This is a genomic window from Burkholderia sp. AU4i (assembly GCF_000466765.1).
GTDB lineage: Bacteria > Pseudomonadota > Gammaproteobacteria > Burkholderiales > Burkholderiaceae > Burkholderia > Burkholderia cepacia.
This window is the reverse complement of record NZ_ASSI01000088.1, coordinates 1-57,176: the sequence shown is the minus strand read 5'-3', so window position 1 is coordinate 57,176 and position 57,176 is coordinate 1. Positions and strand designations below refer to the sequence as shown.

At 67.2% G+C, this 57,176-nt stretch carries 53 protein-coding genes, 1 tRNA gene and 1 riboswitch; of the genes, 31 read left to right on the top strand and 23 right to left on the bottom strand.

Annotated elements, in window-relative coordinates; translation table 11 throughout:
* Positions 1-65 precede the first annotated feature (65 nt).
* From sucD to L810_RS47390, 6 genes are all read right to left on the bottom strand, one after another.
* Positions 66-947: a succinate--CoA ligase subunit alpha gene (sucD, locus tag L810_RS20520; protein WP_006477916.1), complete on the bottom strand. Its 882-nt coding sequence runs from the start codon at positions 945-947 to the stop codon at positions 66-68.
* 68 nt (positions 948-1,015) lie between these two features.
* Entirely contained in the window at positions 1,016-2,182 is a 1,167-nt protein-coding gene (gene sucC, locus L810_RS20515) for an ADP-forming succinate--CoA ligase subunit beta (RefSeq protein ID WP_006477915.1), read from the bottom strand.
* A gap of 68 nt (positions 2,183-2,250) precedes the next feature.
* Positions 2,251-2,859, bottom strand: coding sequence for a DUF2889 domain-containing protein (locus tag L810_RS20510; protein WP_042975512.1), 609 nt, complete (start codon positions 2,857-2,859; stop codon positions 2,251-2,253).
* A gap of 146 nt (positions 2,860-3,005) precedes the next feature.
* Entirely contained in the window at positions 3,006-3,875 is an 870-nt protein-coding gene (gene recX / locus L810_RS20505; RefSeq protein WP_021160194.1) for a recombination regulator RecX, read from the bottom strand.
* Positions 3,875-4,945, bottom strand: coding sequence for a recombinase RecA (recA, locus tag L810_RS20500; protein WP_021160193.1), 1,071 nt, complete (start codon positions 4,943-4,945; stop codon positions 3,875-3,877). The genes recX and recA overlap by 1 nt, the downstream gene beginning before the upstream one ends.
* A 50-nt stretch (positions 4,946-4,995) precedes the next feature.
* Positions 4,996-5,136: a hypothetical protein gene (locus L810_RS47390; RefSeq protein WP_153488778.1), complete on the bottom strand. Its 141-nt coding sequence runs from the start codon at positions 5,134-5,136 to the stop codon at positions 4,996-4,998.
* Here L810_RS47390 and L810_RS20495 point away from each other — a divergent pair.
* The 8 genes from L810_RS20495 to L810_RS20475 all read left to right on the top strand — a co-directional run bounded on the left by L810_RS20495 (position 5,135) and on the right by L810_RS20475 (position 13,804).
* The gene (locus tag L810_RS20495; RefSeq protein WP_042975510.1) at positions 5,135-5,863 is read left to right on the top strand and encodes a response regulator transcription factor; all 729 of its coding nucleotides are present in this window, start codon (positions 5,135-5,137) and stop codon (positions 5,861-5,863) included. The two genes, L810_RS47390 and L810_RS20495, sit on opposite strands and share 2 nt — an antisense overlap.
* Positions 5,864-5,880: 17 nt before the next feature.
* Positions 5,881-7,428 (top strand): sensor histidine kinase, encoded by a 1,548-nt coding sequence (locus tag L810_RS20490; protein WP_021160192.1) that lies wholly within the window; start codon positions 5,881-5,883, stop codon positions 7,426-7,428.
* 225 nt (positions 7,429-7,653) lie between these two features.
* Positions 7,654-9,312, top strand: a complete 1,659-nt coding sequence (locus tag L810_RS20485) for an MFS transporter (protein WP_021160191.1) — start codon at positions 7,654-7,656, stop codon at positions 9,310-9,312.
* A gap of 155 nt (positions 9,313-9,467) precedes the next feature.
* Positions 9,468-9,544: transfer RNA gene (locus L810_RS20480), tRNA-Met, on the top strand.
* Position 9,545: 1 nt separating this feature from the next.
* On the top strand, positions 9,546-9,794 hold the full coding sequence (locus L810_RS48475) for a hypothetical protein (protein WP_155753924.1): 249 nt from the start codon (positions 9,546-9,548) through the stop codon (positions 9,792-9,794).
* Complete coding sequence (locus L810_RS47380; protein ID WP_155836322.1) at positions 9,795-10,187, top strand: hypothetical protein; 393 nt, start codon at positions 9,795-9,797, stop codon at positions 10,185-10,187. It begins immediately after the preceding gene.
* A gap of 55 nt (positions 10,188-10,242) precedes the next feature.
* Complete coding sequence (locus L810_RS47375) at positions 10,243-11,250, top strand: hypothetical protein (RefSeq protein ID WP_155836320.1); 1,008 nt, start codon at positions 10,243-10,245, stop codon at positions 11,248-11,250.
* A gap of 361 nt (positions 11,251-11,611) precedes the next feature.
* Positions 11,612-13,804, top strand: coding sequence for a WD40 repeat domain-containing protein (locus L810_RS20475; protein ID WP_021160190.1), 2,193 nt, complete (start codon positions 11,612-11,614; stop codon positions 13,802-13,804).
* An 85-nt stretch (positions 13,805-13,889) separates the two neighbouring features.
* On the opposite strand, the gene L810_RS20470 is transcribed toward L810_RS20475, so the two are convergent.
* Together L810_RS20470 and L810_RS20465 are read right to left on the bottom strand one after the other, a co-directional pair.
* Entirely contained in the window at positions 13,890-14,864 is a 975-nt protein-coding gene (locus L810_RS20470) for a LysR family transcriptional regulator (RefSeq protein WP_021160189.1), read from the bottom strand.
* A gap of 181 nt (positions 14,865-15,045) precedes the next feature.
* Positions 15,046-16,017: a GlxA family transcriptional regulator gene (locus tag L810_RS20465; RefSeq protein ID WP_042975508.1), complete on the bottom strand. Its 972-nt coding sequence runs from the start codon at positions 16,015-16,017 to the stop codon at positions 15,046-15,048.
* Positions 16,018-16,134: 117 nt separating this feature from the next.
* Between L810_RS20465 and L810_RS20460 the strand changes: the two genes are divergently transcribed.
* Both L810_RS20460 and L810_RS20455 read left to right on the top strand, forming a co-directional pair.
* The gene (locus tag L810_RS20460; RefSeq protein ID WP_021160187.1) at positions 16,135-16,818 is read left to right on the top strand and encodes a DJ-1/PfpI family protein; all 684 of its coding nucleotides are present in this window, start codon (positions 16,135-16,137) and stop codon (positions 16,816-16,818) included.
* 67 nt (positions 16,819-16,885) lie between these two features.
* Entirely contained in the window at positions 16,886-17,197 is a 312-nt protein-coding gene (locus tag L810_RS20455; protein WP_021160186.1) for a cupin domain-containing protein, read from the top strand.
* A 58-nt stretch (positions 17,198-17,255) separates the two neighbouring features.
* On the opposite strand, the gene L810_RS20450 is transcribed toward L810_RS20455, so the two are convergent.
* The 4 genes from L810_RS20450 to L810_RS20435 all read right to left on the bottom strand — a co-directional run bounded on the left by L810_RS20450 (position 17,256) and on the right by L810_RS20435 (position 21,850).
* Complete coding sequence (locus L810_RS20450) at positions 17,256-17,540, bottom strand: PAAR domain-containing protein (protein WP_021160185.1); 285 nt, start codon at positions 17,538-17,540, stop codon at positions 17,256-17,258.
* A 138-nt stretch (positions 17,541-17,678) separates the two neighbouring features.
* Positions 17,679-18,881, bottom strand: a complete 1,203-nt coding sequence (locus tag L810_RS20445) for a porin (protein ID WP_021160184.1) — start codon at positions 18,879-18,881, stop codon at positions 17,679-17,681.
* A 116-nt stretch (positions 18,882-18,997) separates the two neighbouring features.
* Complete coding sequence (locus L810_RS20440) at positions 18,998-20,470, bottom strand: amidase (RefSeq protein WP_021160183.1); 1,473 nt, start codon at positions 20,468-20,470, stop codon at positions 18,998-19,000.
* Positions 20,471-20,533: 63 nt separating this feature from the next.
* Positions 20,534-21,850 (bottom strand): MFS transporter, encoded by a 1,317-nt coding sequence (locus L810_RS20435; protein ID WP_021160182.1) that lies wholly within the window; start codon positions 21,848-21,850, stop codon positions 20,534-20,536.
* A 199-nt stretch (positions 21,851-22,049) separates the two neighbouring features.
* Here L810_RS20435 and L810_RS20430 point away from each other — a divergent pair, with 199 nt between their 5' ends.
* On the top strand, positions 22,050-22,967 hold the full coding sequence (locus L810_RS20430; RefSeq protein WP_021160181.1) for a LysR substrate-binding domain-containing protein: 918 nt from the start codon (positions 22,050-22,052) through the stop codon (positions 22,965-22,967).
* 9 nt (positions 22,968-22,976) lie between these two features.
* Here the strand turns inward: L810_RS20430 and L810_RS20425 are convergent, their stop codons facing one another.
* Positions 22,977-23,369, bottom strand: coding sequence for an MAPEG family protein (locus tag L810_RS20425; protein WP_021160180.1), 393 nt, complete (start codon positions 23,367-23,369; stop codon positions 22,977-22,979).
* A 420-nt stretch (positions 23,370-23,789) separates the two neighbouring features.
* On the opposite strand from L810_RS20425, the gene L810_RS20420 reads away from it, so the two are divergent.
* The gene (locus L810_RS20420; RefSeq protein ID WP_021160179.1) at positions 23,790-26,897 is read left to right on the top strand and encodes a transglycosylase domain-containing protein; all 3,108 of its coding nucleotides are present in this window, start codon (positions 23,790-23,792) and stop codon (positions 26,895-26,897) included.
* Between the two features lie 34 nt (positions 26,898-26,931).
* Here the strand turns inward: L810_RS20420 and L810_RS20415 are convergent, their stop codons facing one another.
* Entirely contained in the window at positions 26,932-27,279 is a 348-nt protein-coding gene (locus L810_RS20415; RefSeq protein ID WP_021160178.1) for a GFA family protein, read from the bottom strand.
* 153 nt (positions 27,280-27,432) lie between these two features.
* Here L810_RS20415 and L810_RS20410 point away from each other — a divergent pair, with 153 nt between their 5' ends.
* Positions 27,433-27,678 carry a DUF1272 domain-containing protein gene (locus tag L810_RS20410; RefSeq protein ID WP_021160177.1) on the top strand — a complete coding sequence of 82 codons (246 nt, stop codon included), beginning with the start codon at positions 27,433-27,435 and terminating at the stop codon, positions 27,676-27,678.
* Between the two features lie 27 nt (positions 27,679-27,705).
* Here the strand turns inward: L810_RS20410 and L810_RS20405 are convergent, their stop codons facing one another.
* On the bottom strand, positions 27,706-28,389 hold the full coding sequence (locus L810_RS20405) for a FadR/GntR family transcriptional regulator (RefSeq protein ID WP_060059174.1): 684 nt from the start codon (positions 28,387-28,389) through the stop codon (positions 27,706-27,708).
* Between the two features lie 163 nt (positions 28,390-28,552).
* Here L810_RS20405 and dgoD point away from each other — a divergent pair, with 163 nt between their 5' ends.
* On the top strand, positions 28,553-29,701 hold the full coding sequence (gene dgoD, locus L810_RS20400; RefSeq protein ID WP_021160175.1) for a galactonate dehydratase: 1,149 nt from the start codon (positions 28,553-28,555) through the stop codon (positions 29,699-29,701).
* A 174-nt stretch (positions 29,702-29,875) separates the two neighbouring features.
* Here the strand turns inward: dgoD and L810_RS20395 are convergent, their stop codons facing one another.
* Positions 29,876-30,808, bottom strand: a complete 933-nt coding sequence (locus L810_RS20395) for a CopD family protein (RefSeq protein ID WP_021160174.1) — start codon at positions 30,806-30,808, stop codon at positions 29,876-29,878.
* Positions 30,809-31,181: 373 nt separating this feature from the next.
* Between L810_RS20395 and L810_RS20390 the strand changes: the two genes are divergently transcribed.
* The 3 genes from L810_RS20390 (at position 31,182) to L810_RS20380 (ending at position 34,841) form a co-directional block, all read left to right on the top strand.
* Positions 31,182-31,946, top strand: a complete 765-nt coding sequence (locus L810_RS20390) for a c-type cytochrome (protein ID WP_042975501.1) — start codon at positions 31,182-31,184, stop codon at positions 31,944-31,946.
* Positions 31,947-31,965: 19 nt separating this feature from the next.
* Complete coding sequence (locus L810_RS20385) at positions 31,966-33,264, top strand: c-type cytochrome (protein WP_021160171.1); 1,299 nt, start codon at positions 31,966-31,968, stop codon at positions 33,262-33,264.
* Positions 33,265-33,398: 134 nt separating this feature from the next.
* A complete protein-coding gene (locus tag L810_RS20380) occupies positions 33,399-34,841 on the top strand; it encodes a DEAD/DEAH box helicase (protein ID WP_021160170.1) in 1,443 nt (480 codons plus the stop codon).
* Here L810_RS20380 and L810_RS20375 read toward each other — a convergent pair.
* The 3 genes from L810_RS20375 to L810_RS20365 form a co-directional block, all read right to left on the bottom strand.
* Positions 34,835-35,341: a hypothetical protein gene (locus tag L810_RS20375; RefSeq protein ID WP_021160169.1), complete on the bottom strand. Its 507-nt coding sequence runs from the start codon at positions 35,339-35,341 to the stop codon at positions 34,835-34,837. The two genes, L810_RS20380 and L810_RS20375, sit on opposite strands and share 7 nt — an antisense overlap.
* 70 nt (positions 35,342-35,411) lie before the next feature.
* Positions 35,412-36,239, bottom strand: coding sequence for a ferritin-like domain-containing protein (locus L810_RS20370; RefSeq protein WP_042975519.1), 828 nt, complete (start codon positions 36,237-36,239; stop codon positions 35,412-35,414).
* 327 nt (positions 36,240-36,566) lie between these two features.
* Entirely contained in the window at positions 36,567-38,207 is a 1,641-nt protein-coding gene (locus L810_RS20365) for a gamma-glutamyltransferase family protein (protein WP_021160167.1), read from the bottom strand.
* A 221-nt stretch (positions 38,208-38,428) separates the two neighbouring features.
* Here L810_RS20365 and L810_RS20360 point away from each other — a divergent pair, with 221 nt between their 5' ends.
* Entirely contained in the window at positions 38,429-39,208 is a 780-nt protein-coding gene (locus tag L810_RS20360; protein ID WP_027789189.1) for a DeoR/GlpR family DNA-binding transcription regulator, read from the top strand.
* Between the two features lie 303 nt (positions 39,209-39,511).
* Entirely contained in the window at positions 39,512-39,709 is a 198-nt protein-coding gene (locus L810_RS20355) for a hypothetical protein (protein ID WP_021160166.1), read from the top strand.
* A 97-nt stretch (positions 39,710-39,806) separates the two neighbouring features.
* Here the strand turns inward: L810_RS20355 and L810_RS20350 are convergent, their stop codons facing one another.
* Positions 39,807-40,175: a hypothetical protein gene (locus L810_RS20350; protein WP_042975499.1), complete on the bottom strand. Its 369-nt coding sequence runs from the start codon at positions 40,173-40,175 to the stop codon at positions 39,807-39,809.
* 162 nt (positions 40,176-40,337) lie between these two features.
* On the opposite strand from L810_RS20350, the gene glpD reads away from it, so the two are divergent.
* The 4 genes from glpD to L810_RS20330 all read left to right on the top strand — a co-directional run bounded on the left by glpD (position 40,338) and on the right by L810_RS20330 (position 45,339).
* The gene (gene glpD / locus L810_RS20345; protein WP_021160164.1) at positions 40,338-41,861 is read left to right on the top strand and encodes a glycerol-3-phosphate dehydrogenase; all 1,524 of its coding nucleotides are present in this window, start codon (positions 40,338-40,340) and stop codon (positions 41,859-41,861) included.
* Positions 41,862-41,967: 106 nt separating this feature from the next.
* The gene (gene glpK, locus L810_RS20340; RefSeq protein WP_021160163.1) at positions 41,968-43,470 is read left to right on the top strand and encodes a glycerol kinase GlpK; all 1,503 of its coding nucleotides are present in this window, start codon (positions 41,968-41,970) and stop codon (positions 43,468-43,470) included.
* A gap of 82 nt (positions 43,471-43,552) precedes the next feature.
* A complete protein-coding gene (locus L810_RS20335; protein WP_021160162.1) occupies positions 43,553-44,269 on the top strand; it encodes an MIP/aquaporin family protein in 717 nt (238 codons plus the stop codon).
* A 383-nt stretch (positions 44,270-44,652) separates the two neighbouring features.
* On the top strand, positions 44,653-45,339 hold the full coding sequence (locus tag L810_RS20330) for an HAD family hydrolase (protein WP_021160160.1): 687 nt from the start codon (positions 44,653-44,655) through the stop codon (positions 45,337-45,339).
* 79 nt (positions 45,340-45,418) lie between these two features.
* On the opposite strand, the gene ribB is transcribed toward L810_RS20330, so the two are convergent.
* The 3 genes from ribB to L810_RS20315 form a co-directional block, all read right to left on the bottom strand.
* Complete coding sequence (ribB, locus tag L810_RS20325; protein ID WP_021160159.1) at positions 45,419-46,129, bottom strand: 3,4-dihydroxy-2-butanone-4-phosphate synthase; 711 nt, start codon at positions 46,127-46,129, stop codon at positions 45,419-45,421.
* Between the two features lie 118 nt (positions 46,130-46,247).
* Positions 46,248-46,396, bottom strand: a riboswitch (FMN riboswitch).
* Positions 46,397-46,584: 188 nt separating this feature from the next.
* A complete protein-coding gene (locus L810_RS20320; RefSeq protein WP_021160158.1) occupies positions 46,585-47,277 on the bottom strand; it encodes a helix-turn-helix domain-containing protein in 693 nt (230 codons plus the stop codon).
* A 210-nt stretch (positions 47,278-47,487) separates the two neighbouring features.
* The gene (locus tag L810_RS20315) at positions 47,488-48,663 is read right to left on the bottom strand and encodes an MFS transporter (protein WP_021160157.1); all 1,176 of its coding nucleotides are present in this window, start codon (positions 48,661-48,663) and stop codon (positions 47,488-47,490) included.
* 144 nt (positions 48,664-48,807) lie between these two features.
* On the opposite strand from L810_RS20315, the gene L810_RS20310 reads away from it, so the two are divergent.
* From L810_RS20310 to lnt, 8 genes are all read left to right on the top strand, one after another.
* On the top strand, positions 48,808-49,740 hold the full coding sequence (locus L810_RS20310; RefSeq protein WP_021160156.1) for a LysR family transcriptional regulator: 933 nt from the start codon (positions 48,808-48,810) through the stop codon (positions 49,738-49,740).
* Between the two features lie 218 nt (positions 49,741-49,958).
* Positions 49,959-51,332 carry a tRNA (N6-isopentenyl adenosine(37)-C2)-methylthiotransferase MiaB gene (gene miaB, locus L810_RS20305; RefSeq protein WP_021160155.1) on the top strand — a complete coding sequence of 458 codons (1,374 nt, stop codon included), beginning with the start codon at positions 49,959-49,961 and terminating at the stop codon, positions 51,330-51,332.
* A 25-nt stretch (positions 51,333-51,357) separates the two neighbouring features.
* Positions 51,358-52,404: a PhoH family protein gene (locus L810_RS20300; protein ID WP_021160154.1), complete on the top strand. Its 1,047-nt coding sequence runs from the start codon at positions 51,358-51,360 to the stop codon at positions 52,402-52,404.
* Positions 52,405-52,550: 146 nt separating this feature from the next.
* Entirely contained in the window at positions 52,551-53,327 is a 777-nt protein-coding gene (ybeY, locus tag L810_RS20295) for an rRNA maturation RNase YbeY (protein ID WP_021160153.1), read from the top strand.
* A gap of 12 nt (positions 53,328-53,339) precedes the next feature.
* Positions 53,340-53,972 (top strand): gamma-glutamylcyclotransferase, encoded by a 633-nt coding sequence (locus L810_RS20290; protein WP_021160152.1) that lies wholly within the window; start codon positions 53,340-53,342, stop codon positions 53,970-53,972.
* A 70-nt stretch (positions 53,973-54,042) separates the two neighbouring features.
* Positions 54,043-54,192 (top strand): hypothetical protein, encoded by a 150-nt coding sequence (locus L810_RS48470; RefSeq protein WP_021160151.1) that lies wholly within the window; start codon positions 54,043-54,045, stop codon positions 54,190-54,192.
* 305 nt (positions 54,193-54,497) lie between these two features.
* Complete coding sequence (locus tag L810_RS20285) at positions 54,498-55,385, top strand: HlyC/CorC family transporter (RefSeq protein ID WP_021160150.1); 888 nt, start codon at positions 54,498-54,500, stop codon at positions 55,383-55,385.
* A 52-nt stretch (positions 55,386-55,437) separates the two neighbouring features.
* Positions 55,438-57,126 carry an apolipoprotein N-acyltransferase gene (gene lnt / locus L810_RS20280; protein WP_021160149.1) on the top strand — a complete coding sequence of 563 codons (1,689 nt, stop codon included), beginning with the start codon at positions 55,438-55,440 and terminating at the stop codon, positions 57,124-57,126.
* Positions 57,127-57,176 lie beyond the last annotated feature (50 nt).

Genomic DNA, 57,176 nt, shown 5'->3' with positions numbered 1-57,176 from the left:
CGCGAGCATAACAAAAAACGCCGGCAAGGCCGGCGTTTTTTGCAGGACGAACCCAGGGGGAAATATTACAGCGCCTTCTTCAGCAGACGGCCCATTTCCGACGGGTTGCGCGTGACGGTGATGCCGCACGCTTCCATGATTTCCAGCTTCGCTTCGGCCGTATCCGCACCGCCCGAGATCAGCGCGCCGGCGTGGCCCATGCGCTTGCCCGGAGGCGCCGTGACGCCCGCGATGAAGCCGACGACCGGCTTCTTCATGTTGTCCTTGATCCACTCGGCTGCATTGGCTTCGTCCGGACCGCCGATTTCGCCGATCATCACGACTGCGTCCGTATCCGGATCGTCGTTGAACATCTTCATCACGTCGATGTGCTTCAGACCGTTGATCGGGTCGCCGCCGATACCGACTGCCGACGATTGGCCGAGGCCCAGTGCCGTCAGCTGCGCAACGGCTTCATACGTCAGCGTGCCCGAACGCGACACGACGCCGATGCGGCCCTTGCGGTGGATATGACCCGGCATGATGCCGATCTTCAGTTCGTCCGGCGTGATCGTGCCCGGGCAGTTCGGCCCGAGCAGCAGCGTCTTGCGGCCTTCGCGACGCATGCGGTCCTTCACTTCGATCATGTCGCGCACGGGAATGCCTTCCGTGATGCAGATCGCGAGATCGAGGTCGGCTTCGACCGCTTCCCAGATCGCAGCGGCTGCGCCTGCCGGCGGCACGTAGATGACCGACACGGTCGCGCCGGTTTCCGCCTTCGCTTCCTTGACGCTCGCGTAGATCGGAATGCCTTCGAAATCTTCGCCGGCCTTCTTCGGGTTCACGCCCGCGACGAATGCTTCGCGGCCGTTTGCGTATTCACGGCAGGCGCGCGTATGGAACTGACCGGTCTTACCGGTAATGCCCTGCGTGATGACCTTCGTGTCCTTGTTGATCAGAATCGACATGTATTTTGACCTCTGTTCGATTGGCGTCGCGTGCAAGCCGCGCCGCCATACCTATTCATTGAGCGCGCTTACTTGCCTGCGGCAGCCGCGACGACCTTCTGCGCAGCTTCTTCCATGCTGTCCGCCGAGATGATCGGCAGGCCCGAATCGGCCAGCATCTTCTTGCCGAGGTCCTCGTTCGTGCCCTTCATGCGCACGACGAGCGGCACGTTCAGGTTCACGGCCTTCGAACCGGCGATCACGCCTTCCGCGATCACGTCGCAGCGCATGATGCCGCCGAAGATGTTCACGAGGATCGCCTTCAGGTCCGGGTTCTTCAGCATCAGCTTGAACGCTTCCGTGACCTTCTCGGTCGTCGCGCCACCGCCGACGTCCAGGAAGTTCGCCGGTTCGCCGCCGAACAGCTTGATGGTGTCCATCGTCGCCATCGCGAGGCCTGCGCCGTTCACGAGGCAGCCGATGTTGCCGTCGAGCGAGATGTATGCGAGGTCGAACTTCGACGCTTCGATTTCAGCCGGATCTTCTTCGTCCAGGTCGCGGTACGCGACGATTTCCGGGTGGCGGAACAGCGCGTTCGAGTCGAAGTTGAACTTCGCGTCGAGTGCGGTGACCTTGCCGTCGCCGGAGACGTTCAGCGGGTTGATTTCAGCCAGCGATGCGTCGGTTTCCCAGAATGCCTTGTACAGGCCTTGCAGGATCGCGCGCGCTTGCGGGATCGAAGCAGCCGGCACGCCGATCTTCGCGGCCAGATCGTCTGCCTGGGCGTCGAGCAGGCCCGTCGACGGCTCGACGATGACCTTGTGGATCAGTTCCGGGTGCTTCTCGGCAACTTCCTCGATGTCCATGCCGCCTTCGCTCGAACCCATCAGGACGATCTTTTGCGAGATGCGGTCGACGACGAGGCTGACATACAGTTCCTGCTTGATGTCGGCGCCTTCTTCGATCATCAGGCGGTTGACCTTCTGGCCTTCCGGACCGGTCTGGTGCGTGACGAGCTGCATGCCGAGGATCTGGTTCGCGTATTCGCGGACCTGCTCGATCGACTTCGCCACCTTCACGCCGCCGCCCTTGCCACGGCCACCCGCGTGAATCTGAGCCTTCACGACCCATACCGGGCCGCCGAGCTCTTCTGCCACCTTGACGGCCTCGTCAACCGAGAACGCCGGCTTGCCGCGCGGTACCGCGACTCCGAATTTCCGCAGGATTTCCTTACCCTGGTACTCGTGAATCTTCATGCGTGATTCCCTTCAGTCTGAGAGTTGGATGAAAAGTCGCTTTAGACGCTTCTTCGAATGATTTCCGTTCATTCCTTCGTGCTGCCATCACCGGGCAAATCCGGCCGAAGCGGGCCATACCACCGCGGGTAATACTGCCGCACGACCTCGCCGTCGAACCGCAATGCCCGGCAGCGGCCGAGCTGGAAAGGCGGTTCGGCGTGCACGTCGCCCTGATCCGGCCCTTCGCCACCCTCCTCGCGCACATTCCACACGTCACCGGCGAACGCCTGGATCGCTGCGGTCGGCAGCACGGCGCACAGTTCGGTGAGATGGGAACAGCCTGCGACGCCGGCGAGCAGCCGGTTCGCGTTGCGGCGGAAATTGCGGAAGAGATTGAGCCCTATGAGGGCCCGATAGGCAGGAGGGGCGGATTGACAGTGACCGGGATAGGGAACCCATTCCGAAGACGCTTCGGCGTCGACGACATTGAGGTCACGATCGATAGTCACGCGCAGCCAGAGTTCGTGGATCGGCAGGCCCTGGGGCCGGATGCCCGACGCAAGCGCGACATCGCGCGGCTTGTGGTCGGTCAGGCAGGCTTCGATGTCCCACAAGCCGTCGCCGCGCTCGTAAGCTTCCGCTCGGATTGCGCGTCGATGTCGCAACTGACGGGGCACGGGCTCGGATAGCGGCATGCTGGAGGTTGAGGCCGAAGAGGAAAACCCACGGATTTTAGCATATTGGGTATTTGAGACACTTTGACGCGACGGCGGGTATTCCCGCCTGTCCGGAAGCAGTTGCGTTGCAGCAAAATCGCGCGCCACGCGCGCGATCGGCACGATCAGTCGTCGATCGGGAAATCGTCGCCGACCTTCAGCAACTTCACGATGGTCGCGCTCGAGAAGCCCCGCGCCGCGAGAAAGCGCGCCTGCTTCGCCCGCTCGGCCGGCGTTTGCGGCAGTGCACCGAATTTCTTGCGCCAGACCGCCTGCGCACGCGCCCATTCGGTCTCGCGAAGCTGCGCGTTGACCTCCTCGACGAGCGTGTCGCCGACCGCATGACGCTTCAGCTCGCTGACGATGCGCGCGACGCCGACACGCGACGCGCGGCGATGCACGAGACTCTCGGCAAAACGCGCATCGGACAGCCAGCCATCCTTCTCCAGCGCATCGAGCACCGGTTCGACGGACTCGTCTTCGCCGACATACGGTGCGAGCTTGCGCGCGAGTTCCGTGCGGCTGTATTCGCGCCTCGACAGATAGCCGAGCGCACGGCCTTTCAACGAACGCGGCGGCTTCGACGACTTGCGCGCGCCGGCACCCGGATCGTCGCCGGAAGCAGCGCTTGAAGCACCGCCCGACGCACGGCGTGTGCGGCGCGGATGCTGGCTGCTGCGCGTATAGACATCTTCCGTCGCAGGCGCCGACGCACCGGATGCGCGATCGCCAGGGAAACTGACACCGGACACGCGACGACGGGAGCGGTCGTGTGCGTCGAACGATTCATCGTCGTCGAACGGATCGTCCGGTGCGGCAATCTCAAACGAAACGAGGGCATCGTCGGATGCCCTCGTCGCGGTGCGGTTCGCGGCATGGCTGCCCGCGACCCGCCGATCGGCGCTCGAGGATCCGGCTCGCCGGCCGGGGCGACCCGCCGCTTCGGGCGCGTCGCTCTCCTCCGGCTCGCCAGCCTGACCTCGGCGCCCGACCATCACTCTTCTTCGTCCACCGCCTCGGCTTCGTTGCCTGCACCATCGGGCATTGCGACGACGCCGAGCGATTCGCGGATGCGGTTCTCGATCTCGCGCGCGATTTCCGGATTCTCGCGCAGGAATTCACGCGCGTTGTCCTTGCCCTGGCCAATCTTCTCGCCGTTGTAGCTGTACCAGGCGCCTGCCTTGTCGACGATCTTCGCCTGCACGCCGAGATCGATGATCTCGCCCTGACGCGAAATGCCCTCGCCATACAGGATGTCGAAGATCGCTTCGCGGAACGGCGGCGACACCTTGTTCTTGACGACCTTCACGCGGGTTTCGTTGCCGATCACCTCGTCGTTCTTCTTGATCGAGCCGATCCGGCGGATATCGAGACGCACCGACGCATAGAACTTCAGCGCGTTACCGCCCGTCGTGGTTTCCGGGTTGCCGAACATCACGCCGATCTTCATACGAATCTGGTTGATGAAGATCACCAGGCAGTTCGTGCGCTTGATCGTGCCGGTCAGCTTGCGCAGCGCCTGCGACATCAGGCGGGCCTGCAGGCCCGGCAGCGAATCGCCCATCTCGCCTTCGATTTCGGCCTTCGGCACGAGCGCCGCGACCGAGTCGATGACGATCATGTCGATCGAGCCCGAGCGCACCAGCGCATCGGTGATTTCCAGCGCCTGCTCGCCGGTGTCCGGCTGCGAAATCAGCAGCTCCGGCACATTCACGCCGAGCTTCGACGCGTACTGGACGTCGAGCGCGTGCTCGGCGTCGATGAACGCTGCGGTGCCGCCCAGCTTCTGCAGCTCGGCGATGACCTGCAGCGTGAGCGTGGTTTTACCGGACGATTCCGGGCCGTAGATCTCGACCACCCGGCCGCGCGGCAGGCCGCCGACGCCAAGCGCGATATCGAGGCCCAGCGAACCCGTGGAGACGACCTGGATATCTTCCGCCGCCTCGCCGTCGCCCATGCGCATGATCGAGCCCTTGCCGAACTGCTTCTCGATCTGGGCAAGCGCGGCGGCCAGCGCCTTGCTCTTCTCGGCGGTCATCCCGGAGCCCTTCTTGCTATCTTCCATGAATCGTCCTTTGCTATGATGAGCAGCGTCTGTCAGAGGCGCGCCCGCTTTCAAGCGCCGCCCACGAATGCAGACACTGTATAAAAAAACAGTGTTTTGTGCAAGCCCGCAATGCAGGCTGCGTTGTACACGAATAACTTCGGAGACAGCCGGCCGGCGCGAACGCCCTGCCGGCCATCGGTCAGCACCATGCGAATTCTCATCGCGGAAGACGACAGCATACTCGCGGACGGCCTCACCCGGTCACTCCGCCAATCGGGCTATGCGGTCGACCACGTGAAGAGCGGCGTCGATGCCGATACGGCACTGTCGATGCAGACGTTCGACCTGCTGATCCTCGACCTCGGGCTCCCGAAAATGTCCGGGCTCGACGTGCTCAAGCGCCTGCGCGCCCGCAATTCCAATCTCCCCGTGCTGATCCTGACGGCCGCCGACAGCGTCGACGAGCGCGTGAAGGGGCTCGACCTCGGCGCCGACGACTACATGGCCAAGCCGTTCGCGCTCAACGAGCTCGAGGCGCGCGTGCGCGCGCTGACCCGGCGCGGTGCGGGCGGCGGCCCGACCGTCGTGCGCCACGGCTCGCTCGCGTTCGACCAGGTCGGCCGCATCGCGTACGCGAACGATCGCGTGCTCGACCTCTCCGCACGCGAGCTCGGCCTGCTCGAGGTGCTGCTGCAGCGAATCGGCCGGCTCGTGTCGAAGGAGCAGCTCGTCGACCATCTGTGCGAATGGGGCGAGGAAGTCAGCAACAACGCGATCGAAGTCTACGTGCACCGGCTGCGCAAGAAGATCGAACCCAGCGGCGTACGGATCTCGACCGTGCGCGGCCTCGGCTACTGCCTCGAGAAGGCCACGCCCGCCGCGCCGGCCGACTCGGCCGCGCCCCAGCCCGCGGTGGCCGGCACGCCGCTGCGCTGACCCCGGGCGTTGCCGCGATGGCCACGCCGGCCCCTACCCGCCACCCGACCGGCGCGCCGTCGTCGGCCGCCGACGAAGCGCGCGACGCGCGCTACGAGAACCCGTTCGCGCCGCCCGACGAAACCGATGCGCCCGAAGCGCCGCGCCCGCGCTCGCTGTTCGGCGAGATCCTCGACTGGATGCTCGCGCCGCTGCTGTTGCTGTGGCCGATGAGCATCGCCGTCACCTACCTCGTCGCGAAGACGATCGCGAACGGCCCGTTCGATCGCGCGCTCGAGACCAACGCGTACGTGCTCGCGCGGCAGATCCATCCGGTAAACGGCGTCGCCGAGCTGACGCTGCCGCAGCAGACGCGCGACTTCCTGCGCGCGGACAACGTCGACAGCGTCTATTTCCAGGTGCTCGGCACCCGCGGCGAACTGGTCGCGGGCGAAGCCGACATGCCGCTGCCGCGCGACGAGGACCGCCCGCCGCCGGGCGTCGTCATGTTCCGCGACGACCTGCTGCGCGGCAACGACGTGCGCGTCGCGTATACGACGGTCGCGCTGCCGCAATCGGACAGCACACAGCCCGTGCTCGTGCAGGTCGGCGAAACGCTGGACAAGCGCAACGCGCTCGCGAACGACATCATCAAGGGCGTGATCCTGCCGCAGTTCGTGATCCTGCCGCTCGCGATCCTGCTGGTCTGGTTCGGGCTGTCGCGCGGGCTCGCGCCGCTCAATGCGCTGCAGGCGCACATCCGTGCGCGGCGGCCCGACGACCTGTCGCCGGTCGAGGCGCAGCGCGCGCCGCCCGAGATCGAGCCGCTCGTCACGTCGTTCAACGACCTGCTCGCCCGTCTCGAACAGAACATGGCGCTGCAAAAGCGCTTCATCGCCGACGCCGCCCACCAGATGAAGACGCCGCTCGCGGGCCTGCGCACGCAGGCCGAGTTCGCGCTGCGCCACCCCGTCCCGCCCGACGTGCAGCGCTCGCTCGAACAGATCGCGACGAGCTCCGAGCAGGCAGCACGGCTCGTCACGCAACTGCTCGCGCTCGCGCGCGCCGAGAACCGCGCGAGCGGGCTGACGTTCGAGCCGGTCGAGATCGCCTCGCTCGCGCGGCGCGCGGTGCGCGACTGGGTGCAGGCCGCGCTCGCGAAACGCATGGATCTCGGCTACGAAGGGCCGCCGGACGACACGCCGCTCGACGTCGACGGCAACCCGGTGATGCTGCGCGAGATGCTCGGCAACCTGATCGACAACGCGATCCGCTACACGCCGGAAGGCGGCCGCATCACGGTGCGCGTGCGCGCCGAGCCCGCCGCGCGGCTCGTGCATCTCGAAGTCGAGGACACCGGGCCGGGGATCCCGGCCGCCGAACGCGAGCGCGTCGTCGAGCGCTTCTACCGGATCCTCGGCCGCGAAGGCGACGGCAGCGGCCTCGGGCTCGCGATCGTGCGCGAGATCGCCACGCAGCACGGCGGCACGCTGACGCTCGACGATCACGTCTACCAGCACGCCCCGCGCCTCGCCGGCACGCTCGTGCGCGTCAGCCTGCCGCTGACCGAAACCGCCCCGGATTAACCCTGACGCACGCCGCCGCAGCCCGCCCCGATTACGTCAAAATCGACGATTTCGGCGACGTTGAAAGCGCGATAGGCACTCAAAGCCGAAAATTGGACGAAAGTCGACGCACATCCGCTTTGCACACGCGAGTCAGTCCGCCGTAAGTTTCCCTACCAATAATCGTCAACAGGCCCGCCCCACCCAAGGCGGCCGCACACCTACAAAGGGACTTGGAGACGACTCATGGCAACGTTAGGCGGGCAAATTTCGCACGCGCCGATGACGGGCGAAGAGAAGAAGGTGATCTTCGCGTCGTCGCTCGGCACCGTGTTCGAGTGGTACGACTTTTACCTGGCCGGCTCGCTCGCGGCCTACATCAGCAAGAGCTTCTTCTCCGGCGTCAACCCGACCGCCGCCTTCATCTTCACACTGCTCGGCTTCGCGGCCGGCTTCGCGGTGCGGCCGTTCGGCGCGATCGTGTTCGGCCGCCTCGGCGACCTCGTCGGGCGCAAGCACACGTTCCTCGTGACGATCGTGATCATGGGCGTGTCGACGTTCGTGGTCGGCTTCCTGCCCGGTTACGCGTCGATCGGCATCGCCGCGCCGGTGATCTTCATCGCAATGCGGCTGTTGCAGGGTCTCGCGCTCGGCGGCGAGTACGGCGGCGCGGCGACCTACGTCGCCGAACACGCGCCGGCCAATCGTCGCGGCTTCTACACCGCGTGGATCCAGACGACCGCGACGCTCGGCCTGTTCCTGTCGCTGCTCGTGATCCTCGGCGTGCGCACCTTCATCGGCGAGGAAGCGTTCGGCAGCTGGGGCTGGCGCGTGCCGTTCGTCGCGTCGATCCTGCTGCTCGCGGTGTCGGTGTGGATCCGGATGCAGTTGAACGAATCGCCGGTGTTCCTGCGCATCAAGGCGGAAGGCAAGACGTCGAAGGCGCCGCTGACCGAAGCGTTCGGCCAGTGGAAGAACCTGAAGATCGTGATCCTCGCGCTCGTCGGCCTGACCGCCGGCCAGGCCGTCGTGTGGTACACGGGCCAGTTCTACGCGCTGTTCTTCCTCACGCAGACGCTGAAGGTGGACGGGGCGAGCGCGAACATCCTGATCGCGATCGCGCTGCTGATCGGCACGCCGTTCTTCCTGTTCTTCGGTTCGCTGTCGGACAAGATCGGCCGCAAGCCGATCATCCTCGCGGGCTGCCTGATCGCGGCACTGACCTACTTCCCGCTGTTCAAGGCGCTCACGCACTACGCGAACCCGCAGCTCGAGATCGCCACGCAGAAGGCGCCGATCACGGTCATCGCCGATCCGGCCGCCTGTTCGTTCCAGTTCAACCCGGTGGGTACGTCGAAGTTCACGAACTCGTGCGACATCGCGAAGAGCGCGCTCGCGAAGGCCGGCCTGAACTACGAGAACGTCGCGGCACCGGCCGGCGCAACGGCGGAAATCAAGGTGGGCGACACGGTGATCCCGGCCTACGAAGGCAAGGCGACCGACGCGAAGGCGCAGGGCGCGGCGTTCGACAAGACGCTCGCGTCAACGCTGAAGGCGGCCGGCTACCCGGCCAAGGCGGACCCGGCGCAGCTCAACTGGCCGATGACGATCGTGATCCTGACGATCCTCGTGATCTACGTGACGATGGTCTACGGCCCGATTGCCGCGATGCTGGTCGAGATGTTCCCGACGCGGATCCGCTACACGTCGATGTCGCTGCCCTATCACATCGGCAACGGCTGGTTCGGCGGCTTCCTGCCGGCCACCGCGTTCGCGATCGTCGCGGCGAAGGGCGACATCTACTCGGGCCTCTGGTATCCGATCGTGATCGCGCTGGCGACGTTCGTGATCGGCCTGCTGTTCGTCAAGGAGACGAAGGACTCGAACATCTACGCGCAGGATTGAGGGTGAAGGGCGGGTTGTCGTTTGCCGGACGCGGGTTCCGGCGACCGACACCCCGCCCCACGGCGAGGCCGGCACGGGCCGCCGGCAACTTTTTTCGCGGAAGATGAAAAAAGGTGTTGACAGCCCAAGCGTCGATCTACATAATTCAAGTCTTCGGCGAATTAGCTCAGTCGGTTAGAGCGACGGAATCATAATCCGCAGGTCCGGGGTTCGAGTCCCTGATTCGCCACCAAATGCGAGAGCCGCTGTTTCGAAAGAAACAGCGGCTTTTTCATTTTCCCGATGCCGCGGCAAGTGGCACGGATGATCAAAATTCCCTGCCCGCGACGCGATCGCCACGGCACCTGGTATCTCCGGGTCGCCCCCAATCTCTTCAAGCTGCGCTCAAACAGGCAGAGTTCAAGAAGCCACTCGGTTCGACGGATTTCCAGCAGCAAGAATTGCCTGCGCTCCACATTGATATGCAGGCCGACGCCAACTAGGTGAGCAAGCCGAAGATCACCGATTTCGCTCTCACTTCCCGCGACCTGCACAAATATCGCATCAATCTCAAGGAAGGCATCATCGATGCGATTGACACGGACGATCACACGCGCATGATGGATGCCATTGAGCGAGTAGGCATGTTCAAGGAAGCCATGACTGTGCGACCGGGAAGCTCGAAACGCAGCCGTCTTTGCTCTCGGAGGCCGTCAAAAGAAGCTCGGAAACAACATATCGAACAAGTGCATCGGCTTCAAGATTTTTTCAAGAACTTCATGTGCCGACCACTATCAACGGGAATCACTTCCACTCAATCAATCCCACAAAAAGTCCAAACTGCAAAATCATCTTCTGCAAGCAGACGGCGGAATTTATTTTGCCAATGCGAGTAATTACGATTTTTGATAGAGTTGCAACTCCCCGCACCAAGACAAAGAACGTGGTCACATGGATTTGATCGAAACACCAGAAAACCTTATCGACAAGTCAGAGAAATTTATCGGCTTTTACTCAAAAGACGGATTCTGGGTTGACAAGAGAATTGACATCGAGAATCCCGACGATGTGCGAAAACTTTTCGGGATTATCCCGGATATTGCCATATCAGCGGAATTCAAAAAATTCAGAGCTTTCGTATGTGTAGACGGATTGATACTTTTGCGAGTAGAGCATCTTGCACGGACTATGCCAAGCATTGGCGACCCACGACAACTATCGGATAGCTTGCAGTGGCTGGAGTCCCATCTTGACTATGCAAATGCACTGCAACTGTGCATTGAGTCGGAGTCAATCAAGGACAGCACATCTCCCGAGATAATCAGTACCTCTGTTTTAAATTCCGATACTTGTCGAGTAGGTTTCATTGATGGCATACCTGTTAATAGAAGCCTGGAGAACAACAGATCACTCGTAGCAGCCCGGCATGAATTAATTGTTTGGCTCTCGAGTGGAATGCCAGCACAGCAACACCCGCAAGCCACATCACCCGCGTGGATGTCCTGGACTGTTGTTCCCAAAAGTGTCATTCATTCCGCGATAGAGATTTTCTCGCTGATTTGTGGTGACGAAAACATCATAAAATGGCTGTCTTTTATCTCCAAGGCGAAAACCTCTCACTTTAACAACGATTTTCGAGTGGCATTTGTTTTACTATGGTTCGTAATTGAATCGGCAGCAAAATCACTGGCATTAAAGAACGGAATTAATCCAAGAAAAATTAAAACAATGGAGTTGATTGCCCATGAATTACGCCTGAAGAATTTGATCAATGACGAAATGTTCGATAATTTAACAGTTTTGCGGAAAGAGGTTAGAAACAAGCTTTTTCATGAGCCTGCCGATACCGTTTGCCTGCCTCATCATTCTGTGGCGGCCGCGAAGGTGGCCATTGACCTTGTCGTGAGAGGCCGAGCAATTGATCTGAATACAAAATGGACAACGAGCGCGCAATTTTGAGTCAGGATGGATCGTCCGGAAACGGCGCTGTCATTGGCAAGAATGGAACGCCTCGATAGTCCGACAGCACGCCCTTTCATTTCAACGCTCCAGTGCCCGCTCCTTCTTTCGTCGCCGCGAAGATCAGCCGTTGCATTCGCTCCCGGCTCCCGAACTTTCGAGGTCTGAAGATCCACGCAACCAATGCCGGCGACACGTCCTCAAACAGACAGTCCGCATCATCAACGCCTGTACACGGTGATACCGAACGGCGCAAGAATCGATACCCCGCGCAATGCCACCCGGCACACCGCAGTAAGCACACGACACCGCGCTTAGAATCCGTACGTCCAAATTCCCGCTGCATCCGGGCACAACGTCAATGAGAAAACGCCTCGCATGCTTCCTGTCGATTCTGATCGGCATCGCACTCCCGCTCGCCTGCCGAGCCGACCCGCTGCCAGACACCACCGTCGAAGGCCTGCATTGGAGATTCGAGCAACTGCGCGACACCGGGCACGACGACGATTACGAAGTAGCCGCCCGTCGAGGCGAACAGGTGCTGATCTGGGACAACGGCAAGAACCGGCAAGCTTATGCGGGAGCCGTGTTCCAGCTGGTCTCCGCTCCCTATGACCAGGTGCAGCCGCTCGTGGAGCGCGTGCTGCAACGGACGAGCCCGGTCAAGGCCAGTGCCGATAGCTGGCAGTTGCAGAGTTTGCCGGACCCCTGGAGCCATGTCCTGTTGTCGCGCCGGCCGGACCTGCGCGCAGCCATTGCCGACCATGCGACCTTGCCGAGACTGCAGCAGGCGCTGCAACAAGGCGCAATCACCCGGCAGGAACTGGACTGGCGCATGGATCAGGCCCGGGCCCGCGTCGACCGGCTGTTCAGCGGCTCCGGCCTGCCCGCGCTGCAACCCACCTACGCGTTCTGGGAGGCCCGCCAGGATCACAGCGACGGCATCACCGGCCAGTACCGCAGCGCGCTGTTCGTCAGGGTGCAGGAGACGAGCGCCATATTCGGGCATCCGGCGACGGTCGTTCAGTTCGGTCGCATCGACTCCCGGCCCAACCCCGACTACAGCCTGTGGAAGGCATTGACACTCCAGGACCTGGACGTGTTCAGCGGCAACCGGACACAATCCAGCAGGACCGGCATCTCCGTCGTCCCGGCCGACGTGTTCACGGCATTGACCGACGCGTTGTCCGCACTGCCAGCCAGGCTGGAAATCGCCACGTCGCCCGCTGCATGGCAGTTGCCCTCGGCACCGTCGATGCCGCCCCCTGCCATCAAGCCGGTGGCGCCGGACCCGAGCGCCCCGGTAATCAAGCCGTCGATCATCCGCTGGGACAAGTTCGTGACCGACCCGTCGCAACGCACGTTGCTGTACCCGCACGACATCCTCGGCCTGCCGGATGGCAGCCTGCTGTTCAGCGCCCAGGTGGCCGACAACCGCGGCTGGAACGAGTACGTGTGGCGGCTGCGCGCGGCCAACGGCGCGTTGCAGGCGGACGAAATCTGGCACGGCAAGGAGGGGCCGCGACAGATGATGATCAACGGCGACGGCAGCGCCGTCTGGTTCGACGGCCAGCCCGACGCCAAGAGCAAGCCATGCCTGTACCGATACGACATCGCGAGCAGCAAGGTCGATCGTCATGAAGTCGTCTGGCCGGGCGAGACCGATTGGCGAGACCATCAGATGAGCGATATGTCCTGGATTCTCGATGACGACCTGCCGGCCAATTTCTGGCATGACCTTCGGCATGGCGAGAAGGACGCGAATCCGGTCGGCTCCGCGTTCCTGACCGTGCAGCGCCCGGCGTCACCGCCGCCGGGCAACGACGATCCGTGGCCGTTCGTCACGACGCTGTCGTCGGTACGCCAGTCGCTGATGGACGAGATCAGCAACGGCAGCAATGCGCTGATCTGGCCGGTACGCTGGCGGCCTTCCGGGAGCTACTGGACGGTCGATTCGCAAGGGCTCGCCGAGCTGGACGCCCGCACCGGCCGCACGCTGCGTACGATCGTGTTGCCCCGGCGCTTTGGCGCGCCGGATTCCGTCAGCGCCGCCGGCATCGCTCATTGGGCGCCCAAGCCGCTCGGCTCGCCGCAGGGTCAATGGATCGCGACAGGCTTCGAGTTGTTGCTCGACGACGACGGCAGCACGCCACCTCCCGTGAAGGCCCCGGACCCGAAACGGACGCGCTTCGTCGGCATGCACGTAGTGGATCTCAAGAACGGGCACGTACTGTCGCCCCTGCTGGGCGCTGCCGACTCCTTCAAGGCCGCCGCCCGTTCGGCAAACGGTCGCTTCCTTGCGATGGGTACGACCTACAAAGCGGGCGGCTGGCAACATCGCGTGGCACTCTGGGATGTCGCACAAGGCCGCACGCCCGTGCAGCTCGACGCATCGTCGCTACCCAAAAACAGCGAGATCCAGGCGCTGGCCTTTTCGTGGGACGGTTCCGCGCTGTGGGCAATCGGCACGCGCGAACTGATGCTGTGGAAATTGCCTGCCGCACTGCGCGATCGCGCGGGGCAAGGCGCTGTTCCGGATCAATCCCGCAACTGAAACCGCAGCATCGACACGCGGCTTTTCCGGGACGCCAACACCGCGGTGACCGGCGGCACGGCCACCCCGGCCGCGCCCCGGCGCCTCACGCCGCCACCGCCCCTCGCTGCAGCTTCTCCGCCTGCGCCCCCACCCGCCCGCGCCAGTTCTCCCCGCCTTCCAGCGACGGCGTCGCCTCGAACACCTCCGCGACCCAGTCGGCGAACACGCGCACCTTCTGCGACAGGTGCCGGTTGTGCGGATAGACGATCGAAATCGGCTTCGGCTTCGGATTGCAGTCAGGCAGCACCTCGACCAGCGAGCCGTCGAGCAGGTTCGGCAGCACCATGAACAGCGTCGGCTGGATCATCCCGAACCCTTCGAGCCCGCACGTCACGTAGGCATCCGAATCATTGACCGTGACGCTGCCGTTCATCCGCACCTCGAACGGCTTCCCGTCGATCATGAACACCCACGGAATCGCGCGCGCGCCGTGGCTCGCACGGAAATTCACCGCGTGATGGTCGGCGAGATCGGCAATCTCGTGCGGCTCGCCGTGACGCGCGAGGTAATCGGGCGACGCGCAGGTCACGCGCTTCAGCATCCCGATCCGCCGCGCGACCATCGACGAATCCTCGAGCGGCCCGACCCGGATCATGCAGTCGATGCCCTCCTCGACCGGATCCACGTAGCGGTCGGAGAGCCCCAGTTCGAGCGTGATGTCGGGGTAGCGCTGCCGGAAAATCGACAGCGACGGCAGCACGATGCGCCGCCCGAGCGAACTCGGCATGTGGACACGCAGCACGCCGCTCGGCTTGCGGTTGCCCGTCTGGAAACTCGCGTCGGCCTCCGCGATTTCCGAGATGATCTTCGTGCAATGCTCGTAGTACGCCGCACCTTCCGGCGTGAGCGACAGCCTGCGTGTCGTCCGGTGCATCAGGCGCACGCCCAGCAGCGCCTCGAGGTTCTGAATGATGGTCGTCACCGACGCGCGCGGCATCGCGAGCGTGTCGGCCGCGCGTGTGAAGCTGTTCGCGTCGACCACACGGGTAAAAACTTCCATTGCCTGGATTCGGTCCATGCTGCTCCCCCTTCGAATCGCCAACGGAACAGAATAGAGCGCGCGACGGGCACGGCACAAGCCCCCGCCCATTGTTCTCCGATCCTGAATAGTTTCTGCGTTTCGGACTGGAAAACGATCGATTTCCGTTCAGTCGCACTCGGCGATCGTTCCGGCCCCGAGCGCAGCCGTACGCCGTGCGTTATCGCACGAATCGCTCGCGATAGCCTTGCGGCGACACGCCCAGCACCCGCACGAAACAGCGTCGCAGCGTCTCCTCGGAGCCGAAGCCGCAACGCGCGGCGATCCGCTTGACGGGCCAAGCCGTTTCGCCGAGCAGGCGCTGCGCGGCCTCGACGCGGAGCTGCTCGACCGCGCGCGCGGGGGTGCGGCCGGTGCCCGCGCGGTAGTGGCGCACGAAGCTGCGCTCGCTCATGCTTGCGCGCTCGGCCAGCGCGGGCACCGACAGATCGGCCGTCAGGTGCTCCGCCATCCACGCATGCAGTTCGCCGAACCGGTCGTCGGTACGCTGCATCGACAGCATCGTGCTGAACTGCGCCTGTCCGCCCGGGCGCTTCAGGAACACGACGAGTTCGCGCGCGACGTCGAGCGCGGTTGCCCGCCCCAGGTCCTCCTCGACCAGCGCGAGCGCGAGATCGATGCCGGCCGTCACGCCGGCCGAGGTCCACAGCGCGCCTTCGCGGATGAAGATCGGATCGGATTCGACGTGCACGTTCGGATAGCGCGCCGCGAACTCGTCGCAACGCGCCCAGTGCGTGACCGCACGGCGCCCGTCGAGCAGGCCGGCCTCGGCGAGCAGGAATGCGCCGGTGCAGACGGACGCCACGCGCCGCGTGCGCGCCGCCTGCTGCCGCACCCAGCGCACCAGCCGCGCGTCCCGGGATGCCGCATGCACGCCCTTGCCGCCGGCGACGATCAGCGTATCGGGGTGGCGTGCGGCCGAGCGCAGCGACTCGGCCATCACGACGAGACCCGACGACGTCTCGACGGGCCCCGCCTCGGCCGCGACGACACGCGGCGCGTAGGGCGCCGGCTGCCCGCGCTCCAGCGCGAGCTCGTTGACGGACGCAAACACCTGCAGCGGCCCCGACACGTCGAGCAGCTGGGCACGAGGGAACGCGAGGACCAGGATCGAACGCGGGGCGGCAGGCATGGCGATTGGCTGAAAACGTGGGCGATATGGCAATTTCGCCAAACACTACGCGCCTAGAATCGATCTGTCCATCCCGCGCCGGCAACGGTGCGCCCCCCTTCCAACCGGAGTCTTCGCATGACCCTGCATATCGGTTTTCTCGTGTTCCCGGGCGTCCAGCAACTCGATCTCACCGGCCCGCACGACGTGCTCGCGTCGCTGCCCGACGCGGCCGTCCACCTGGTCTGGAAGTCGCGCGACACCGTCGCGTCGAGCAGCGGGCTCGCGCTCGCGCCGACCTGCACGTTCGATGATTGCCCGCCGCTCGACGTGATCTGCATTCCGGGCGGCATCGGGATCAACGAACTGCTGCTCGATGCCGAAACGATCGCCTTCGTGCAGCAGCGCGCGGCCACCGCGCGCTACGTGACGTCGGTCTGCACGGGCGCGCTGCTGCTCGGCGTGGCCGGCCTGCTGCGCGGGCGGCGCGCGACGACGCACTGGGCATTCCACACGCTGCTCGAACCGCTCGGCGCGGTGCCGGTGCGCGAGCGCGTGGTGCGCGACGGCAACCTGATCACGGGCGGCGGCGTCACGGCCGGCATCGACTTCGCGTTGACGATCGCCGCGGAACTGGCCGGCGACGAGGAAGCGCAGGCGATCCAGCTGCAACTCGAATACGCGCCCGCACCGCCGTTCGACGCCGGTTCGCCGGACACCGCGCCGGCAGCCGTCGTGAAGCGCGTCACCGAACGTTCAGCGGCCGGTTTCGCGAAGCGCAAGGCGACGATCGAGCAGGCGCTGCGCGCGATGTCGCGCTGAATGCGGGTACGGGGAAATTGCCTCGACGACTGAAAGACAACGCGCACTCGCGCCGGAGAACATATCGATGAATATCGTCCGCAGCGCCGCGTTCACCGCGGACCGTGCGTGGGGCGCGCTCGACATCGCGAACCTGCGCGGCATCACGGTTCGCCTGCACTGGACCGACCAGCCGTATCGATGGCACGTGAACGACGGCGAGGAAGTGTTCGCGGTGCTCGACGGTCGCGTCGAGATGCGTTATCGGGAAGCAGGCGTCGAGCACGCGACGCTGCTCGAAACGGGTGACGTGTTCCACGCGACGGCCGGCACCGAGCACGTCGCGCATCCGCTCGGCGAAGCACGCATCCTCGTGATCGAAACCGAAGGCAGCGTCTGACGGCCGTTGGCCGTGCGTCGAGGCCGCGTGGATGCCGACCGCATCCGCGCGGCGGGTTTCATCCGGTGATCGTCCCGGTGGCCTGCGACGCGATCAGCTTCGGCTGCGGCGTGCATTGGCACTGGCACAGGTCGTGTTCGAGCGCGACGACCTTGCCCATCACGGTCATCGTCCGCTCGCCGCCGTCGGACACGATCACGCCGGGCGACTTGCAGGCGGCGCAGAACACCGACGCGCCGAGAAAAGCGAGTTCACGTCCGTCGAACGACGAATTGGCGATCCCTTCGAGCACCACGCCGCCGTGGTCGGTCGTGTCGCCCTTCAGAATGAATTTGCGGCTCATGTGTCGGTTCTTCCCTCGGAAATGCCGTGCAGCGCGGCATCAAGGCCGCACACGGGCAATCGGAATCCGCCCGTCGATCGCGGGCGTGCCGCGAGCATATCACCGCTCGCGGCCGCCGCCTGCCGATCGCCGCATCCGTCAGAACTTGTGCCGGATGCCGATCCGCGCCTCGAACTGGCGGTCGTTCGCGGACGCGCCGGGGCCGTTGATCGCGGCAACCGCCGCGTGCCCCGTCGAATCGGTGCCCGATGCGCGCTGAAAGACGGCGGTCGCGTACACGTCGGTGCGCTTCGACAGGAAATAGTCGAGCCCGGCCGCCACCTGGTGGTACGTCGCGCCGTCGCGGCCATTCACACCGCCGCCGCGCGTGTAGTCGTACGCGACGCCGCCGAACAGGTAGGGCGTGAACTGGTAGCGCACGCTGCCCTCGACGTTGTTGAACACCGCGTTGCCGGACACGCCACCGGGGTTCGGCCCGGACGACAGGTCGCCGAGCCCGCGGAACGACGTGTTCGTGTACATCGCGCCGAGCGTCACCGCGCCCATCGCGTAGGTGCCGCCCGCCGCCGCGACCTGCAGCGTGCGCGCCGACGCATAACCGGAATACACGGGCGACAGCATGTTGTTGCCCGGCACGCCGCCGACGACCGGCGCGGGGCTGCCGGTCGTGCCGAAGAACGACACGTTCGGGTTGCGCGCATTCAGGTAGCCGGCCGCGACCACGAGCGGCCCGCGCGTGTAGCCGGCCGTCATCGACCACACCTGGTTGCGCGTCGCCGCGCCCGCGATGCCGCCCACGCCGTACATGGCCGCGAAGCGCAATCCGCCGTAGTCGTTGCTGGTGAACTTGATCGCGTTGTTGGTCGAGTTCGCGTTGTTCACGTTGTCGAGATCGCCGGGGTGCGCAACCATGTAGCCGCCGAACAGCGCGGCGGCCTCGAGCGGCCCGAGGAAGTCGACGTTGGTGTCGTACTGGCGCCCGAGCGTGACGGTACCGAACGGCCCCGACAGCCCGACGAACGCCTTCTTGCCGAAGATCAGCCCGCCCTGCCCGAGCTTGCCGGTGCTCGGGTCGAAGCCGTTCTCGAGCGTGAAGACGGCCGCCAGCCCGCCGCCGAGATCCTCGACGCCGCGCAACCCCCAGCGGCTCGCCTGCTGCACGCCGCCGAGCATCCGCCACGCCGGCTTGCCGCTCACGGCGCCGTTCGGGCCGGCGACCGCAAGGTTGCTCGTGTAGGTCAGCCCTTCGTCGATAATGCCGTACAGCGTCACGCTGCTCTGTGCGTGCGCCGCACCCGCGATCAGCGCGACGCCCGCGCCTGCCAACAGCAGTTTTTTCATCGGAAGGTCTCCATTGCGCGGGTCGAATGGCAAAACGCAGGCGTGCGCGTCCCCCGCAGGCGCGCGGCCTGCTCCGGAGCGAACCGGAACGGTCAGGGGTAAATCGGGGAGGACGGCTAGCGCATCGCGTCGGCGACGACCGCCGGCGGGGCCCAGCGGCGGCCGGCCGCGACTTCGTATGCGTGACCGAACTGCAGCACGCCCCAGTCGTCGCGATAGCGGCCGACGATCTGCATGCCGATCGGCAAACCGGTCGCGCCGAAGCCGCACGGCACCGACAGGATCGGCGCCTCGGTCGACGACAGGTACCAGCACACGCGCATCCAGTCGATGTACGACGTGCTCGCGGCCCCCTGCACGTGCGCAGGCGAGCGCAGGCCGACGTCGAACGGCATCACCTGTGTCGTCGGCAGCACGTAGAACGCGTAGCGCTGCATGAACGTGCGCATCCGCTCGAACAGCCGCGTCTTGCGCACGAACATGCGGCCGAGATCGGCGGCCGTCAGCGACCGATGCAGCCGGTATTCATCGTGAATCTCGGGCTTCAGCGCCGCACGCTGCGCATCGTCGAACCCGTCTACCAGCGTGCCGATCATCCATGCGCGCTCGATGCGGAACACGTCCTCGGCGTCCGACAGATCGGGATCGTCGAATTCGACTTCGCAGCCGAGCGCCGCGAACACACGCGCCTGCGCATCGACCGCCCGCGCGATCTCGGGATCGACCGGCACGCCGGGCAGGCCGCGCGACATCGCGATGCGCGTGCCGCGGAAGTCGCGTTCGAGCGGCTGCGCGAAGCGCGCACCCGGGTCCGCGAGTTCGGTCGCGGTCTCGCCGCCCGGCCCGGCGATCGCCGACAGCAGCAACGCGGTATCGGCCACGTCGCGCGCCATCGGCCCGTCAACGCCGAGCGTCGCCCAGCCGTTCAGGTCGGGCGCGCGCGGCACGCGGCCCGGCGACGGCCGCAACCCGACGACGTTGTTCCACGCGGCCGGGTTGCGCAGCGAACCGCCCATGTCGCTGCCGCATGCGAGCGGATTCATCCCGCACGCGAGCGCGGCCGCCGCGCCGCCGCTGCTGCCGCCCGCGGAACGCGTCAGGTCCCACGGGTTGCGCGTCGCGCCGAACACGTCGTTGAACGTATGCGACCCGGCGCCGAATTCGGGCGTGTTCGACTTGCCGACCATCAGCGCACCGGCGCTCGCGCAGCGGCGCACGACGAGCGCGTCATGCAGCGGCACATGATCGGCGAACAACCGCGAACCGTAGGTCGTGCGCACGCCGCGCGTCGCGGTGAGATCCTTCTGCGACACCGGCAGCCCGTGCAGCGGCCCCTGCCATTCGCCGCGCATCCAGCGGGCGTCGATGTCGCGCGCACGGCCGCGCAGTACGTCGAGATCGACGACGGTCACGAGCGCATTCACGCGCGGGTTGACCGTCGCGATCCGCGCGAGATGCGCATCGAGCAGGTCGCACGCGCTGATCTGCCGGGTCTTCAGCAGGTCGAGCATCGTGCGGGCGGACAGGTCGCACAGGTCGCCGGCCATCACGTCGGCGGGCGGGGACGATAGCGAAACGGTGGCGGTCATACGGTTCGGGGCGAAGAGGGAAAAAAGCGGGGAAGAAAGCGGAAAGGAAGGCGGCGGCAGCGGTCACGCATCGTGTTCGCTGCGATCCGATGCGAACGCGAGCGCGACGAGCGACAGCACGCCGCAGACGATCACGTACCACGCTGGCGCCGCCGGATTGCCGGTCGCGCCGATCATCCACGTGACGATGAACTGCGCGAAGCCGCCGAAGATCGACACGCCGCCCGCATATGCGATCGACAGTGCGGTGGCGCGCGTGCTCTTCGGGAACAGTTCCGCGAGGATCACGCCATTCGCGCCCGCGTTGATCGAGTGCAGCGCGGCGAGCAGCATCACGACAGCGTACATCGTCGCGATCGACGGCACCGCGCGGATCAGCCAGAAGCCCGGCAGGATCAGCACGGTCAGCGCGAGGCGCGACCACAGCGCGACGCGCTTGCTGCCGTTGCGATCCGACAGCCGTCCGCCGACGGGCGCGGCGACGAACATCACGGCGCCGGACAGGATTCCGCACCACAGCGCGGTATCCATCGGCAGGTGCAGCACCTTGATCGCGTACGTCGACATGTAATAGAGCACGATGAAGTGCGCGGCCGTGCCGCCGACCACGAGGCCGAGCGCGGTCAGCACGGCGCCGCCGTCGCGCCGCAGCACGGTGCCGAGCACGGCCGACGAACGCCGCGCGGCCGCGGCCGGCGCGTGCTGCTCGAGCGCGCTGAAGCGTGCGCGCAGGTAGAGGCCGATCGGTGCGATCAGCACGCCCAGCAGGAACGGCACGCGCCAGCCCCACGCTTCGAGCGAGGCGGTATCGAGGAAATGCGACAGCAGGAAGCCGACGAACGAACCGGCCAGCGCCGCGGCGCCCTGGCTCGCGAACTGCCAGCTCGTGTAGTAGCCGCGTTCGCCGGCCGGCGCGCGCTCGGCGAGCAGCGACGTCGATACGCCGACCTCGCCGCCGGCCGAAAAGCCCTGCAGCAGCCGCGCGACGACGACCAGCACGGGCGCCGCGATGCCGATCTGCGCATAGGTCGGCAGCACGCCGATCATCCCGGTGCCGATCGCCATCGTGACGAGCGTGAGGTTCATCGCGGGCACGCGGCCGAAGCGGTCGGCGACGAGCCCGATCACGACACCGCCGATCGGCCGCGCGATGAAGCCGACGCCGAAGGTCGCGACCGACATCAGCAACTGCTGCTGCGCGGAGACCGCGGGAAAGAACAGTTTGCCGAGCAGCACCGCGAAGAAACTGAACACGGTGAGATCGAAGAATTCGAGGCCGTTGCCGATCGTGATCGCGACAATCAGCTGACGATTGGACGGGGATGCGGCAACGTCGCCGACATGCCCGCCGAACATGCTGCCTGCTCGGGGCGCCTTCATGAAGGTGTGTCTCCGTACTGGTTATGCGTGTCGTGTGCACGGCCCGTTGGACGGCCTGCGCATGCAGTCTAGGCATTCAAAATACGCAGCCCGGAGCGACATTTTTCGATCGTGATAACGCACGGTTATCGCGTGCTTTCCGCGCGGAAACGCGGTGTAGGATACGAACGTCGCCACCGCCGCCGCGCCCCGCCTCGCCGTGAAACACCACCAGCTCCGGGCGCTTGCCGCCATCGCCGAACACGGCAGCCTGCGCGCGGCCGCGCGCGCGATCCACCTGTCGCAGCCCGCGCTGACGAAGGCGATCCGCGAACTCGAACTCGATCTCGGCGTGCCGCTCGTCACGCGCAACGCGCGCGGCGCGCAGCTCACGCGTTTCGGGCAGGCCGTCTATGCCCGCGCACGGCTGATCCTCGCGGAGATGCAGCACGCGCGCGACGACGTGATCCAGCTGTCGGGCGGCAAGGAAGGTGCGCTCGCATGCGCGCTGACGCCGCTGGTGTCGCTCGGCTTCCTGCCGGCCGCGCTCGACGCGTTCCGGCAGCGCATGCCGACGATCCGCCTCGACGTGCGCGAAGGATTTCTCGACACGGCGCTGCCGCGGCTGCGCGACGGCTCGCTCGACTTCGTGATCGCGATCGTCGACGCGGCCCGGCTGTCGCCGGAATTCACGTTCCGGCCGCTGCTCGAATCGGAACTGATCCTGATGACGCGCGCGAGCAATCCGCTGCGTCACTGCACGTCGCTCGCGCAATTGCAGGACGCGCAGTGGATCCTCAACACGTCGCCTGAAAGCATCGGCCGGCTGCTGCAGGACGTGTTCGTCGCACACGGTTATCCGGCGCCGCAGCCGATCGTCGAATGCACGTCGTTCAGCGCGGCGTTTTCGCTGTCGGTGCACACCGACACCGTGTCGTGCGTGCCGAAGAGCTTCATGGAAATCGACTGGATTCGCGAGCGGATGGTCGCGATCGACGTGGAGGAAACGATTCCGGCCGTGTCGGTCGGCGTGCTCACGCGCCGCGATGCGCTGAACACGATTGCCTGCGACTACCTGATCCACTGCTTCGTCGAAGCCGTGCGCCGGCACGATCGCGCGACGCTGCTGTGGCGGTAGCGCCACCGTTCAGACGAACAGCGCGATGCACAGCGCGGCCCCGCACAGGTACGTGCCGAGCGCGCCGATGAAACGCACGGGATTCGGGTTGGCCATCGTCGGCCACGCGAGCAATCCGATCACCAGCAGGCAGCGGCACGCGGTTGCCGCGACGATCAGCGCGAGGATCGCGCGAGACGGATCGTGCGCGCCGAAATGGAGAAACAGCACCGCGAGGAACGGCGCGTATTCGGCCGTGTTGCCGTGCGCGCGCACGATCTTGTGTAGCCCGTTCGTCGGGTCGGACGCACACCCGGACCCGATGGTGCATCGAAAGCGCGTGACGGTCACGACGAACCCGAGCCCGAACAGCAGCAGCCCGAGGATGGCCGTGCACACGAGTGCGACGGGATGGATCGCCATGGGACTCCGGGCGGAAGCGGACATGCGCCGCACATCCGGCGATCGTACCCGCCGCCGGCGCGCGCGGCTATCGCGGAAACCCGTAGCGTCGCCGTGCGACGCCTCTCTTTCACGAACGGGTTCCGGCCCGAATTGGAACGATGCCGCAGCGCACGAAATCCGTGCATCGTCCGTCGGCCCGGCCACGCGGGCCTGCCCGGCGTCGCCCCTGCCACGCGGACGTCGCCGCGCGCAACGCGCAAACGTTTGAGCCGCAGCGGCGCGCACCATCGCGGCGCGGCGCCCGTTGCCCCGCGTCACAGGCATGCACGTTGCGTCGACGCATCTCGGTAGTCGACGCCCTTGGCAGCCCGCTGCGGAGGACTACACTAATCCTTAATGGGGTGCGGCCGGAGCCCGCGCCTTCAGGGAGACGCCGCCATGAATCGGCCGCTGAATCGTATCCTGCCGCGCGTGACCGGTCCCGCATCGGTCTGGACGTGGGTCAAGTGGTCCCTGCTCGCCGCGCTGCTGATCGCGGTGGCGATCGTCGCGCGGCTCGTGCAGAGCGAGATCGAAACGTCCCGGCTGCAGGCGCACTACCTGTCCGATCTCACCCGCGACGTCGGCTACACGCTCGAGGCGGGCCCGAGCGATCGCATCCGCTTCCCCGCGAACGGCCCGTACGACCAGCGCCTCGGCTACGCGATGATTCCGGCGTTCCAGGAGCGGCTGCTCGCGCGCGGCTTCGTCGTCGGCAAGCAGGCGCGCGATTCGCAGCGGATGCTGTCGATCGGCGATCGCGGGCTGTTCCTCCCGTTCGAGGAGAAGGACCAGGCGGGCCTGACGCTGTTCGACTCGACCGGTGCACCGCTGTTCGCGACCGTGTTCCCGCAGCGCGTCTATGCCGACTTCGACAGGGTGCCGCGCGTGATCGCCGATTCGCTGCTGTTCATCGAGGATCGCTACCTGCTCGACGCGAACGAGCCGAACCGCAACCCGGCAATCGACTGGGGGCGCTTCAGCCGCGCGCTCGCCGACCAGGCGCTGCACGTCGTCAACCGCCACCAGGCGCGCCCGGGCGGCAGCACGCTCGCGACGCAGATCGAGAAGTTCCGACATTCGCCCGAGGGCCGCACCGCGACGCCGCCCGAGAAGCTGCGACAGATCGCGTCGGCGTCGGTGCGTGCGTACCTGAACGGCCCGCAGACGATGCCCGCGCGCCGTACCATCGTCGTGCGCTACCTGAATTCCGTCCCGCTCGCCGCGCGGCCGCACATCGGTGAGATCACCGGCATCGGCGACGGCCTCGCCGCGTGGTACGGCCGCGACTTCAACGACGTGAACCGCATCCTGTCCGCGCCGACGACGGGCGACAACGTCGACGAACAGGGCAAGGCGTTCCGCGAGGTGCTGTCGCTGATCATCGCGCAGCGCGCGCCGTCGTACTTCCTCAATCGCGGTTATCCGGCCCTGGAGCGGCTGACCGACAGCTACCTGAGGCTGCTGTCGAACGGCGGCGTGATCTCGCCGGCGCTGCGCGATGCCGCGCTTGCCGCGCAGATCGAACGCAGCGCGCCGCCGGCCGCCGCGCACGTGCAGTCGTTCGTGTCGCGCAAGGCCGTGACGTCCGCGCGCGCGTCGCTGCTGTCGGCGCTCGGCATCAGCGACCTGTACCAGCTCGACCAGTTCGACCTGCAGGCGACCAGCACGCTCGACAACGGCGTGCAGCAGGCCGTCGCCGAACGGCTCGCACGGGCGTCGACGCGCGACGGCGCGCAGGCGGCCGGCCTGTACGGTTTCGAGATGCTCGCGCCGAAGGACGACCCGTCGCACCTCACGTACAGCTTCACGCTGTACGAACACCGCAACGGCGCGAACCTGCTGCGCGTGCAGACCGACAGCGTGAACGAGCCGTTCGACGTCAATCGCGGCGGCCGCATCAACCTCGGCTCGACCGCGAAGCTGCGCACGCTGATCACCTACCTGCAGATCGTGTCCGACCTGCATGCACGCTACGCGAACCTGTCGAACGCGGAGCTGGCCCGCGTGAAGCCCGACCCGATCGACGGGCTGTCGCACTGGGCGCTCGACTACCTGTCGCATACGCGCGACCGCTCGCTGCAGGCGATGCTCGACGCGGCCGTCGAACGCAAGTATTCGGCGAGCCCCGACGTGTTCTACACGGGCGGCGGCGCACAGGTGTTCTCGAACTTCGAAAAGTCGGACAACGGCCGCATCCTGACGCTGCACGCGGCCTTCGAGCATTCGGTCAACCTCGTGTTCGTGCGGCTGATGCGCGACATCGTCCACTACGAGACGCTGCAGGCGGCCGGCCCGTCGTCGTCGTGGCTCGGCGACCCCGAACAGCGCCGGCATTACCTGCAGCAGTTCGTCGACGGCGAAAGCCAGGTCTACGTGAAGCGCTACTACACGCGCTATGCGGGCAAGGCGCCCGACGACGCGCTCGCGCTGATGCTGAAGGACGTGCGCAAGTCGCCGCCGAAGATCGCGACGGTGCTGCGCAGCGTCGCGCCGAACGAATCGCTCGCGTGGTTCGACGCGCAGATGCGCGCGCAACTGAAGGGCACGCCGGCCGCGACACTGTCCGACGACGATCTCGCCAGGCTCTACGCGAAGTATGCGATCGACCGCTTCAACCTCAACGATCGCGGTTATATCGCGAGCGTGCATCCGCTCGCGCTGTGGACGCTCAACTACCTGCGCGCCCACCCGGCGGCGGCGCTTGCCGATGTCCAGCGTGACAGCCGCGACGCGCGTTTCTACACGTACTCGTGGCTGTACAAGACGCGCTACCACGCGACCCAGGACCGGCGCATCCGTCGCATGGTCGAACTGCGCGCGTACGCGGAGATCACGAAGTCGTGGCGGGCACTCGGCTACCCGTTCGCGGAAGTCACGCCGTCGTACGCGGCCGCGATCGGCGCATCGGGCGACCAGCCCGACGCGCTCGCGAAACTGATCGGCCTGATCGCGAACGGCGGGCAGAAAGCGCCGACCGAGACGATCACGCAGCTCGACTTCGCGAAGGGCACGCCGTACGAAACGCGCTTCGTGCGCGCGGCCGCGCAGCCGCAACCGATGCTGTCGCCGGAGATCGTCAACGTCGCGCACACGCTGCTGCGCGACGTCGTGCTCAACGGCACCGCGCGCCGCCTCGCGGGCGGCTTCACGCTGCCCGACGGCAAGACGCTCGACGTGTACGGCAAGACCGGGACGGGCGACCAGCGCTTCAACGTCTATGCGCGCGGCGCACGGCTGATCGAGTCGCGCAAGGTGAACCGCAGCGGCACGTTCGTGTTCGTGCTCGGCGACCGGTTCTTTGGGGTCCTGACGGCAACCGCGCACGAACCGTACGCGGCACGCTACGACTTCACGAGCGCGATGGCCGTGCAGTTGCTGAAGTCGATGGCGCCGGCACTCGCGCCGCTGATCGAACGGCCGGCCGGCACCGGCACGCATACCGCGGGCGCCGCCCCGCAGGCGGCAGCGCCGGCGACGGGTGCCGCGGCCGCGCAACCGTCCTGACGGCCGCACGTCGTGCCATGCGCCGACGCGCCGCTCAGTGCGAGCGGCCGTCGTAGTGCGTGACCGGCAGCGCGTCGAGATCGACACCTTCGAGACAGCGCACATTGATCGCGACCATCGCGGTGCCGTTCGGGTGGACGCCCTCGCCGAACGTGTGAATCCCGCAGCGCTTGCAGAAGCGGTGCTTGATCACGTGCTTGTTGAACATGTAGGTGGCGAGATGCGCGTCGGGCGTGAGCAGCGTCATGCGATCGCGCGGCACGAACCACATCAGCGCGCCCTTGCGCTGGCAGATCGAGCAGTTGCACGCCATCACGTCCTGCAGGTCGCCTTCCGCCTCGAACTTCACGTCTCCGCAATGACAGCTTCCGCGATAAATCATGGTCGTCTCCCGGTGCGGCCCGTGCGCATCGGCGGCGCCCCGGCGGGACACCGTTGGCCAGACCGATCCAGGCGGGTACAGTAGCGCGCAGATGCGCCGCGCGCAATGTCCGGCGGCGCCCTTCCCGCCCCTGTCCGAACAAGGAAAACCGTCATGCTCGAAATGCGCCCCGGCTGCGAATGCTGCGACAAGGACCTGCCGCCCGATTCGGCGGATGCCCGCATCTGTACGTTCGAATGCACGTTCTGCGCGACCTGCGCCGACGACGTGCTGAAGGGCCGCTGCCCCAACTGCGGCGGCGACTTCGCCGTGCGCCCGCGGCGACCGGCGAGCCTGCTCGCGAAATACCCGGCGTCGACCGAGCGCATCCACAAGCCGGGCGGCTGCGCGAACGCCTGACCGCGCCGCGCCGCCCGCCGTTTCGCGTCACGACATCTCGATCCGCGCGCGCGTCACCGCGAGCAGCGCCGCCATCGCGCGGCGCGCACCGTCCTCGTCGCGCATGCGGATCGCGTCGCTGACGGCCGTGTGCTCGGCGAGCGACGCGTTGTACACGTCCGCGCGACGCGCGTTCAGGTGCAGCTGCGCCTCGAGCGTGCGATCGATCAGCGTGCCGAGCGGCACCAGCAGTTCGTTGCCGCCGGCCTCGAGCACGCTCAGGTGAAAACGCAGGTCGGCGCGCACCCATTCGTCGACGTTGCGCGCGGCGGCCATCGCACGCGCCGCGCCGTCGATCGCCTCGAACGTTGCCGGTGTATGCATGCGCGCGGCGAGCGCGGCCGCGTATGGCTCGACCATCTCGCGCATCTCCTGCAGCTTCAGCGCGAACGCGAGCGGCGGCGCGACGCGCGCATACCAGTCGAGCAGGTCGGCGTCGAGCAGGTTCCATACGCCGCGCGGTCGCACGCGTGTGCCGATCTTCGGCCGCGACTCGACGAGCCCCTTCGACGTGAGCGTGCGCAGCGCCTCGCGCATCACCGTGCGGCTCACGCCGTACATCTCCATCAGGTCGGGTTCCCTCGGCAGCAGCGACTCGGGCGGGTAGTCGCCGCGCAGGATCGCCGTGGCGAGCCGGAAGGCCGTCTGTCCATGCAGGTCGCGTCGAATGATCGTTCTCCGTTATGCCGGTACCCGGGTGGTCCGACTGCCCACTATCTGCACAATAGTGCTATTAATACTATTTTTTATCGGCCTGCGCTAGGATAACCGCGAAAGCACGCGACCGCGCGCGGCACCCGACTGCCCGCGCCGGTCAATCTTGGAGACCCGCATCGTGAAAATCACCCGCCTCGAAACCTTCGTCGTCCCGCCGCGCTGGCTGTTCCTCAAGATCGAAACCGACGAGGGCATCGTCGGCTGGGGCGAGCCTGTCGTCGAAGGCCGCGCGCACACGGTCGAGGCCGCCGTGCAGGAACTGGCCGACTACCTCGTCGGCCGCGACCCGCTGCTGATCGAGGATCACTGGCAGGTGATGTACCGCGCGGGCTTCTACCGCGGCGGCCCGATCATGATGAGCGCGATCGCGGGCGTCGACCAGGCGCTGTGGGACATCAAGGGCAAGCATCACGGCGTGCCGGTGCATGCGCTGCTCGGCGGCCAGGTGCGCGATCGCATCAAGGTGTATTCGTGGATCGGCGGCGACCGGCCGAGCGACGTCGCGAACAATGCGCGCGCGGTGGTCGAGCGCGGCTTCAAGGCCGTGAAGATGAACGGCTCCGAGGAGCTGCAGATCGTCGACACCTACGACAAGGTCGAGCAGGTGATCGCGAACGTCGCGGCCGTGCGCGACGCGGTCGGCCCGCACGTCGGAATCGGCGTCGACTTCCATGGCCGCGTGCACAAGCCGATGGCCAAGGTGCTCGCGAAGGAGCTCGACCCGTACAAGCTGATGTTCATCGAGGAGCCCGTGCTGTCGGAGAACGCCGAGGCGCTGCGCGACATCGTCAACCAGACCAACACGCCGATCGCGCTCGGCGAGCGGCTCTACTCGCGCTGGGACTTCAAGCACATCCTCGCGGGCGGCTACGTCGACATCATCCAGCCCGACGCGTCGCACGCGGGCGGCATCACCGAGTGCCGCAAGATCGCGACGCTCGCGGAGAGCTACGACGTCGCGCTCGCGCTGCACTGCCCGCTCGGCCCGATCGCGCTCGCCGCGTGCCTGCAGCTCGACGCGGTCAGCTACAACGCGTTCATCCAGGAGCAGAGCCTCGGCATCCACTACAACCAGGGCAACGACCTGCTCGACTACCTGCGCAACCCCGAGGTGTTTCGCTACGAGGACGGCTTCGTCGCGATCCCGCAGGGTCCGGGGCTCGGCATCGACGTGAACGAGGAGAAGGTGCGCGAGATGGCGAAGACGGGCCACCGCTGGCGCAACCCGGTATGGCGCCATGCGGACGGCAGCGTCGCCGAGTGGTGAGCGCGATGCGCGGCGTGCGCGCTGAGTCGCGCTGAGTCGCGGCAAGTATCGATACGAGAACGGATGCCCGACAGGCAGCCGTTTTTGCATGCCCGGCGCGGGGCCGGGCACATGGTGAATGCACGTGGCGGATGCGCGTCGGCGGCTTGGCGTCGCGCCGCGCGCAACCGGCCGTCAGCCGAGCGCCGCAAACCCCGGCACGCTGAACGACAGCACCGCGGCCGCGACGAACACGCCGATCATCGTCAGCGCCTCGAGATGCAGGATGTTGCGGAACGTGTGCGCATCCTCGGTCGACGCGGTGCGGCGCAGGCGCGGCAGCGCCGAGAAGCGGTTCAGGCCACCGAGCACGAGCGCGAGCGCGACGAGCAGCAGCTTCAGCAGCAACACGCGCCCCCACGTGCTGCCGTCGAGCGGCGCAAGCGACCCGCCGAGCCCGCGGATCGCATTGAGCGCGCCGGTGCCGAGCACGAACACGACCGCGACGATCGACGTACGGGACAGGTGCTGGCCGATGCGGATCAGCGCGCCGCGCGCGACCGACGAACCGAGCGCCGGCAGCACCGCGAGCCCGCCCGCGAGCACGAGGCCGCCCCACACGGCGGTCGCGAGCAGATGCAGCGTCTGCACGCCGACCGCCGCGGACAGCGCGCCCGTGTCGGCCGCATGGCCGAGCGAGGCCTTGCCGGCCGCGACCACGATCACCGCGAGCCACAGCACCGCGTGCGCGACCGGGCCTTCCGGCTTCGCCAGCGCGACGATCGCGAGCACCACGGCGCCGGCGAACGCGACGCTCCACGCGAAGCCCGTATGGGTCTGCGTCAGCATCACGGGAATCGCGGCGAACGCGCCGCCGAGCCCCGCGCCGCTCATCGTCGCGGCCTCGTAGACGAGCCAGCCGAGATCCGCGAGCACCAGCGCCAGCGCCGCCGCAACCAGCGAATGTTGCGCGCGCAGCCACGCGGGATGGGACGGCGCGACGACCGGACGTGCCCCGTCCTTGCCGAGCCAAGCCTTGAGCAGCGCCGAGCCGACCGCCATCGCGAACGCGGCGTCCATCAGCGCCGCGAGCGCGACCTGACCGATCCACAAGCTGTCGAACTTCATCGCGCGCACCCTCCCGAAAGCGGCAGGCCGACGATGCGGCAACGGGACGGACAGCGTGAGGAAGGCAACGGCACGGTAGAAAACGTCATCGATGAATCCGGAAACGGGAGAAATGACTGGACCTGCGGCGGAGGCGGCGCCGCGCGACCCGCGAGTGTACGGTCTTCGATGGTGAAAACGCACGCCGGTTCACACAGGTGCGGCGCAATGCGCGTCAAATTGTCGCAAGTCGCAAACGGACAGGAACCGATGTCCTTTTGCCAAATAGCCGTCATTACCCATCGATGATAGAATGCCGCGTCGCAGCAGCCCGGCTGCCTTGCCGTCATGCGCCGAGCCGATCGTAGCCCGGACAGGTCCCCGTCGAATAAACATGGAGTCTCGTGTGTCTTCAAGACGCCTCTTCCGTCCGCTGCTCGCCGTTCTGATGTTCGGCGGCGCGGGCCTTATGAGCGCTGCCCAAGCGCAGACCAAGCCCACGGAGCAAGCGCACGCCCAGCAGGCGCCGCTCAAGGCACCCGATACCATGGCCGAGCGCGTGCGCGGCTGTACGGCCTGCCATGGCGTCCATGGCCAGGGTACGGACAACGACTACTTCCCGCGTCTTGCCGGCAAGCCGGCCGAGTACCTGTACAACCAGCTCGTCAACTTCCGTGACGGCCGGCGCAAGTACCCGCCGATGAACTACCTGCTGACGTACCTGAACGACGACTACCTGCGCGAGATGGCCGAGCACTTCTCGGCCGAACGCCCGCCGTACCCGGCGCCGGCGAAGCCGACGCTGCCGGCCGCGACGCTCGCGCGCGGCAAGCAGCTCGTCACGCAAGGCGACCCGTCCCGCAAGCTGCCGGCCTGCGTGGCCTGCCACGGCGCGACGCTCACCGGCATGCAGCCGGCGATCCCGGGCCTGGTCGGCCTGCACGCCGACTACCTGAGCGCGCAGATCGGTGCATGGCGCTCGGGCAACCGCCACGCGAAGGCGCCCGACTGCATGCATGAAGTCGCTTCGAAGCTTTCCGACGAAGACGTGACGGCCGTGACCGCATGGCTCGCCGCGCAACCGGCGCCCGCCAACCCCGTGCCGGCTCCGGCGCGTTCGATGAAGACTCCGCTCGCCTGCGGCAGCGAACCGCAATAAGGCAAGGGAGACAGACACAATGAAACGCAAGTCCCTGTTTGCACTCTCGGCTGTCGCGATCGTCGCGGCCGCCGCCCTCGTGCCGGTCCTGTGGCCGGGCAACGACACGCTGCACGGCGCCGCCGCCGTCGCGGCCACGCCGGCCGACCAGGCCGCACTGATCAAGAAGGGCGAGTACCTCGCGCGCGTCGGCGACTGTATCGCGTGCCACACCGTGCGCGGCGGCAAGTCGTTCGCGGGCGGCCTGCCGATGGCGACGCCGTTCGGCACGATGTACACGCCGAACATCACGCCGGACGACAAGGACGGCATCGGCAAGTGGACGTCGGACGACTTCTACCGCGCGATGCACACCGGCCGTTCGAAGGACGGCAGCCTGCTCTACCCGGGCTTCCCGTTCGCGAGCTACACGAAGGTCACGCGCGCGGATTCCGACGCGATCTACGCGTACCTGCGCTCGGTCGCGCCGGTGTCGGTGCCGAGCCGTCCGCACGAACTGAAGTTCCCGTTCAACAACCGCAACCTGCTGATCGGCTGGCGCACGCTGTTCTTCAAGGAAGGCGAGTACAAGCCGGATCCGACCAAGTCGGTCGAATGGAACCGCGGTGCGTACCTCGTCGAGGGCCTCGGCCACTGCTCGATGTGCCACACGTCGATCAACATGATGGGCGGCCCGGTGAGCTCGGCAGCCTTCGCGGGCGGCCTGATCCCGCTGCAGAACTGGTATGCGCCGTCGCTGACGAACGACAAGGAACTCGGCCTCGGCGACTGGCACGTGCAGGAGCTGTCCGACCTGCTGCAAGCCGGCGTGTCGAACAAGGGCGCGGTGTTCGGCCCGATGGCCGACGTCGTGCACAACAGCCTGCAGTACATGAGCGACGAAGATACGCGCGCGATGTCGACGTACCTGAAGTCGATCCCGCAGAAGGCTGAAGCGCCGAAGAACATGCAGTACGAGCCGTCGAAGCAGTTCGGCAACGCGCTGTTCGACCAGGGCAAGAAGATCTACGCGGACAACTGCGCGACTTGCCACGCCGAAACCGGCGCGGGCAAGCCGCCGGCGTATCCGCCGCTCGCGGGCAACCACTCGATCGTGATGGAATCGGCGGTCAACCCGATCCGCATGGTGCTCAACGGTGGCTATCCGCCGAGCACGTTCAAGAATCCGCGTCCGTACGGGATGCCGCCGTTCGCACAGTCGCTGTCGAACCAGGAGGTTGCGGCGGTCGTCACGTATATCCGGATGTCGTGGGGTAACAACGGTACGCCGATCTCGCCGCAACAGGTGAGCGACCTGCGTTCCGCGCCGCTCGACTAAGAAGCGGCTGACACACACGGGGCGCGGCTGCGGGAAACCGCGGCCGCGCCCTTTTGCATTTTGCAATTTGCGATGTCACCTCCCGCGCGGGCCGCGCGAGACATCGCCGATCATAAAACTGAAGAGTGGTATCTATGTCTTTCGAATCTCTCGGCCTGGCCGAACCGCTCGTCAAGGCGGTCAACGAGCTCGGCTATACGTCGCCGACTCCCATCCAGCAGCAGGCGATCCCTGCCGTCCTCGGCGGCGGCGACCTGCTCGCCGGTGCGCAGACGGGCACCGGCAAGACGGCAGGCTTCACGCTGCCGATCCTGCAACGCCTGCACACGTTCTACGCCGAGCATCGCGGCGCGAAGCGCGCGGTGCGCGCGCTGATCCTCACGCCGACGCGCGAACTCGCCGCCCAGGTCGAGGAAAGCGTCCGTGCCTACAGCAAGTACCTGAAGCTGCGCTCGACCGTGATGTTCGGCGGCGTCAGCATCAATCCGCAGATCGACGCGCTCAAGCGCGGTGTCGACATCGTCGTCGCGACGCCGGGCCGCCTGCTCGATCACATGCAGCAGAAGACGATCGACCTGTCGGACCTCGACATCCTCGTGCTCGACGAAGCCGACCGGATGCTCGACATGGGCTTCATCCACGACATCAAGCGCGTGCTCGCGAAGCTGCCGCCGCAGCGCCAGAACCTGCTGTTCTCGGCCACGTTCTCCGACGAGATCAAGGCGCTCGCCGACAGCCTGCTCGACTCGCCCGCGCTGATCGAGGTCGCCCGCCGCAACACGACCGCCGAGAGCGTCGCGCAGAAGATCCACCCGGTCGACCGCGACCGCAAGCGCGAACTGCTCACGCACCTGATCCGCGAACACAACTGGTTCCAGGTGCTCGTGTTCACGCGCACGAAGCACGGCGCGAACCGGCTTGCCGAGCAGCTGACGAAGGACGGCATCAGCGCGATGGCGATCCACGGCAACAAGAGCCAGTCGGCCCGCACGCGCGCGCTGGCGGAGTTCAAGAACAGCACGCTGCAGGTGCTCGTCGCGACCGATATCGCCGCGCGCGGGATCGACATCGACCAGTTGCCGCACGTCGTCAACTTCGACCTGCCGAACGTGCCGGAAGACTACGTGCACCGGATCGGCCGCACGGGCCGCGCGGGCGCGACCGGCGAAGCCGTGTCGCTCGTGTGCGTCGACGAGAAGCAGCTGCTGCGCGACATCGAGCGGCTGATCAAGCGCGAGATTCCGCAGGAAGTGATCGCGGGCTTCGAACCCGATCCGAACGCGAAGCCGGAGCCGATCCAGCAGCGCCGCGGGCAACAGCAGCCGCGCGGCGGTGGCGGCGGTGGCGGCAATCGCCAGCCGCGTGCGGGCGGCTCAGGCCAGCCGGCCGCGAAACGCGACGGCAACGCACAGCCGAAAGCATCGCAGCAGAAGGCCGCGAAGCCGCGCACGCAAGGCGGTGCCGGCGGCAGCGGCGGACGCCCGGCGGGCGGCGGCAATGCCGCACGCCCCGCGAACGGCAACGCCGCGCACCCGAACCGCAACCGTTCGTCGCGCAGCGGCCAGCGCGGTCACTGAAGCCGCGCGGCCGCGCGCCGCAGGTGCTCGACCTGGCGTTGCCAGCGTTCGAGCACCGCGGCGCGCTCCCCTTCCAGCGTGAACGTGACGCCCGTCGCGAGACACGCATAACCGACCCGCTGCGCATCGCCGTGCGCGATCGTCGCAGCGAATCCGGCCAGTCCGCCGAAGTCCCCTTCGAGCGGCTCCATCGTCAATTGCGCCTGAAAGAACGCGCCGTCCGCGACGAGCGTCAGCGCGGCCGTACGCCGTTGCTCGACCGCGCGCGCCGCACGCGATTGCGGCCAGAGCGCAAGCAGCAGCGTGCGCGCATCGTGGGCATAGATCTCGCCGACGCCGAGCAGCGTCGTGCGCAACTGGCCGTCGTCGGTCGCGACGATCAGCGATGCGGCGAAGTCGGCATGACGCTCGAGCGCCGTGCCGTCGAACAGCGAGACGACGGTCGGCGGCCACGCATCGAACGTCCATTGTTCGAGCGCGTGGCGATGGGTATCGGTCATGGTGGCGTGGCCCCGGTGGAAAGCGGATGAACGAGCCGCAGCATACGCGCGACGGGCCGCGCCGCGGCGATCAGCGCAGGAACACGTGCCGCGTGATCTTCGTGAGCGGATAGTGGACGCCCGGCTGGATCTTCGCGGGCAGGTCGAGCGGCTTGAGCAGCATCTTCACGCACATGTCGGCCGACAGGTTGCGCCGCACCAGCTTGCTGATGCGCGCGGCGCGCTCACGGTTGTACTGGCTGTCGCCCACACGATCCGGATAGCGGACCGCGAACACGTGGCGCAGCGCGATCTCGGAATCCTCGTTCTTGATTTCCATCACGCGACGCGCGAGCGCGCCGAGCACCGCGAGCCGGCCGTTGCCTTCGAGCTGGTTGTACTTCTTGAAGAACTTGAAGAAGTGCTTGTAGTGACGCACTTCGTCCGTGCGGATGTTGTCGGTGATTTCCTTCAGCACGGGCTCGTCCGAGCATTCGTTGATCGCGCGATAGAGCGTGGCCGTGCCCGTCTCGACGACGCAGCGCGCGACCATCTCGAGCGCGCGGGTCTTCTCGAATGCCTCGACCTTGCAGGTCAACGAATACTCGGCGAAGAAATTCGAGAACGCGGTATCCCAGTCGAACTCGGGCCACACGTGCGCGATGTACGCCTTCAGCGCGCGCCCGTGCTGCAATTCTTCGTGCTCCCATGCATTGTTGAGCCATGCGGAGACTTCCGGATCGTCATTGAAGAACTGGCTCAGATTGCTCGTGTAGAGATCCGAGCCGCTTTCGATGAACGACGACGCGCACAGCAGCAGCAACAGGTCCTCGTTCGCGGCGGCACGCTGACGATCGATCCGGTTCAGGTCGATGTCCTCGATGCGCCACGGCATCACATGCGTCGTTTTGGTGTCCATGGTGGTGCGCTCCCAGTCGTCGCACGGGCGCCGGCCCATGCCTTCGGCACAGGCGCCGACCGACCCGCAGGCGGCGTTTTACTTGCGTTTATAGTGGATTGGTCCGGCCGAACCATGCTGGCATCTTAGCCGGACTTTGACGTTCGTGCTCCAGAGCACTGACCATACCTGACAAGCGCAGTTCCACGACGTCTGTTGCCGTTCGTTAGACGAGTCCTTCAAACCGCTTGCGCCCGCTCGACGATACGGGCCGCGGCAAACGAAACGGGCGGCCGTCCGGCCGCCCGTGAAGCGCTGGAAATGCCGGTGAAAGCCGGCGGCAATCCGTCAGAAACCTGCCGCCAGGCCGTCGCGCCGGCTGTCGCTCGCGGCCACGTAGCCGCGCTCGCGATCGTCGCGGTCGAGACGCCAGATGAACTGCCCGGAACCGAAATCCATGTAAGGATCGTCGATCGACTTGATCGTATGGCCCCGCGCGGCCAGCGCATCGACGGTCGCGCGATTCATCGTGGCCTCGACGTCGAGCGTGAAGTCGCGGTTGACCTTCCAGCGCGGCGCATCGCAGGCGGCCTGCGGTTGCTGCCCGTAGCCGAGCATCCGCACGACGGTCTGCAGGTGCCCCTGCGGCTGCATGTCGCCGCCCATCACGCCGAAGCTCATCACGGCTTGCGTGCGGCCGTCGGCCTCCTCGGTGACGAACGCCGGGATGATCGTGTGGAACGGCCGCTTGCCGCCCGCGACGACGTTCGGCGACGCCGGGTCCATCGAGAAGCCGTGCCCGCGATTCTGCAGCGCGATGCCGGTACCGGGCACGACGAGCCCCGAACCGAAGCCCATGTAGTTCGACTGGATGAAGCTCACCATCATCCCGCGCTCGTCGGCCGCCGACAGGTAGATCGTGCCGCCCGAACGCGGCCGGCCGGCGCCGAAGTGCGTCGCGCGCGCGGGATCGATCAGCTTCGCGCGTTCGGCGAGATACGCGTCGTCGAGCATCTGCTCAGGCGTGACCTCCATCGCGCGCGGATCGGCGACGTAGCGATAGACATCCGCGAACGCGAGCTTCATCGCCTCGATCTGCAGATGCTGCGAGTCGACCGAATCGACCGGCCATTCCGTCACGCCCGCGCGCTCGGCGATCCCGAGCGCGATCAGCGCGGCGATGCCCTGCCCGTTCGGCGGAATCTCGTGGATCGTGTGACGGCCGAAGCGCTTGCCGATCGGCTCGACCCATTCCGGCCGGTACGCTCGCAGGTCGGCCGCGGTCAGCGCGCCACCGCCTTCGCGCGAGAACGCGGCGATGCGCTCGGCGAGCGCGCCCTCGTAGAACGCGCGGGCCCCCTCCTTCGCGAGCGTGCGCAGCGTCTGCGCATGACCGGGCAGGCACACGCGCTCGCCGACGAGCGGCGCGCGACCGCGCGGCATGAAGGTCTCCGCGAAGCCCGGCAGCCCCTGCAGCTCGGGCACGGCGGCCGCCCACTTGTGCGCGACGATCGGCGGCACCGCATAACCGCGCTCCGCGATCTCGATCGCCGGCTCGAGCAGGTCCGCGAACGGCAGCGAACCCAACTTCGCATGCAGCGCTTCCCAGCCCGCGATCACACCCGGTACGGTGACGGTATCCCAGCCGCGCGTCGGCTTGTTCGCGATGCCGTTCGCCGCCTCGCCGTGGCGCCGGCGGAAATAGTCGACGTTCCACGCGGCCGGCGCGACACCCGACGCGTTCAGCCCGGACAGCCGCTCGCCGTCCCACACGAGCGCGAACGCATCGCCGCCGAGCCCGCACGACACGGGCTCGACGACCGTGATCGCAGCCGCGGCGGCCAGCGCCGCGTCGACCGCGTTGCCGCCCTTCCACAGCATCCGGAGCCCGGCCTGCGCGGCGAGCGGGTGCGACGTCGACACGACGTTGCGCGCGAACACCGGAATGCGGGTCGTCGGATACGGGTTGTGCCAGTTGAAGCCAGTCATCGGTTCCACCTCGTCGAAAGCTGAATGAAGCGCCGGGCGCGCACCCGCGCGCGCGGGCAATCCACCATTGCAGCGCGATCAGCGCGATCGCACAAATTCATTTGTCACATGAATCAATGCAATTTCCGCATGAATTGCCGGCGACCCTGGCGGCCATACCGGCCTAACGGCGTTGCCGCCCTTACAATACCCGCTCCGTCTCACGACACGACCACCGAGCCATGACCCGAGATCCCCGCCTCACCCTCAACGCGCGCCAGCAGGAACTGCTCGAATGGGTGCAGCGCGACGGCTTCGTGACCGTCGACGATCTCGCCGCGCACTTCGCGGTGACGCCGCAGACGATCCGCCGCGACGTGAACTGGCTCGCCGACCTGAACCTGCTGCGCCGCTATCACGGCGGCGCGAGCCTGCCGACCAGCTCCGAGAACGTGTCGTACACGGCGCGCCAACGGATGTTCCATGACGAGAAGCGGCGCATCGCGGCGCTCGCGGCGTCGCACATTCCCGACCAGGCGTCGCTGTTCATCAACCTCGGCACGACCACCGAGGAAGTCGCACGCGCGCTGAACCGCCACCACGGGCTGCACGTGATCACGAACAACCTGAACGTCGCATCGATGATGAGCGGCTACCCCGACTGCGAGGTGCTGATCACGGGCGGCATCGTGCGGCCGTGGGACAAGGGCATCGTCGGCGAACTCGCGATCGACTTCATCCGCCAGTTCAAGGTCGACTACGCGATCATCGGCACGTCGGCGATCGAGGCCGACGGCACGCTGCGCGACTTCGACACGCGCGAGGTGCGTGTGGCCGAGGCGATCATGCAGCATGCGCGCACGGTCTACCTCGTCGCCGACCATTCGAAGGTCGGCCGCCCGGCACTGGTGCGCCAGGGCCACCTGAGCCAGGTGCACGCACTCTTCACCGACAAGCCGCTGCCGCCGGAGATGGCCGACGCGGTGGCGACCGCCGGCACGCAGGTGTACGTCGCGGAGTGACGGCCGCGATGCTGCACCGCACCCGAAACTTCAAGTGAAATCAAGAAGTTGGCGCTGCGAGCAAACCGCTTGCGCGGGGCCCGGCTGTCAAACGGAAAATTAACGGGGCACGATTTGTGGTTGCCCGCATGCTCGACTAGACTCCAGTTCCCCGGCCCGTCCGACCGTTGCGCCTGTGCCAGGGCGCAGACGAATGGCATGGCCGGCGAATGCAGCTTTTCCCCCCAAACCATACCCCGCTGGGTATCGCGCGCCGGCCGTTGCGCCGGCCGCGCGGGCTGACTGGTCGCCATGGAGAGAACGATGCTGAGTCCGCATGAATTCGCCACGCTATTGCTTGTGAAGGACGCTCCCGATCAAACCTCGATGGATCGGGACGAAATCGACGCACTGCTGGAGCAGCAGCTCGTCCGCCTGGAAGGGCTCGGATCGGGGCGCAAGTACTGCGTGACCGAGACCGGCGACGCCGCGCTGCGATCCATCAAATACCGCTATTCGTAAAACCACACCGTTGCCGACCTGACCGCGCGGCCCGGATTCCGGGCCGCGCGGCCGCTTCTGCTTCCTCGCTTCCCCGCCTCGTCGCCCCCCACCTGCTTCAGCCGCCGCGCAGCGTCGGATCGACCGCCGCCCGCCAGCTGATGGCTTGCGCCCGCGCGCCGTTGAAATACGCGATCCAGCCGGCACGCGCCGCCGCGTCGGGCGCCGCATAGCGCGTCGAAAGTTCGTTTACGAACGCACAATAGTTCGCTTCGGTCAGCCCGCGATACCGTTTAGCCACGTATGCGTCGTACAGCGTCGAATAGACCGGCTGCGCGTCCGCGCCCCAGTCGCGCGCCGCGCCGCCGCACGACGTCTGCAGATCGACGAACGACGGCGTGCGCCAGTTGCCGACGAGCGGCGGCATACCGGCACTGCACCCCGCCAGAAGGACGGCGCACACGCCGGCCCACATCCCAATACGCATGATTCACCTCGCGAAACGGTCGATTCCGCCAGTATCGTCCGGGATCGCGCAGCGCGCTACTGGCCCCGCTTTATCGAACTTTACTTTTTCGATTTCGTTCGTTAAATTTCGAATTCGAACATTTTCTGTTCAACCATTTCCCTCAGACGATAAGGACAGCAGGTGACCCAACCGAATCGCTACGATCTGCTCGTCGTCGGCGGCGGCATCAACGGCGCAGGCATCGCGCGCGATGCGGCCGGCCGCGGCCTGTCGGTCCTGCTCTGCGAGCAGGACGATCTCGCGTCGCACACGTCGTCGTGCAGCACGAAGCTGATTCACGGCGGCCTGCGCTACCTCGAGTACAACGAGTTCGGGCTCGTGCGCAAGGCGCTGCAGGAGCGCGAGACGCTGCTGCGCGCGGCGCCGCACATCATGGGGCCGCTGCGTTTCGTGATGCCGCACATGCCGAACCTGCGTCCGGCCTGGCTGATCCGAATCGGCCTGTTCCTCTACGATCACCTCGCGAAACGCGAACTGCTGCCCGGCTCGCGCGGCATCGACATGCGCCGCCACGCGGCCGGCACGCCGCTGATCGATTCGATCAAGCGCGGTTTCGTCTATTCGGACGGCTGGGTCGACGACGCGCGCCTCGTCGTGCTGAACGCGCTGGACGCGAAGGAGCGCGGCGCCGAGATCCTGACGCGCACGAAGCTGGTATCCGCCGAACGTCGCGGCGACGAATGGGAAGCGCGGCTGCAGCACGCCGACGGTTCGATCCGCGTCGTGCATGCGCGCGCGATCGCGAACGCGGCCGGCCCGTGGGTCGGCGACGTGCTGCACGGCGCGCTCGGCCGCGGCGCGCATCACAGCGTGCGGCTCGTGAAGGGCAGCCACATCATCACGCGCCGCCTGTTCGATCACGATCACGCGTACATCTTCCAGAACCCGGACAAGCGGATCATCTTCGCGATTCCGTACGAGCACGACTTCACGCTGATCGGCACGACCGACGTCGAATACACGAACGATCCCGCGAAGGTCGCGATCGATCGCGACGAGACGCAGTACCTGTGCGATTCGATCAACCGCTACTTCAAGCGCAAGATCTCGCCGGCCGACGTGCACTGGACCTATTCGGGCGTGCGCCCGCTGCTGGAAGACGAGAACGCGGCGAACGCGTCGGCCGTCACGCGCGACTATCGCCTCGAACTCGACGACGGCGCGGGCGCCCCGCTGCTGTCGGTGTTCGGCGGCAAGATCACGACGTTCCGCAAGCTCGCGGAAGAAGCCGGCGACATGCTGAGCCGCGCGCTCGGCCGCGACGCGAAGACCTGGACGGCCGGCGTCGCGCTGCCGGGCGGCGACATCGCGAACGCGAACTTCGACGTGTTCGCCGCCGCGTTCGCGAAACGCCACCCGTGGCTGCCCGCCGCGCTCGCCCGCCGCTATGCACGTGCGTACGGCACGCGCGCGGAGCGCGTGATCGACGGCGCGAAGTCGCTCGCCGATCTCGGCACCGAAATCGCCCCGGGCATCCACGACGCCGAACTGCGCTACCTGCGCGACGCCGAATGGGCGACCTGCGCGCAGGACGTGCTGTGGCGCCGCTCGAAGCTCGGCCTGCACGTCGCGCCGGGCACGCTCGACGCGGTGACGGCCGCGATCGACGCGTGGTTCGCCGCCGCGCACGCGCCGCAGGCCTGACCCGAATGCAGTAGCAGTTGCCGTACCGACGTTGACTCACCGACGCGCCGCCCCCCATGCGGCGCGCATCACAACTAAGCCAAATCCACGGATGGAGATGAGAGACATGCAGGATCAGTACATCCTCGCGCTTGACCAGGGCACCACGAGTTCCCGCGCGATGCTGTTCGATCGCCAGGGCAATATCGTATCGATCGCCCAGAAGGAATTCGAGCAGATCTACCCGCAACCCGGCTGGGTCGAGCACGACCCGCAGGAAATCTGGTCGACGCAAGCCGGCGTCGCCGCCGAAGCCGTCACGCGCACGGGCCTGAACGGCACGTCGATCGCCGCGATCGGCATCACCAACCAGCGCGAAACCACGATCGTCTGGGATCGCGAGACCGGCCAGCCCGTCTACAACGCGATCGTCTGGCAGGATCGCCGCACGGCCGACTTCTGCGATTCGCTGAAAGCACAGGGCCTCGAGGCGAAGGTGCGCGCGAAGACCGGCCTGCCGATCGACTCGTACTTCTCCGGGACCAAGATCCGCTGGATCCTCGACAACGTGCCGGGCGCACGCGAGAAGGCCAGGCAGGGCAAGCTCGCGTTCGGTACCGTCGACAGCTGGCTCGTGTGGAACTTCACGAAGCACGAACTGCACGTGACCGACGTCACGAACGCGTCGCGCACGATGCTGTTCAACATCCACACGCGCGAATGGGACAACGAACTGCTCGAGATGCTCGACATCCCGCGCAGCATGCTGCCGGACGTGAAGGCATCGTCGGAAATCTACGGTCACACGAAGACCACCGTGTTCGCGTCGAAGATCCCGCTCGCGGGCATCGCGGGCGACCAGCAGGCGGCGCTGTTCGGCCAGATGTGCACGCAGTCCGGCATGGTGAAGAACACCTACGGCACCGGCTGCTTCCTGATGATGAACACCGGCGACAAGCCGATCGAATCGAAGAACAACCTCGTCACGACGATCGCCTGGCAGATCGGCGACAACGTGCAGTACGCGCTGGAAGGCAGCATCTTCATCGCGGGCGCGGTGGTGCAGTGGCTGCGCGACGGCGTCGGCATCATCAAGTCGGCCGCCGAAATCGAGGCGCTCGCCGCGAGCGTGCCGCACACCGACGGCGTCTACCTGGTGCCCGCGTTCGCCGGCCTCGGCGCGCCGCACTGGAACGCACGGGCGCGCGGCTCGGTATTCGGCGTCACGCGCGGCACGACCTCCGCGCACCTCGCGCGGGCGGCGCTCGATTCGATCGCGTACCAGTCGCTCGACGTGCTGGCCGCGATGGAAGCCGATTCGGGCATCAGCATCGGCGAGCTGCGCGTCGACGGCGGCGCGAGCGCGAACGACCTGCTGATGCAGTTCCAGGCCGACCTGCTCGGCGTCGACGCGGTGCGTCCGCAGATCACCGAGACGACCGCGCTCGGCGCGGCCTACCTCGCGGGCCTCGCGATCGGCTACTGGAAGAACCTCGACGAAGTGCGCAGCCAGTGGCAGCTCGATCGCCGCTTCTCGCCGTCGATGCCGAAGGAGCAAGTCGAAAGCTGCATGGCCGGCTGGCAGCGCGCGGTACGCGCCGCGAAGGCGTGGGCCGACGATACCCAGTAATCGTCAGCCTTCCATACGAAATACAACAACACCGGCGGACCGCGCTCGCGCGCGAGTCCGCGATGACATACGAGAGACAACCATGTCACCTTATATTGCAGAGTTCATCGGCACAGCGATCCTCGTGCTGCTCGGCAACGGCGCGGTCGCAAACGTGCTGCTTGCAAAGACCAAGGGCAAAGGCGCGGACCTGATCGTGATCGTGATGGGCTGGGCGATGGCCGTATTCGTCGCCGTCTACGTGACCGCGTCGTTCAGCGGCGCGCACCTGAACCCGATCGTCACCATCAGTCTCGCGCTCGCGGGCAAGTTCGCGTGGTCGAAAGTCGGCGGCTACATCCTCGCGCAGATGCTCGGCGGGATGGCGGGCGCCCTGCTCGTGTGGCTCGCGTATCGCCAGCACTTCGCGAAGGAAGCCGATGCGGACCTGAAGCTCGCGGTGTTCTGCACGGCGCCCGCGATCCGCAGCGTCACGCACAACGTGCTGACCGAAGCGATCTGCACCTTCGTGCTGATCCTCGGCGTGCTGTACCTCGCGTCGCCGCAGGTCGGCCTCGGCGCGCTTGACGCGCTGCCCGTCGGCCTGCTCGTGCTCGGCATCGGCATTTCGCTCGGCGGCCCGACCGGCTACGCGATGAGCCCCGCGCGCGACCTGTCGCCGCGCATCATGCACGCGCTGCTGCCGATCCCCGGCAAGCGCGACAGCGACTGGCGCTATGCATGGGTGCCCGTCGTCGGCCCGCTGCTGGGCGGCGCCGCGGCGGCCGGCCTGTACCTGCACCTGCACGCGATGGCCTGATCTCGGCCTGATCTCGGCCTGACCGAAGCGCGCGGCCGCCACCGACGCGCGCTTCATGCGCCTTTCTTCGCGCCTCCCCCGCCACGTTCGCGCTAGCGCTCGCCTCCGGCCGACACGAGCGACTTCAGCTTCACGCCCGCATCCGCCACGGCCGCCGGGCTCACGTCGATCCCGCGTTCGACCGGCATGCTCGCCACGCGCATTCCCTCGACGAACCCCACCGCACGGCCGAACCCGCGCGCGGCGACGCGCCGCGCGACCGGAATCGCCAGGCCACACGCGCGGCATCGGGAAAACCTGCCGAAGCGTCTCGCGGCATGCGCGTGAAAGCACGTATGATGGCGAATTGATCTGCGTCGCCGACATTCCGCTTCTTCACCACCATGCTCGATCACCTCATCTGCGACTGCGACGGCGTGCTCGTCGACAGCGAAGTCATCGCCGACCGCGTGCTGCTCGATACGCTGTCCTCCACGTTCCCGAACATCGATTTCGAAGCCGCCGCGAAGTCGGCGTTCGGCCAGCAGACGTCGCGCTTCCTGGCCGGGATCGAATCCCGCTTCGGGATCGAGATGCCCGCCAACTTCATCGAAACGATCGAGCACAACATCGAGAGCGCGCTGGCGCAATCGCTCGCGCCGATCACCGGCGTGCGCGACGCGCTGCTGCAGGTGAGCCTGCCGGCGGCCGTCGTGTCGAACAGCCGGCTCGCGCGCGTGCGCAATTCGCTGAAGCGCGCATCGCTCACCGAGATCTTCGGCGATCGCGTGTTCAGCTCCGAGCAGGTGGCGCGGCCGAAGCCCTACCCCGACGTCTACCTGCATGCGGCGCAAACACTCGGCGTCGCGCCGGCGCGCTGCATCGTCGTGGAAGACAGCGTGTCCGGGCTGAATGCCGCGCGGGCGGCGGGCATGAAGACGATCGCGTTCGTCGGCGCGAGCCACATCCCCGACAACTACGCGGACGCGCTGCGCGCGATGGGCATCACGCGGATCATGCGCAGGATGGACGAGCTGCCGGCGTTCGTCGAAGCCGGCATGCGCGGCGAATTCGCGGACGTACAGTCCTGACGGTCGTTCCGGCGTGCGCCGCTTCACGCACGCCGTGCCACGGGCGCATGAACGCGCCCGCTTTCCCCTTCCCTTTCACTCAGGCCGGTTCGCAGCAGCGCTCGCGCGCGGCGGCCAGCGACTCGCGGAACTCGACGAGTTCCGCGATCGTCAGCATCGGCAGCCCGTGCCGTTGCGCGAAACGCTCGACATCGTCGCCGCGCGTCATCGTGCCGTCGGGATTCATCAGCTCGCACAGCACGCCGGCCGGCTTCAGGCCCGCGAGGATCGACAGGTCGACCGTGCCTTCGGTGTGACCGCGGCGTGCCAGCACGCCGCCCGGCTGCGCACGCAACGGAAACACGTGGCCGGGGCGCACGATGTCGTGCGGCTTCGCCCCTTCGGCGATCGCCGCGCGGATCGTCGTCACGCGATCGGCCGCCGATACGCCCGTATGCACGCCTTCGCGTGCCTCGATCGAGACGGTGAACGCGGTGCCGTTGCGGCTCTCGTTGGTCTGCACCATCGGCGGCAGCTCGAGCGCGCGCACCGTGTCGTCGGTCAGGCACAGGCACACGATGCCGCTGCACTCACGGATCAGCAGCGCCATCGTCTCGGGCGTGATGCGCTCGGCGGCAACGATCAGGTCGGCTTCGTTCTCGCGGTCGTGGTCGTCCTGCAGCACGACCGCACGGCCTGCGCGCATCGCATCGAGCGCGGCGGCGATGCGCGGCGGCACCGGTTCGGAATCCAGCAACGGGAGATCGGCAAAGGCGTCGGCAGGTGCCGACGAAACGGACATCAAGGACATGTGAAACGCTCCTCGCAAATACGGTTTGGGCGAAAAACGTTTCAGGGCATTGCAAACAGACAGAACGACAACCCGCTTCGCGCATGCGGCGAAGCGGCCCTGGCGGACATGACTATCTGCACATCTTCTCTCATCCGGACTGTGACCGTCGGCTCTGGCATTCGACCAGATCTGCTGACCCCGCGCGGATGCGCGGGCGCTCGCGGGCTCGCCGGCTTACGCCAGCCTACCGCCGGTGGGGAATTTCGCCCCGCCCTGAAGACGCACTGATTGCCGGACGGGACAACCCCGTCAACGGCGGGCCAAGCATACAACAGCTGCGCGCGCGGCGCAGTGAACTCCAGCTAAAACCTTACCGACGACCCCGTCTAACGGCATCGTCCGAACGGCCGACGGACGACCCGCGATCCCGCCCGAACGACGGGAACGCGGCCCGCACCGGGCGGCCTGTGCGATCAGCCGGCCGCATGCGCGGCGTGTGCCGCATCGGGCACGAGCCAGCGCGGCGGCACCTCGGGGCTCACCGTCACGCGAAACGCGCGCGCCTCGCTGTCGCCCGGGTTGCGCAGGCTGTACGGCTGGTCGGCATCGAACACGATCGCATCGCCGGTCGCGAGCAACTGGCGGCGGTCGTGCACGCTGACTTCGAGCGTGCCCTCGCTGACGACGAGGTTGACCGTCGTGCCGGGCGCGCGGCGTGCGCCGGGCTCCGTGTGCAGCGGCGCGATCCGCAGCTCGTGGAATTCCGCCGCGGCCGGCTCGCCTTCCGGATAAAGCGCGCGTGCCGAGAAGCGGCCGTTCGAGCTGACGACGCGCGACGCGCGCTCGGCCGCCAGGTGCTCGAAGCCGTTCACCGCATGGCGGCGCAGGAAGGCGGCGACCGAAACCTTCAGCGCCGCGGCGATCTTGCAGAGCACCTTGATCGACGGCACGCTGCGCGCCGACTCGATCTGCGCGAGCATCGCGCGCGACACGCCGGACAGCCGCGCGAGCGCATCGAGCGACAACTGCCGCTCGGCACGCAAGCGCGCGAGGTTCACGCCGACGACCTGCTCGAGAACGTCGAGCGACGCGGACGCCCGCGCATCGGCGGCGTCGCCGGACTCGAAGGAAGACACGTCGCGCACGAGCGCCAGGGATGAAGACATAGCATTGCCTCCGGGCCGCTGTGCGGCCCTGCGTATGGGGTAAGCCGGGATGGGGAATCGGGTTGCGCCAGCAACGGCGCGTATCGAAACGCTATCACCCGGCCTTGCACCGGCAAACGAAGTTATCTTCACACCGTTATCAGCATCGCGGAGGAATGCGTTTCTCGCGCCCCGTTTCCCGCCGCTATCGCGTCGCGCCGCCGGGCTCGCTCATTGCGCCGCCGGCGCCGCACCGCGTGCCGACCCGCGCGTGTCGAGCCGCATCGCGAACCACGTGACGACGAGCGCCGCGAACGTCACCGCGACGGCGACCCACGGCAGCGCATCGAGCGCGAGGCCGTGTTCCAGCGCAAGGCCGCCGAGCCACGCGCCGCCCGCATTGCCGACGTTGAACGCGCCGATGTTGAGCGTCGACGCGAGATGCGGCGCGCTCGCGGCCTTCTCGACCACGCGCGCCTGCAGCGGCGGCACCGTCGCGAACGCGGCGATCCCCCACACGAACACGGTGACGGCGGCCGCGACCGGCAGGTGGCTCGTCTTCGCGAAGACGGCCATCACGGCCATCAGCGCGACGAGGATCGCGATCAGCGACGGCATCAGCGCGCGGTCGGCGAACTTGCCGCCGAGCGTGTTGCCGATCGTCAGCCCCGCGCCGAACAGCACGAGGATCAGCGCGACCGAGCGCGGCGAGAAACCGGACACGGTCTCGAGGATCGGCGCGATGTACGTGAACACGACGAACACGCCGCCGAAGCCGAGCACGGTCATCAACAGCGCGAGCCACACCTGCGGCTCCTTCAGCACGCGCACTTCGTGGCCGAGGCCGCCCGGCCCGCTGTCGTGACGGTTCGGCACGAGCGCGGCGACGCCGCCGAGCGCCAGCACGCCGAGCCCGGCGACGATCCAGAACGACGCGCGCCAGCCGAGCAGTTGCCCGACGAACGTCCCGAACGGCACGCCGAGCACATTCGACAGCGTGAGCCCCGTGAACATCAGCGCGATCGCGCTCGCGCGCTTGTCGGCCGGCACGAGCGACGCGGCGACCACCGCGCCGATCCCGAAGAACGACCCGTGCGCGAACGACGTGACGACGCGCGCAACCATCAGCATCGCGTAGCCGGACGCGGTCGCGCACAGCACGTTGCCGACGATGAAGATCGCCATCAGCAGCTGCAGCGCGGCCTTGCGCGGCATGCGGCTCGTCAGCACCGCGAGCAGCGGCGCGCCGGCCGCGACACCGAGCGCGTAGCCGGTGACCAGCAGGCCGGCCGACGGCAGCGACACGGCCAGGTCGTGCGCCACTTCGGGCAGCAGGCCCATGATGATGAACTCGGTGGTACCGATGGCGAAGGCGCTGATCGCAAGCGCCAGTAACGGAATGGGCATGACGTTCTCCGGAAGGCGGCGGACGCGGCGCCCGGTCGGTGCCGCACCGCACAAAAGGCAGGATGTGCGCATTGTCCCGAAGACATCGCTATTTGATAATTGGCGTGGCGTTTGAACCATTTTCAAATATTTCTGGAAAATTGCATGGACCGACTGGGCGATATCCGGCTGTTCGTCGAGGCGGCCGAACTGGGCAGCCTGTCCGCCGCCGGGCGCAAGCTGAACCTCACGCCGGCCGCCGCGAGCGCGCGCCTCGCGAAGCTCGAGGCGGCGGTCGCCACCCGGCTGCTCGACCGTTCGACCCGGCAGTTGCGGCTCACCGACGAGGGGCGCCTGTACCTGAACGGCTGCCGGCAGGCGTTGCAGGCGCTCGACGACGCAAACGCGCTGCTCCAGGCCGGCCGCAACGTGGTCGCCGGCCGGGTTCGGCTGTCGGCGACGTCCGATTTCGGCCGCCGCCGGCTGCTCGACTGGCTCGACGAATTCACCGCGCTTTACCCGGACGTGACGTTCTCGCTGACGGCGTCCGACTCGACGGTGAACCTGTGGCAGGACGAGATCGACCTCGCGATCCGTTTCGCCGCGCCGCCCGACGGCGCGCTGATCGCCCGCCGGCTCGCCGCGGACCGGCGCGTGCCGTGCGCGGCGCCGTCGTTCGTCGAACGCCACGGCGTGCCGCGCGATCCGCACGATCTGGCCCGCTTTCCATGCAACGTGATCACGATCGCGTCCGGGCCGATGAACACGTGGCGCTTCACGCGCGGCGACGACACGCAGACCTGCACGGTGCCGCTCGCCAACGCGTTCGAGACCAACGACGGCGGCCTCGCCCGCGAATGGGCGCTGCGCGGCCGCGGCATCGTGCTGAACTCGATCTGGGATGTCGCCGACGACATCCGCGCCGGGCGGCTCAAGGTCCTGCTGCCCGACTGGCGGCACCAGAGCGCGCCGCTGCACGCGATCTATCCCGGCAAGCGCTACATGGCGCCGCGCGTGCGCGTGCTGCTCGACTTTCTCGCCGAACGCTTCGCACGCGAGGAAGCTGCACACGACGACCTGCTGAACGCGTGCCGCTGACGGCCGGCGCATCGCGGCTCGAGGGTCGGAACGCGCCGGCCGGCGTCGCGCGGCCGCAACCCGCCGCCCGTCCCGGGCAGCGTGAAAAGCTATAATGGAAAGCTTTCCCGACGGCCTTTCACATGCTGGCTGCACGCGATCCGCGTGCGGCGCGCGCGGCCGTCCCGATTCACTCTTGACGACGCCCCCAGGTCAACCACTGCGAACGGCGAATCCCCATGACCAAGAAAGTTTACGTAAAGACCTTCGGCTGCCAGATGAACGAGTACGACTCGGACAAGATGGTGGACGTGCTGAATGCGGCCGAAGGCCTCGAAAAGACCGACACGCCGGAAGACGCGGACATCATCCTGTTCAACACGTGCTCGGTGCGTGAAAAGGCGCAGGAAAAGGTGTTCTCCGATCTCGGCCGCGTGCGCGAGCTGAAGGAAGCGAAGCCCGGCCTGCTGATCGGCGTCGGCGGCTGCGTCGCGAGCCAGGAAGGCGCATCGATCGTGTCGCGCGCGCCGTACGTCGACCTCGTGTTCGGCCCGCAAACCCTGCACCGCCTGCCGCAGATGATCGACGCGCGCCGCGAGAGCGGCCGCGCGCAGGTCGACATCACCTTCCCCGAGATCGAGAAGTTCGACCACCTGCCGCCCGCGCGCGTCGAGGGGCCGAGCGCGTTCGTGTCGATCATGGAAGGCTGCTCGAAGTACTGCAGCTACTGCGTGGTGCCGTACACGCGCGGCGATGAAGTGTCGCGCCCGCTCGACGACGTGCTGACCGAAGTGGCCGGCCTCGCCGACCAGGGCGTGCGCGAAGTCACGCTGCTCGGCCAGAACGTGAATGCCTATCGGGGCGCGCTGGCAGCCGGCTCGACCGAGATCGCCGATTTCGCGACGCTGATCGAATACGTCGCCGACATCCCGGGCATCGAGCGGATCCGCTACACGACGTCGCACCCGAAGGAGTTCACGCAGCGGCTGATCGACGCCTACGCGAAGGTGCCGAAGCTCGTGAGCCACCTGCACCTGCCCGTGCAGCACGGCTCCGACCGCATCCTGATGGCGATGAAGCGCGGCTACACGGTGCTCGAATACAAGTCGGTGATCCGCAAGCTGCGCGCGATCCGCCCGGACCTGTCGCTGTCGACCGACATGATCGTCGGCTTCCCCGGCGAGACCGAGGACGATTTCGACAAGATGATGGCGCTCGTGCACGAGATGAGCTACGACACCAGCTTCTCGTTCATCTACAGCCCGCGCCCTGGCACGCCGGCCGCGAACCTGCACGACGACACGCCGCGCGAGGTCAAGCTCAAACGCCTGCAACATCTGCAGGCGACCATCGAGGAAAACGTCGCGCGCATCAGCCAGTCGATGGTCGGGAAGGTCGAGCGGATCCTCGTCGAGGGCCCGTCGCGCAAGGACCCGAACGAACTCGCGGGCCGCACCGAGAACAACCGGGTCGTGAATTTCCCGGCGCCGCTCGCGTCGCACCCGCGCCTGATCGGCCAGATGATCGACGTGAAGATCAACCACGCGTACCCGCATTCGCTGCGCGGCGAGCTCGTGCTCGTGAGCGACGACGCGAGCGCGGCCACGCACTGACGTTCCACTGGAGCCCGACGCCACTTTGAAGCCGACCCAAGCACTGGAATTCGTCGCGCCGCGCGACGACAATGCGCGCCTCGCCAACCTCTGCGGCCCGCTCGACGAGAACCTGCGGCAGATCGAACAGGCGCTCGACGTCACGCTGTCGCGACGCGGCCACCGGATCGCGATCCGCGGGCGCGGCGCCAAGCTCGCGCTCGCCGCGCTCGAGAACTTCTACAACCGCGCGCGCGATGCGCTGTCGGTCGACGACATCCAGCTCGCGCTGGTCGAGGTGCGCCACACGGGCGGCAACGGCCGCCAGGACACGCTCGACGTGCGCTTCCGCGGCGACCCCGACCATCCGTTCGACGACCCCGTCGTCCAGCTCGACGCCAGCGAGCCGGACGAGGAACCCGCGCCGAAGCTCTACACGCGGCGTGCCGACCTGCGCGGCCGCACGCCGGCGCAGCGCGAATACCTGAAGCAGATCCTGTCGCACGACGTGACGTTCGGCATCGGGCCGGCCGGCACCGGCAAGACCTACCTCGCGGTCGCCTGCGCGGTCGACGCGCTCGAGCGCGACCAGGTCAAGCGGATCGTGCTGACGCGCCCGGCCGTCGAGGCCGGCGAGCGGCTCGGCTTCCTGCCGGGCGATCTCGCGCAGAAGGTCGACCCGTACCTGCGCCCGCTGTACGACGCGCTGTACGACCTGCTCGGTTTCGACAAGACGGCGAAGATGTTCGAGCGCCAGATGATCGAGATCGCGCCGCTCGCGTACATGCGCGGCCGCACGCTGAACCACGCGTTCATCATCCTCGACGAGGCGCAGAACACGACGCCCGAGCAGATGAAGATGTTCCTCACGCGAATCGGCTTCGGCTCGAAGGCGGTCGTGACCGGCGACACGAGCCAGGTCGACCTGCCGCGCGGCCACAAGAGCGGCCTCGTCGAGGCGCAGCAGGTGCTCGGCGGCGTGCGCGGCATCGCGCTCACGCGCTTCACGAGCGCGGACGTCGTGCGCCATCCGCTCGTCGCGCGCATCGTCGAGGCGTACGACGAATTCCACGCGCAGCACCAGGACGGCTGACCGGCCGGCGGCACCTGCACGCCGCCCGGCCTGACAGCCCGGCCCGGCCCGCCAGACGGCGCGCCGGGCTTTTTTTCGCCTGCGCGAATTCGGGTGCGATCGGCCGTTTGGTGTATCCTCAACGCGTCCCAATCGCCGCACGCGTCATGAAATCCTCCCGTTCCCGCAAGTCCGGGCGCGCCCAGTCCGCCGCGCCCGCCTCCCCCCGCCTTTCGCTGTTCGATGCGAAAGGCAAGGCCCGGACCGTCAACGCACAAGGGCTGCGCATCGACTTCCCTGACGGCCGCAGCCTGATGTTCGACCTGTCGGGCAGTTCCGGGGAAGCCGCCGTCGCGATCGTCGCGCAGCACAACGATCCGGCCATGCGCGCGAAGATCGCGCTGCAGCCCGAGCACTACGACAGCGTGACGCTGCACGTGGGTGCCGAGCCCGCACCGCGCGAGGACGACACCGAAGACGCACTGCGCGAGCCGGAGCTCGACCTGTCCGTGCAGTACGGCGACGAGATCACGAGCGACGTGCGCAAAACGCTGCCCAAGCGCAAGCTGATCGCCGAATGGCTCGAACCGGCGCTGTTCTCCAGTGCGCAGCTCACCGTGCGCTTCGTCGGCGAAGAAGAAGGCCGCACGCTGAACGCCGGCTACCGCCACAAGGACTATCCGACCAACGTGTTGACCTTCGCGTACGACGCGGCGCCCGACGGCACCGTGATCGGCGACCTCGTGCTGTGCTGCCCGGTCGTCGAGAAGGAAGCGCGCGACCAGGACAAGCCGCTCACCGCCCATTACGCGCACCTGCTGGTGCACGGCGCGCTGCACGCGCAGGGCTACGACCACGAGACGAGCGACGAGGACGCAGCCGAAATGGAAGCGCTCGAAGTCGACATCCTCGCGAAGCTGGGCTTCCCGAACCCGTACCAGTAAGCCGTCCGCACGATGCGCAACGCCGCGACGCTCTCGCCCGCCTACCCGCCGTCGATCGGCGACGGGCGCCTGCTGACGGAAGACGAACTCGCGGCGTCGCTCGCGCACACGATGCGCGACTGGGACGGCCGGCAGGATCTGTGGCTGTTCGGCTATGGCTCGCTGATCTGGAATCCGGGATTGCCGACCGTCGCAGCCATACGCGGCAAGGTGCACGGCTATCATCGCGGGCTCTATCTGTGGTCGCGCGTGAACCGCGGCACGCCCGAACGCCCGGGCCTCGTGCTCGCGCTCGATCGCGGCGGCTCGTGCTCGGGCATCGCGTTCCGGCTCGCCGGCCCGACCGCGCAACCGCACCTCGAAACGTTGTGGAAACGCGAGATGCCGATGGGTTCGTACCGGCCCGCATGGCTGCCGTGCTCGCTCGAGAACGGCGAGCGCGTGAACGCACTCGCGTTCGTGATGCGCCGCGAAGCGCCGACCTATACGGGCAAGCTGCCCGACCCCGTCGTCAAGGAAGTGTTCAGTTGCGCGGCCGGCCGCTACGGCACGACGCTCGACTACGTCAGCCGCACGGTCGACGCGCTGCGCGCGAGCGGCATCCCCGATCGCGCGCTCGAAGGGCTGCTCGCGCGATGCCGGTGACGCGGCACGGCGTCCGGCTCGCCGCCACGCGCTGCCGCGCCGTGGGCGCATTCTTGGGAGGGCAAGACCGATGAAACCGTCTCGCTGGTCGCGTTGCAGGGTTGCCGCGCTGATCGTCGCCGCGAGCGTCGCGCTGTCCGGCTGCGGAATACTCGGCTGCGGCGGCGCCGCGACCAACGGCGCGGCCGCCGGCGGCTGCTCGGCCGGCATGCGGTTCTGAACCGCGGCCGGGCGAAGTCCGCGTGCGGCAGAATGCCGCCGCTCACCACCCCGGCCGAACGCTTTTCCGCGTCACGGCTCCGCTTCCCGTCCGCACCCGTTTTTTTCGCCGCTGCCCCGCCGCCCTTTTCTGGGATAGGATGGACGCGAGGACGATGTCGCGCCCGGCGCGGCCGTCCGAGAGCGGGGCCCGTACGCGCTGCCCACCCTGGCCGTGCGGCCGGTGTGACACGGTCGCGTCGTGCCCTTGGTGTATCCTTGCCTACTCCGTGACAGCGCGCTCCGGCATGACCCGGGCGCACCACCATGAACGATTCGTATCCCAGTCGTAAGCCAACCGACAAACCGCAAGAAAAGCGCTCGCTGCTCGAGCGCCTGACCGACTTCATCTCGCCCGAGCCCGAATCCCGCGGCGAGCTGCTGGAAATCCTCCAGGACGCCCACGAACGCAACCTGATCGACGCCGATTCGCTGTCGATGATCGAAGGCGTGTTCCAGGTGTCCGACCTGTGCGCGCGCGACATCATGGTGCCGCGCGCACAGATGGACGCGATCAACATCGCCGACAAGCCCGAGGATTTCATCCCGTTCGTCCTCGAAAAGGCGCACTCGCGCTACCCCGTGTACGAGGAGAACCGCGACAACGTCATTGGCGTGCTGCTCGCGAAGGATCTGCTGCGTTTCTATGCCGAAGAGGAATTCGACGTGCGCGGGATGCTGCGCCCGGCCGTGTTCATTCCCGAATCGAAGCGCCTGAACGTGCTGCTGCACGACTTCCGCGTGAACCGCAACCACCTTGCGATCGTCGTCGACGAATACGGCGGCGTCGCGGGCCTGATCACGATCGAGGACGTGCTCGAGCAGATCGTCGGCGACATCGAGGACGAATACGATTTCGACGAGGAAGCCGGCAACATCATCTCGGGGCCCGACGGCCGCTACCGCGTGCGTGCGCTTACCGAGATCGAACAGTTCAACGAGACGTTCGGCACCGATTTCCCGGACGACGAAGTCGATACGATCGGCGGGCTGATCACGCATCATTTCGGCCGCGTCCCGCATCGCGGCGAGAAGCTGCAGCTCGGCAACCTCGTGTTCGAGATCCAGCGCGGCGATGCGCGCCAGGTCCACGTGCTGCTGGTGCGTCGCAATCCGCTCGCGAGCCGTCGCGCCGAAACCTCGCACGAGGACTGACCGTCGCGCGCCAGCCGCGCGTTCCACAACCGCTCGCCCACCTTCGCTTCACATGGACGATCCGATCCTGTCCCGCCCGGCTGGCGGTCTTCTCGCGCCACCTCCCGGGCGCGCGCTGCCGCGCTGGCACTACCCGGCCGCGCTGCTCGCCGGCGCCGCCAATACGCTCAGCTTCGCGCCGACGCCGCATGGCGGCTGGCTGCAACTCGTCGTATTCGTCTGGTTTTTCGCGCAGCTCACGCGCACCGGGAGCTGGCGCAGCGCCGCGCTCACCGGCGGCGCGTTCGGCTTCGGCAACTTCATCAGCGGCATCTGGTGGCTCTACATCAGCATGCACGTCTACGGCGAGATGGCCGCGCCGCTCGCGGGCGGCGCGCTCGTGCTGTTCTCGCTGTACCTGTCGCTGTACCCGGCGTTCTCCGCCGGGCTGTGGTCGTTCTGCGCAGGCCACGCGTGGCATCGCCGCACGCCCGACCCGCGGCCGTTTTCACCGACCTGGCACGGCGCATTCGCATTCGCGAGCGCATGGGCACTCGGCGAATGGCTGCGCGGCACCGTCTTCACCGGCTTCCCTTGGCTCGCAAGCGGCTATCCGCAGGTCGACGGCCCGTTCGCGGGCTTCGCGCCGGTCGCCGGGGTGTACGGGATCGCGTGGGTGCTGGCCTTGTTCGCCGCGCTCGTCGTGCAGGCGCTCGCCGCCGCCCGGCCGTCGCCGCTCGCCGAACCCCGTGCCGGCAATGCGCGTGTGCGCATCGCCGCGCCGGCCGGCATCGCGGTCGCGCTGATCGCGGCCGGTCTCGGGCTGTCGCAGGTCACGTGGACCGTGCCCGCGAACGCGCCGCTCACCGTGCGGCTGCTGCAGGGCAACGTGAAGCAGGACATCAAGTTCGAGGAAGCGGGCATCGACGCGGCGATCAAGATGTACACGCAGATGATCGTCGAGAAGCCGGCCGACCTGATCGTCACGCCCGAAACCGCGATCGCGGTGATGATCCAGGAATTGCCCGAGCCGTTCGCCGTCGCGATCCGCAAGTTCAGCGACACGACGGGCTCGGCCGTGCTGTTCGGCGCGGTCGGCGCATCGGTGACCGAGGACGGCCACTACGTCGACTATACGAACAGCCTGTACGGCGTGACGCCGAATTCGCGCGACATCTATCACTACGACAAGCACCACCTCGTGCCCTTCGGCGAATTCATCCCGTGGGGTTTCCGGTGGTTCGTCGACCTGATGAAGATGCCGCTCGGCGACTTCGCGCGCGGCGCGCCGGTGCAGAAGCCGTTCCTCGTGCACAACCAGCCGGTGATGGCCGACATCTGCTACGAGGACTTGTTCGGCGAGGAAATCGCCGCGACGATCCGCGACAACCCGCAGCCGCCGGGCGTGCTCGTCAACGTGACGAACCTCGCGTGGTTCGGCGACACGATCGCACTCGACCAGCACCTGCAGATCGCACGGATGCGCTCGCTCGAGACGGGCCGGCCGATGCTGCGCTCGACCAACACCGGGATGACGGCCGCGATCGATGCGCGCGGCCGCGTGCTCGGCCAGCTGAAGCCGTTCACGATCGGCTCGCTCGACGTACGGATCGAAGGCACGAGCGGCTTCACGCCTTACGTGACGAGCGGCAACAACATCGTGCTCGCGGTGTCGCTCGTGCTGCTCGCGTTCGGCTTCACGTTCGGCCCCGGGCTGCGCCGGCGCAACGGCAGGAACAACGGCGACGCCCCGCCGAAATGATGCGGCACGCCGCCACCGCGCAGCGCGTGGTGGCGGCCGCCGCATGCAGC

Coding starts and splice junctions, on each gene's coding strand:
- sucD (WP_006477916.1), bottom strand. CDS start 947: ATGTCGATTCTGATCAACAAGGACACGAAGGTCATCACGCAGGGCATT.
- sucC (WP_006477915.1), bottom strand. CDS start 2,182: ATGAAGATTCACGAGTACCAGGGTAAGGAAATCCTGCGGAAATTCGGA.
- L810_RS20510 (WP_042975512.1), bottom strand. CDS start 2,859: ATGCCGCTATCCGAGCCCGTGCCCCGTCAGTTGCGACATCGACGCGCA.
- recX (WP_021160194.1), bottom strand. CDS start 3,875: ATGGTCGGGCGCCGAGGTCAGGCTGGCGAGCCGGAGGAGAGCGACGCG.
- recA (WP_021160193.1), bottom strand. CDS start 4,945: ATGGAAGATAGCAAGAAGGGCTCCGGGATGACCGCCGAGAAGAGCAAG.
- L810_RS20495 (WP_042975510.1), top strand. CDS start 5,135: ATGCGAATTCTCATCGCGGAAGACGACAGCATACTCGCGGACGGCCTC.
- L810_RS47390 (WP_153488778.1), bottom strand. CDS start 5,136: ATGGTGCTGACCGATGGCCGGCAGGGCGTTCGCGCCGGCCGGCTGTCT.
- L810_RS20490 (WP_021160192.1), top strand. CDS start 5,881: ATGGCCACGCCGGCCCCTACCCGCCACCCGACCGGCGCGCCGTCGTCG.
- L810_RS20485 (WP_021160191.1), top strand. CDS start 7,654: ATGGCAACGTTAGGCGGGCAAATTTCGCACGCGCCGATGACGGGCGAA.
- L810_RS48475 (WP_155753924.1), top strand. CDS start 9,546: ATGCGAGAGCCGCTGTTTCGAAAGAAACAGCGGCTTTTTCATTTTCCC.
- L810_RS47375 (WP_155836320.1), top strand. CDS start 10,243: ATGGATTTGATCGAAACACCAGAAAACCTTATCGACAAGTCAGAGAAA.
- L810_RS20475 (WP_021160190.1), top strand. CDS start 11,612: ATGAGAAAACGCCTCGCATGCTTCCTGTCGATTCTGATCGGCATCGCA.
- L810_RS20470 (WP_021160189.1), bottom strand. CDS start 14,864: ATGGACCGAATCCAGGCAATGGAAGTTTTTACCCGTGTGGTCGACGCG.
- L810_RS20465 (WP_042975508.1), bottom strand. CDS start 16,017: ATGCCTGCCGCCCCGCGTTCGATCCTGGTCCTCGCGTTCCCTCGTGCC.
- L810_RS20460 (WP_021160187.1), top strand. CDS start 16,135: ATGACCCTGCATATCGGTTTTCTCGTGTTCCCGGGCGTCCAGCAACTC.
- L810_RS20455 (WP_021160186.1), top strand. CDS start 16,886: ATGAATATCGTCCGCAGCGCCGCGTTCACCGCGGACCGTGCGTGGGGC.
- L810_RS20450 (WP_021160185.1), bottom strand. CDS start 17,540: ATGAGCCGCAAATTCATTCTGAAGGGCGACACGACCGACCACGGCGGC.
- L810_RS20445 (WP_021160184.1), bottom strand. CDS start 18,881: ATGAAAAAACTGCTGTTGGCAGGCGCGGGCGTCGCGCTGATCGCGGGT.
- L810_RS20440 (WP_021160183.1), bottom strand. CDS start 20,470: ATGACCGCCACCGTTTCGCTATCGTCCCCGCCCGCCGACGTGATGGCC.
- L810_RS20435 (WP_021160182.1), bottom strand. CDS start 21,850: ATGAAGGCGCCCCGAGCAGGCAGCATGTTCGGCGGGCATGTCGGCGAC.
- L810_RS20425 (WP_021160180.1), bottom strand. CDS start 23,369: ATGGCGATCCATCCCGTCGCACTCGTGTGCACGGCCATCCTCGGGCTG.
- L810_RS20420 (WP_021160179.1), top strand. CDS start 23,790: ATGAATCGGCCGCTGAATCGTATCCTGCCGCGCGTGACCGGTCCCGCA.
- L810_RS20415 (WP_021160178.1), bottom strand. CDS start 27,279: ATGATTTATCGCGGAAGCTGTCATTGCGGAGACGTGAAGTTCGAGGCG.
- L810_RS20410 (WP_021160177.1), top strand. CDS start 27,433: ATGCTCGAAATGCGCCCCGGCTGCGAATGCTGCGACAAGGACCTGCCG.
- L810_RS20395 (WP_021160174.1), bottom strand. CDS start 30,808: ATGAAGTTCGACAGCTTGTGGATCGGTCAGGTCGCGCTCGCGGCGCTG.
- L810_RS20390 (WP_042975501.1), top strand. CDS start 31,182: ATGGAGTCTCGTGTGTCTTCAAGACGCCTCTTCCGTCCGCTGCTCGCC.
- L810_RS20385 (WP_021160171.1), top strand. CDS start 31,966: ATGAAACGCAAGTCCCTGTTTGCACTCTCGGCTGTCGCGATCGTCGCG.
- L810_RS20380 (WP_021160170.1), top strand. CDS start 33,399: ATGTCTTTCGAATCTCTCGGCCTGGCCGAACCGCTCGTCAAGGCGGTC.
- L810_RS20375 (WP_021160169.1), bottom strand. CDS start 35,341: ATGACCGATACCCATCGCCACGCGCTCGAACAATGGACGTTCGATGCG.
- L810_RS20370 (WP_042975519.1), bottom strand. CDS start 36,239: ATGGACACCAAAACGACGCATGTGATGCCGTGGCGCATCGAGGACATC.
- L810_RS20365 (WP_021160167.1), bottom strand. CDS start 38,207: ATGACTGGCTTCAACTGGCACAACCCGTATCCGACGACCCGCATTCCG.
- L810_RS20360 (WP_027789189.1), top strand. CDS start 38,429: ATGACCCGAGATCCCCGCCTCACCCTCAACGCGCGCCAGCAGGAACTG.
- L810_RS20355 (WP_021160166.1), top strand. CDS start 39,512: ATGCTGAGTCCGCATGAATTCGCCACGCTATTGCTTGTGAAGGACGCT.
- L810_RS20350 (WP_042975499.1), bottom strand. CDS start 40,175: ATGCGTATTGGGATGTGGGCCGGCGTGTGCGCCGTCCTTCTGGCGGGG.
- glpK (WP_021160163.1), top strand. CDS start 41,968: ATGCAGGATCAGTACATCCTCGCGCTTGACCAGGGCACCACGAGTTCC.
- L810_RS20335 (WP_021160162.1), top strand. CDS start 43,553: ATGTCACCTTATATTGCAGAGTTCATCGGCACAGCGATCCTCGTGCTG.
- L810_RS20330 (WP_021160160.1), top strand. CDS start 44,653: ATGCTCGATCACCTCATCTGCGACTGCGACGGCGTGCTCGTCGACAGC.
- ribB (WP_021160159.1), bottom strand. CDS start 46,129: ATGTCCTTGATGTCCGTTTCGTCGGCACCTGCCGACGCCTTTGCCGAT.
- L810_RS20320 (WP_021160158.1), bottom strand. CDS start 47,277: ATGTCTTCATCCCTGGCGCTCGTGCGCGACGTGTCTTCCTTCGAGTCC.
- L810_RS20315 (WP_021160157.1), bottom strand. CDS start 48,663: ATGCCCATTCCGTTACTGGCGCTTGCGATCAGCGCCTTCGCCATCGGT.
- L810_RS20310 (WP_021160156.1), top strand. CDS start 48,808: ATGGACCGACTGGGCGATATCCGGCTGTTCGTCGAGGCGGCCGAACTG.
- miaB (WP_021160155.1), top strand. CDS start 49,959: ATGACCAAGAAAGTTTACGTAAAGACCTTCGGCTGCCAGATGAACGAG.
- ybeY (WP_021160153.1), top strand. CDS start 52,551: ATGAAATCCTCCCGTTCCCGCAAGTCCGGGCGCGCCCAGTCCGCCGCG.
- L810_RS20290 (WP_021160152.1), top strand. CDS start 53,340: ATGCGCAACGCCGCGACGCTCTCGCCCGCCTACCCGCCGTCGATCGGC.
- L810_RS48470 (WP_021160151.1), top strand. CDS start 54,043: ATGAAACCGTCTCGCTGGTCGCGTTGCAGGGTTGCCGCGCTGATCGTC.
- L810_RS20285 (WP_021160150.1), top strand. CDS start 54,498: ATGAACGATTCGTATCCCAGTCGTAAGCCAACCGACAAACCGCAAGAA.
- lnt (WP_021160149.1), top strand. CDS start 55,438: ATGGACGATCCGATCCTGTCCCGCCCGGCTGGCGGTCTTCTCGCGCCA.